This window comes from Exiguobacterium profundum, from assembly GCF_001909285.1.
Taxonomy (GTDB): domain Bacteria; phylum Bacillota; class Bacilli; order Exiguobacteriales; family Exiguobacteriaceae; genus Exiguobacterium; species Exiguobacterium profundum.
In genome coordinates this window covers 1,878,556-1,935,608 of record NZ_MRSV01000001.1, presented here as the reverse complement: position 1 = coordinate 1,935,608, position 57,053 = coordinate 1,878,556, and the positions used below count along the sequence as shown (strand labels likewise).

General features: G+C 45.3%; 62 protein-coding genes, 1 tRNA gene, 3 pseudogenes and 1 other annotated feature (1 of these 67 running past the window's edge). Of the genes and pseudogenes, 44 read left to right on the top strand and 22 right to left on the bottom strand.

All coding sequences use genetic code 11. The annotated features are described in order from the left end of the window. From BBB58_RS10040 to BBB58_RS10005, 7 genes are all read left to right on the top strand, one after another. Positions 1-660: the 3' portion of a DeoR/GlpR family DNA-binding transcription regulator gene (locus tag BBB58_RS10040; RefSeq protein WP_074037088.1), read on the top strand. 84 nt of this gene lie to the left of the window's left edge; 660 of the gene's 744 nt are visible here — the last part of the coding sequence; its start codon lies off the left edge, out of view; its stop codon occupies positions 658-660. Then, the gene (gene pfkB, locus BBB58_RS10035) at positions 657-1,586 is read left to right on the top strand and encodes a 1-phosphofructokinase (RefSeq protein WP_074037087.1); all 930 of its coding nucleotides are present in this window, start codon (positions 657-659) and stop codon (positions 1,584-1,586) included. Before BBB58_RS10040 ends, pfkB begins: the two co-directional genes overlap by 4 nt. Then, positions 1,583-3,493: a PTS fructose transporter subunit IIABC gene (locus tag BBB58_RS10030; RefSeq protein WP_074037086.1), complete on the top strand. Its 1,911-nt coding sequence runs from the start codon at positions 1,583-1,585 to the stop codon at positions 3,491-3,493. Before pfkB ends, BBB58_RS10030 begins: the two co-directional genes overlap by 4 nt. A gap of 141 nt (positions 3,494-3,634) precedes the next feature. Further along, positions 3,635-4,156, top strand: coding sequence for a GNAT family N-acetyltransferase (locus BBB58_RS10025; protein ID WP_074037085.1), 522 nt, complete (start codon positions 3,635-3,637; stop codon positions 4,154-4,156). A gap of 255 nt (positions 4,157-4,411) precedes the next feature. Then, positions 4,412-4,876 carry a VOC family protein gene (locus BBB58_RS10020; protein ID WP_074037084.1) on the top strand — a complete coding sequence of 155 codons (465 nt, stop codon included), beginning with the start codon at positions 4,412-4,414 and terminating at the stop codon, positions 4,874-4,876. A 24-nt stretch (positions 4,877-4,900) separates the two neighbouring features. Then, complete coding sequence (locus BBB58_RS10015) at positions 4,901-5,503, top strand: VOC family protein (RefSeq protein WP_074037083.1); 603 nt, start codon at positions 4,901-4,903, stop codon at positions 5,501-5,503. A 441-nt stretch (positions 5,504-5,944) separates the two neighbouring features. Continuing rightward, positions 5,945-6,475 carry a GNAT family N-acetyltransferase gene (locus BBB58_RS10005; protein WP_074037081.1) on the top strand — a complete coding sequence of 177 codons (531 nt, stop codon included), beginning with the start codon at positions 5,945-5,947 and terminating at the stop codon, positions 6,473-6,475. Positions 6,476-6,523: 48 nt separating this feature from the next. On the opposite strand, the gene BBB58_RS10000 is transcribed toward BBB58_RS10005, so the two are convergent. Further along, positions 6,524-7,159: a peroxiredoxin-like family protein gene (locus BBB58_RS10000; protein WP_074037080.1), complete on the bottom strand. Its 636-nt coding sequence runs from the start codon at positions 7,157-7,159 to the stop codon at positions 6,524-6,526. 233 nt (positions 7,160-7,392) lie between these two features. Between BBB58_RS10000 and BBB58_RS09995 the strand changes: the two genes are divergently transcribed. Then, the gene (locus BBB58_RS09995; RefSeq protein WP_074037079.1) at positions 7,393-9,366 is read left to right on the top strand and encodes a methyl-accepting chemotaxis protein; all 1,974 of its coding nucleotides are present in this window, start codon (positions 7,393-7,395) and stop codon (positions 9,364-9,366) included. A 41-nt stretch (positions 9,367-9,407) separates the two neighbouring features. On the opposite strand, the gene cls is transcribed toward BBB58_RS09995, so the two are convergent. Then, positions 9,408-10,871, bottom strand: a complete 1,464-nt coding sequence (gene cls / locus BBB58_RS09990) for a cardiolipin synthase (protein ID WP_031423806.1) — start codon at positions 10,869-10,871, stop codon at positions 9,408-9,410. An 85-nt stretch (positions 10,872-10,956) separates the two neighbouring features. Between cls and BBB58_RS09985 the strand changes: the two genes are divergently transcribed. The 3 genes from BBB58_RS09985 (at position 10,957) to BBB58_RS09975 (ending at position 13,005) form a co-directional block, all read left to right on the top strand. Next, positions 10,957-11,391 carry an OsmC family protein gene (locus BBB58_RS09985; RefSeq protein WP_074037078.1) on the top strand — a complete coding sequence of 145 codons (435 nt, stop codon included), beginning with the start codon at positions 10,957-10,959 and terminating at the stop codon, positions 11,389-11,391. A gap of 74 nt (positions 11,392-11,465) precedes the next feature. Next, positions 11,466-11,954, top strand: a complete 489-nt coding sequence (locus tag BBB58_RS09980; protein WP_074037077.1) for a GNAT family N-acetyltransferase — start codon at positions 11,466-11,468, stop codon at positions 11,952-11,954. Positions 11,955-12,009: 55 nt separating this feature from the next. Then, positions 12,010-13,005 carry a Gfo/Idh/MocA family oxidoreductase gene (locus BBB58_RS09975; protein ID WP_074037076.1) on the top strand — a complete coding sequence of 332 codons (996 nt, stop codon included), beginning with the start codon at positions 12,010-12,012 and terminating at the stop codon, positions 13,003-13,005. 171 nt (positions 13,006-13,176) lie between these two features. Here the strand turns inward: BBB58_RS09975 and BBB58_RS09970 are convergent, their stop codons facing one another. Continuing rightward, on the bottom strand, positions 13,177-14,211 hold the full coding sequence (locus BBB58_RS09970) for a PTS sugar transporter subunit IIC (RefSeq protein ID WP_074037075.1): 1,035 nt from the start codon (positions 14,209-14,211) through the stop codon (positions 13,177-13,179). A 259-nt stretch (positions 14,212-14,470) separates the two neighbouring features. Between BBB58_RS09970 and BBB58_RS15645 the strand changes: the two are divergent. The 3 genes and pseudogenes from BBB58_RS15645 to BBB58_RS15590 all read left to right on the top strand — a co-directional run. Continuing rightward, a pseudogene (locus BBB58_RS15645) lies at positions 14,471-16,576 on the top strand (HAD-IC family P-type ATPase); the annotation flags it as partial. After that, complete coding sequence (locus BBB58_RS15640) at positions 16,559-17,134, top strand: cation transporting ATPase C-terminal domain-containing protein (protein WP_369126281.1); 576 nt, start codon at positions 16,559-16,561, stop codon at positions 17,132-17,134. The pseudogene BBB58_RS15645 and the gene BBB58_RS15640, both read left to right, overlap by 18 nt. 60 nt (positions 17,135-17,194) lie before the next feature. Continuing rightward, a complete protein-coding gene (locus BBB58_RS15590; protein WP_255541905.1) occupies positions 17,195-17,323 on the top strand; it encodes a hypothetical protein in 129 nt (42 codons plus the stop codon). Between the two features lie 62 nt (positions 17,324-17,385). Here BBB58_RS15590 and BBB58_RS09960 read toward each other — a convergent pair whose 3' ends face one another. The 3 genes from BBB58_RS09960 to BBB58_RS09950 all read right to left on the bottom strand — a co-directional run bounded on the left by BBB58_RS09960 (position 17,386) and on the right by BBB58_RS09950 (position 18,699). Then, positions 17,386-17,658, bottom strand: a complete 273-nt coding sequence (locus BBB58_RS09960; protein WP_074037074.1) for a hypothetical protein — start codon at positions 17,656-17,658, stop codon at positions 17,386-17,388. 63 nt (positions 17,659-17,721) lie between these two features. Next, on the bottom strand, positions 17,722-18,363 hold the full coding sequence (locus tag BBB58_RS09955) for a hypothetical protein (protein ID WP_074037073.1): 642 nt from the start codon (positions 18,361-18,363) through the stop codon (positions 17,722-17,724). 84 nt (positions 18,364-18,447) lie between these two features. Continuing rightward, a complete protein-coding gene (locus tag BBB58_RS09950; protein ID WP_244150729.1) occupies positions 18,448-18,699 on the bottom strand; it encodes a PilZ domain-containing protein in 252 nt (83 codons plus the stop codon). A 252-nt stretch (positions 18,700-18,951) separates the two neighbouring features. On the opposite strand from BBB58_RS09950, the gene BBB58_RS09945 reads away from it, so the two are divergent. Next, complete coding sequence (locus tag BBB58_RS09945; protein ID WP_074037072.1) at positions 18,952-19,200, top strand: hypothetical protein; 249 nt, start codon at positions 18,952-18,954, stop codon at positions 19,198-19,200. A gap of 38 nt (positions 19,201-19,238) precedes the next feature. Here the strand turns inward: BBB58_RS09945 and BBB58_RS09940 are convergent, their stop codons facing one another. The 5 genes from BBB58_RS09940 to BBB58_RS09920 form a co-directional block, all read right to left on the bottom strand. Then, a complete protein-coding gene (locus BBB58_RS09940; RefSeq protein ID WP_074037071.1) occupies positions 19,239-19,934 on the bottom strand; it encodes a queuosine precursor transporter in 696 nt (231 codons plus the stop codon). A gap of 328 nt (positions 19,935-20,262) precedes the next feature. Further along, a tRNA-Thr gene (locus tag BBB58_RS09935) sits at positions 20,263-20,333 on the bottom strand. Positions 20,334-20,440: 107 nt separating this feature from the next. Continuing rightward, entirely contained in the window at positions 20,441-22,819 is a 2,379-nt protein-coding gene (locus BBB58_RS09930; RefSeq protein ID WP_439097895.1) for an immune inhibitor A domain-containing protein, read from the bottom strand. A 153-nt stretch (positions 22,820-22,972) separates the two neighbouring features. Then, a complete protein-coding gene (locus BBB58_RS09925) occupies positions 22,973-23,764 on the bottom strand; it encodes a class I SAM-dependent methyltransferase (RefSeq protein ID WP_074037069.1) in 792 nt (263 codons plus the stop codon). 40 nt (positions 23,765-23,804) lie between these two features. Beyond that, positions 23,805-24,116, bottom strand: a complete 312-nt coding sequence (locus tag BBB58_RS09920) for a hypothetical protein (RefSeq protein ID WP_012726238.1) — start codon at positions 24,114-24,116, stop codon at positions 23,805-23,807. 181 nt (positions 24,117-24,297) lie between these two features. Here BBB58_RS09920 and BBB58_RS09915 point away from each other — a divergent pair, with 181 nt between their 5' ends. From BBB58_RS09915 to BBB58_RS09885, 7 genes and pseudogenes are all read left to right on the top strand, one after another. Continuing rightward, positions 24,298-25,161: a cation diffusion facilitator family transporter gene (locus BBB58_RS09915; protein ID WP_074037068.1), complete on the top strand. Its 864-nt coding sequence runs from the start codon at positions 24,298-24,300 to the stop codon at positions 25,159-25,161. An 87-nt stretch (positions 25,162-25,248) separates the two neighbouring features. Next, positions 25,249-25,725, top strand: a complete 477-nt coding sequence (locus tag BBB58_RS09910) for a GNAT family N-acetyltransferase (protein ID WP_074037067.1) — start codon at positions 25,249-25,251, stop codon at positions 25,723-25,725. A gap of 47 nt (positions 25,726-25,772) precedes the next feature. Beyond that, positions 25,773-26,726, top strand: coding sequence for a LacI family DNA-binding transcriptional regulator (locus BBB58_RS09905; RefSeq protein WP_074037066.1), 954 nt, complete (start codon positions 25,773-25,775; stop codon positions 26,724-26,726). Between the two features lie 143 nt (positions 26,727-26,869). After that, positions 26,870-27,807 (top strand): annotated as a pseudogene (locus BBB58_RS09900) (carbohydrate kinase family protein). Next, positions 27,804-29,240: pseudogene (locus BBB58_RS09895) on the top strand (sucrose-specific PTS transporter subunit IIBC). Before BBB58_RS09900 ends, BBB58_RS09895 begins: the two co-directional pseudogenes overlap by 4 nt. 19 nt (positions 29,241-29,259) lie before the next feature. Next, positions 29,260-30,678, top strand: coding sequence for a glycoside hydrolase family 32 protein (locus tag BBB58_RS09890; protein WP_074037065.1), 1,419 nt, complete (start codon positions 29,260-29,262; stop codon positions 30,676-30,678). A gap of 112 nt (positions 30,679-30,790) precedes the next feature. Further along, positions 30,791-31,192, top strand: coding sequence for a YhfM domain-containing protein (locus BBB58_RS09885; protein ID WP_167365520.1), 402 nt, complete (start codon positions 30,791-30,793; stop codon positions 31,190-31,192). 24 nt (positions 31,193-31,216) lie between these two features. Here BBB58_RS09885 and BBB58_RS09880 read toward each other — a convergent pair whose 3' ends face one another. Beyond that, positions 31,217-32,062, bottom strand: a complete 846-nt coding sequence (locus BBB58_RS09880) for an alpha/beta fold hydrolase (protein ID WP_074037063.1) — start codon at positions 32,060-32,062, stop codon at positions 31,217-31,219. A gap of 116 nt (positions 32,063-32,178) precedes the next feature. Here BBB58_RS09880 and BBB58_RS09875 point away from each other — a divergent pair, with 116 nt between their 5' ends. From BBB58_RS09875 to BBB58_RS09860, 4 genes are all read left to right on the top strand, one after another. Beyond that, a complete protein-coding gene (locus tag BBB58_RS09875) occupies positions 32,179-33,186 on the top strand; it encodes a helix-turn-helix transcriptional regulator (protein WP_074037062.1) in 1,008 nt (335 codons plus the stop codon). 200 nt (positions 33,187-33,386) lie between these two features. Beyond that, a complete protein-coding gene (locus tag BBB58_RS09870; RefSeq protein WP_074037061.1) occupies positions 33,387-34,247 on the top strand; it encodes a metal-dependent hydrolase in 861 nt (286 codons plus the stop codon). Between the two features lie 8 nt (positions 34,248-34,255). After that, entirely contained in the window at positions 34,256-35,020 is a 765-nt protein-coding gene (locus tag BBB58_RS09865; protein ID WP_074037060.1) for a DUF817 domain-containing protein, read from the top strand. 80 nt (positions 35,021-35,100) lie between these two features. After that, positions 35,101-35,526 (top strand): hypothetical protein, encoded by a 426-nt coding sequence (locus tag BBB58_RS09860; RefSeq protein WP_074037059.1) that lies wholly within the window; start codon positions 35,101-35,103, stop codon positions 35,524-35,526. A 306-nt stretch (positions 35,527-35,832) separates the two neighbouring features. Here BBB58_RS09860 and BBB58_RS09855 read toward each other — a convergent pair whose 3' ends face one another. After that, on the bottom strand, positions 35,833-36,132 hold the full coding sequence (locus BBB58_RS09855; protein WP_074037058.1) for a hypothetical protein: 300 nt from the start codon (positions 36,130-36,132) through the stop codon (positions 35,833-35,835). Positions 36,133-36,342: 210 nt separating this feature from the next. Between BBB58_RS09855 and BBB58_RS09850 the strand changes: the two genes are divergently transcribed. The 8 genes from BBB58_RS09850 to BBB58_RS09820 all read left to right on the top strand — a co-directional run bounded on the left by BBB58_RS09850 (position 36,343) and on the right by BBB58_RS09820 (position 42,138). Continuing rightward, positions 36,343-37,203, top strand: a complete 861-nt coding sequence (locus BBB58_RS09850) for an ABC transporter permease subunit (RefSeq protein WP_074037057.1) — start codon at positions 36,343-36,345, stop codon at positions 37,201-37,203. Next, positions 37,203-38,246, top strand: a complete 1,044-nt coding sequence (locus BBB58_RS09845) for an ABC transporter permease (protein WP_074037056.1) — start codon at positions 37,203-37,205, stop codon at positions 38,244-38,246. Before BBB58_RS09850 ends, BBB58_RS09845 begins: the two co-directional genes overlap by 1 nt. A 99-nt stretch (positions 38,247-38,345) precedes the next feature. Then, positions 38,346-39,272: an NAD(P)-dependent alcohol dehydrogenase gene (locus BBB58_RS09840; protein ID WP_074037055.1), complete on the top strand. Its 927-nt coding sequence runs from the start codon at positions 38,346-38,348 to the stop codon at positions 39,270-39,272. Between the two features lie 115 nt (positions 39,273-39,387). Continuing rightward, positions 39,388-40,026 carry a hypothetical protein gene (locus tag BBB58_RS09835; protein ID WP_074037054.1) on the top strand — a complete coding sequence of 213 codons (639 nt, stop codon included), beginning with the start codon at positions 39,388-39,390 and terminating at the stop codon, positions 40,024-40,026. A gap of 284 nt (positions 40,027-40,310) precedes the next feature. Beyond that, entirely contained in the window at positions 40,311-40,649 is a 339-nt protein-coding gene (locus BBB58_RS09830; protein WP_338082752.1) for a DUF2199 domain-containing protein, read from the top strand. A gap of 14 nt (positions 40,650-40,663) precedes the next feature. Beyond that, the gene (locus tag BBB58_RS15585) at positions 40,664-40,795 is read left to right on the top strand and encodes a hypothetical protein (protein WP_276327303.1); all 132 of its coding nucleotides are present in this window, start codon (positions 40,664-40,666) and stop codon (positions 40,793-40,795) included. Positions 40,796-40,798: 3 nt separating this feature from the next. Next, positions 40,799-41,407 (top strand): hypothetical protein, encoded by a 609-nt coding sequence (locus BBB58_RS09825; protein WP_074037053.1) that lies wholly within the window; start codon positions 40,799-40,801, stop codon positions 41,405-41,407. A gap of 41 nt (positions 41,408-41,448) precedes the next feature. Then, entirely contained in the window at positions 41,449-42,138 is a 690-nt protein-coding gene (locus tag BBB58_RS09820) for a toxoflavin lyase-like VOC family protein (RefSeq protein ID WP_074037052.1), read from the top strand. Positions 42,139-42,159: 21 nt separating this feature from the next. On the opposite strand, the gene BBB58_RS09815 is transcribed toward BBB58_RS09820, so the two are convergent. Further along, entirely contained in the window at positions 42,160-42,969 is an 810-nt protein-coding gene (locus BBB58_RS09815) for a GGDEF domain-containing protein (RefSeq protein WP_074037051.1), read from the bottom strand. Positions 42,970-43,186: 217 nt separating this feature from the next. Between BBB58_RS09815 and BBB58_RS09810 the strand changes: the two genes are divergently transcribed. Genes BBB58_RS09810 through BBB58_RS09800 form a run of 3 tightly spaced genes read left to right on the top strand, consistent with a single transcriptional unit; the run spans position 43,187 to position 45,445 of the window. Beyond that, positions 43,187-43,732: a Rossmann-fold NAD(P)-binding domain-containing protein gene (locus BBB58_RS09810; RefSeq protein WP_074037050.1), complete on the top strand. Its 546-nt coding sequence runs from the start codon at positions 43,187-43,189 to the stop codon at positions 43,730-43,732. Next, positions 43,710-44,687 (top strand): serine hydrolase domain-containing protein, encoded by a 978-nt coding sequence (locus BBB58_RS09805; protein ID WP_084543082.1) that lies wholly within the window; start codon positions 43,710-43,712, stop codon positions 44,685-44,687. Before BBB58_RS09810 ends, BBB58_RS09805 begins: the two co-directional genes overlap by 23 nt. Before the next feature lie 23 nt (positions 44,688-44,710). Next, entirely contained in the window at positions 44,711-45,445 is a 735-nt protein-coding gene (locus tag BBB58_RS09800) for a MerR family transcriptional regulator (RefSeq protein ID WP_074037048.1), read from the top strand. Between the two features lie 5 nt (positions 45,446-45,450). On the opposite strand, the gene BBB58_RS09795 is transcribed toward BBB58_RS09800, so the two are convergent. Beyond that, positions 45,451-46,152 (bottom strand): CPBP family intramembrane glutamic endopeptidase, encoded by a 702-nt coding sequence (locus BBB58_RS09795; protein WP_084543080.1) that lies wholly within the window; start codon positions 46,150-46,152, stop codon positions 45,451-45,453. A 91-nt stretch (positions 46,153-46,243) separates the two neighbouring features. On the opposite strand from BBB58_RS09795, the gene BBB58_RS09790 reads away from it, so the two are divergent. Beyond that, positions 46,244-46,630, top strand: coding sequence for an NUDIX hydrolase (locus BBB58_RS09790; RefSeq protein ID WP_074037047.1), 387 nt, complete (start codon positions 46,244-46,246; stop codon positions 46,628-46,630). A gap of 67 nt (positions 46,631-46,697) precedes the next feature. Here the strand turns inward: BBB58_RS09790 and BBB58_RS09785 are convergent, their stop codons facing one another. Both BBB58_RS09785 and BBB58_RS09780 read right to left on the bottom strand, forming a co-directional pair. Continuing rightward, positions 46,698-47,930, bottom strand: a complete 1,233-nt coding sequence (locus BBB58_RS09785; protein ID WP_244150727.1) for an MFS transporter — start codon at positions 47,928-47,930, stop codon at positions 46,698-46,700. Positions 47,931-47,989: 59 nt separating this feature from the next. Further along, positions 47,990-48,242 (bottom strand) — a binding site (T-box leader). Positions 48,243-48,341: 99 nt separating this feature from the next. Beyond that, entirely contained in the window at positions 48,342-49,580 is a 1,239-nt protein-coding gene (locus BBB58_RS09780) for an MFS transporter (RefSeq protein ID WP_074037045.1), read from the bottom strand. A gap of 127 nt (positions 49,581-49,707) precedes the next feature. On the opposite strand from BBB58_RS09780, the gene BBB58_RS09775 reads away from it, so the two are divergent. Further along, positions 49,708-50,472, top strand: coding sequence for an AraC family transcriptional regulator (locus BBB58_RS09775; protein WP_074037044.1), 765 nt, complete (start codon positions 49,708-49,710; stop codon positions 50,470-50,472). On the opposite strand, the gene BBB58_RS09770 is transcribed toward BBB58_RS09775, so the two are convergent. The 4 genes from BBB58_RS09770 to BBB58_RS09755 all read right to left on the bottom strand — a co-directional run bounded on the left by BBB58_RS09770 (position 50,459) and on the right by BBB58_RS09755 (position 53,256). Continuing rightward, positions 50,459-50,863 (bottom strand): nucleoside 2-deoxyribosyltransferase, encoded by a 405-nt coding sequence (locus tag BBB58_RS09770; RefSeq protein WP_074037043.1) that lies wholly within the window; start codon positions 50,861-50,863, stop codon positions 50,459-50,461. The two genes, BBB58_RS09775 and BBB58_RS09770, sit on opposite strands and share 14 nt — an antisense overlap. A gap of 295 nt (positions 50,864-51,158) precedes the next feature. Further along, a complete protein-coding gene (locus tag BBB58_RS09765) occupies positions 51,159-51,629 on the bottom strand; it encodes a helix-turn-helix transcriptional regulator (RefSeq protein ID WP_074037042.1) in 471 nt (156 codons plus the stop codon). A 29-nt stretch (positions 51,630-51,658) separates the two neighbouring features. Continuing rightward, entirely contained in the window at positions 51,659-51,955 is a 297-nt protein-coding gene (locus BBB58_RS09760; RefSeq protein ID WP_074037041.1) for a hypothetical protein, read from the bottom strand. 95 nt (positions 51,956-52,050) lie between these two features. Further along, the gene (locus BBB58_RS09755) at positions 52,051-53,256 is read right to left on the bottom strand and encodes a cation:proton antiporter (RefSeq protein ID WP_074037040.1); all 1,206 of its coding nucleotides are present in this window, start codon (positions 53,254-53,256) and stop codon (positions 52,051-52,053) included. Between the two features lie 119 nt (positions 53,257-53,375). Here BBB58_RS09755 and BBB58_RS09750 point away from each other — a divergent pair, with 119 nt between their 5' ends. The 5 genes from BBB58_RS09750 (at position 53,376) to BBB58_RS09730 (ending at position 56,744) form a co-directional block, all read left to right on the top strand. Then, positions 53,376-53,744, top strand: coding sequence for a PH domain-containing protein (locus BBB58_RS09750; protein ID WP_074037039.1), 369 nt, complete (start codon positions 53,376-53,378; stop codon positions 53,742-53,744). Between the two features lie 99 nt (positions 53,745-53,843). Then, a complete protein-coding gene (locus BBB58_RS09745) occupies positions 53,844-54,524 on the top strand; it encodes a hypothetical protein (protein ID WP_074037038.1) in 681 nt (226 codons plus the stop codon). A gap of 6 nt (positions 54,525-54,530) precedes the next feature. Then, positions 54,531-55,214, top strand: a complete 684-nt coding sequence (locus BBB58_RS09740) for a hypothetical protein (RefSeq protein ID WP_074037037.1) — start codon at positions 54,531-54,533, stop codon at positions 55,212-55,214. Positions 55,215-55,295: 81 nt separating this feature from the next. After that, positions 55,296-55,754, top strand: a complete 459-nt coding sequence (locus tag BBB58_RS09735) for a GNAT family N-acetyltransferase (RefSeq protein WP_074037036.1) — start codon at positions 55,296-55,298, stop codon at positions 55,752-55,754. Between the two features lie 9 nt (positions 55,755-55,763). Further along, positions 55,764-56,744, top strand: a complete 981-nt coding sequence (locus BBB58_RS09730) for a Gfo/Idh/MocA family protein (RefSeq protein ID WP_074037035.1) — start codon at positions 55,764-55,766, stop codon at positions 56,742-56,744. A 129-nt stretch (positions 56,745-56,873) separates the two neighbouring features. Here the strand turns inward: BBB58_RS09730 and BBB58_RS15460 are convergent. After that, positions 56,874-57,053 (bottom strand): zinc ribbon domain-containing protein (locus BBB58_RS15460; protein WP_244150726.1); only part of this gene is annotated, 180 nt, incomplete at its 5' end.

Sequence of the window (57,053 nt, the reverse complement as noted above, 5' to 3'; positions counted from 1 at the left end):
ACGGATTCATCCGAGTCGACGATTCGTCGAGATTTGACGGACCTCGAAGCGGAAGGGTATCTGGCAAGGGTTCACGGAGGCGCAACGCTCATTGCGACTCCAGATGAGGAACCAACATTTGAAGAAAAGCGAGACCGGTTCGTAGATGAAAAAGTTGCGATTGCACGGAAGGCCGCAACGTTCATCGAAGACGGGATGTCGATTTATTTAGATGCCGGTACAACCACTCAGGCGATGGTTCCGTTATTAGAAGGGAAAAAGATTGTCGTCGTCACAAACAGTCTACCGATTGCGAATGAATTATTTGATCTTGATATTAAGACGTTTGTGATTGGCGGAGAATTAAAGCGTTCCACCCAGGCATTGGTTGGGTATAACGCACGCGAGAGCATGATGAATTATCGTGTCGACCTCGCCTTTCTCGGAATGAATGGAATCGACCTTGAAGCGGGTTACACGACCCCGGACCCAGAAGAAGCGCTTGTCAAAAAAACGGCAATCGAATTGGCACAAACCTCGTTCGTACTCGCGGACGCATCGAAGATCGGGAAACGAACGTTCAGCCGAGTCGCGACGTTAGATGCCGCACAGTTGATCACGTCAAGCAGTGAGTCAATGAGTTCCATCCAAACAATCACAAAGGTGGTGAATGCGAAATGATTTACACGTTAACACTCAACCCTTCTATTGATTACTACGTAACATTACCTGAAGTACATCTAGGAGAAGTGAACCGAATCGAAGAGACGACGGAGCGCGCAGGCGGTAAAGGAATCAACGTCTCCATCGTTCTTCGGGAATATGCACAAGAAACGAAGGCACTTGGTTTCATCGGTGGGACGACCGGTGACTTCATTAAAAAGTCACTTGTCGATCACGGTGTACACACCGATTTCGTAGAGGTGAACGGGAACACCCGGATCAACGTCAAGATTCGAGCGAAAGAGGAAACAGAATTGAATGCGAGCGGACCGAATATCACGGATGGTGAGCTCGAACAGTTGAAGGCCAAGTTCGACCAAGTTCAAGAAGGTGATATTGTCGTCCTCGCGGGTAGTATCCCGAGCAACCTACCAGACTCGCTATATCGGACCATTGCCGAATCGATTCGCGAAAAAGGTGCTGAATTTGTCGTCGATACAACGAAAGACGCCATGCTCGAAGTGCTCACGCTTGAACCACTCATGATCAAACCGAATCACCATGAATTAGGTGAATTGTTTGATACCGAGATTGAAACGTTTGAACAAGCTCTACCTTATGCCGAACAGCTCGTCAAACGCGGGGCGAAAAACGTTATCATCTCCTTTGCGGGAGACGGGGCGCTACTCGTTAACAAGGACGGAGCCGTCACAGCGAACACACCGGTCGGGAAACTCGTGAACTCGGTTGGTGCAGGAGACTCACTCGTCGCCGGATTTGTCGCAAATGTGAAAGAAAAAGGTGAACAAGAAGCATTTCGATACGCGGTCACGACAGGGAGCGCATCTGCTTATACGTTCGGCTTATGTTCAAAGCAAGAGATTGATCGCTTGATCGATCAAGTACAACTCACACCACTGAAACGAATGGAGGAAACAACATGAAAATCACGGACTTGCTCCAACGCGACACGATTCAATTGAATCTAAGCGCGAATTCTAAGCGTGAGGTCATCGAAGAACTTGTCGATGTCCTCGATCGCGCTGGTAAGCTATCGGACCGCAACGGTTATCGCGATGCGATTCTAAAACGTGAAAGCGAGAGCACGACTGGCCTTGGAGAAGGGATTGCCATCCCTCACGCGAAGACGAGTGCGGTCAAAACGCCAGCAATCGCGTTCGGTCGCTCGGAAGGCGTCGACTACGAAGCGTTAGATGGACAACCGAGTCGCCTCTTCTTCATGATTGCGGCAGGAGAAAATGCGAATAATGAACACCTTGAAACACTTTCTAAACTTTCAGTTTACTTGATGGACCCTGCATTCCAAGAACGTCTCTATGCAGCAACTTCTGAAAGCGATGTCATCCGTGCCATCGAAGAAAAAGAATTGGCAGAAGCGAAGCCAGAAGTCGTCAAACCGACGAATGAAGATGCACCGTTCATTTTGGCGGTCACGGCTTGCCCGACAGGCATCGCTCATACGTATATGGCGGCAGAAAGCTTGAAACAAAAAGCGGAAGCGATGGGCGTCGATATTAAAGTCGAAACGAACGGATCGACTGGCGTAAAAAATGAATTGACACGTGCGGATATCGACCGGGCAACAGCGATCATCGTCGCAGCGGACAAAGCTGTTGAAATGGATCGTTTCGCTGGTAAACGAGTCATCGAAGTTCCGGTCGCACAAGGGATTCGGAAACCTGAAGAACTCATCAATCGTGCGGTGAAACAAGATGCGCCGGTATATGAGGCTTCGAAAACATCAGGTGGCGCTTCGAAAGAGCAACGTACAGGCGTGTACAAACACTTGATGAGCGGGGTATCTGCGATGCTTCCACTCGTTGTCGCAGGTGGTCTCTTGATTGCCATCAGCTTCTTCTGGGGCATCAACTCTGCTAACCCGGATGACCCGTCTTACAATGAATTTGCAGCACAGTTGATGACGATCGGTGGAGCTGCATTCGGCTTCCTCGTTCCGATTCTCGCCGGTTTCATCGCGATGTCGATTGCCGATCGCCCAGGTCTCGCACCAGGTCTCGTGGCAGGGGTACTTGCAAGTCAAGGGAACGCCGGATTCCTCGGTGGTCTCATCGCTGGTTTCTTGGCAGGTTATGTCGACCTCTTCTTGAAAAAGGCACTTGCGAAGTTGCCAGCTTCACTTGAAGGAATCAAACCGGTCCTCTTATATCCTTTACTTGGATCATTTATCTCAGGTATGGTCATGTTGCTCGTCGTCAATGAACCGATTGCTGCACTTATGACATGGTTGATGGATACGTTGAACAGTATGAGCGGCGCAAACGCTATCCTTTTAGGAGTCATCGTCGGTGGGATGATGGCAGTCGATATGGGTGGTCCGATCAACAAGACAGCATACGTCTTCGGAACGGCAGCACTCACAGCGGGTAACCAAGAAGTCATGGCAGCCGTCATGGCTGGAGGGATGGTACCACCACTCCTCGTCGCACTCGCATCAACTGTCTTCGCTCGTCAAAAGTTCTCGAAACAAGAGCGCGAAGCAGGAAAAACAGCATATATTATGGGAGCTTCGTTCATCACGGAAGCGGCAATCCCATTCGCAGCTGCGGACCCGATTCGCGTTCTTCCATCAGCGATTCTCGGTTCTGCCATCGCAGGCGGTTTATCCGCATTCTTCACGATTCAATTACCTGCGCCACACGGAGGAATCTTCGTCTTCCCACTTCTTGAAGGAGCTGGAAACGTCGCGGTAAGTATGGGCCTCTATGCACTCGCCATCTTGGCAGGTGCTGTGGTCGGAGCATTGCTCCTCTCGTTCTTGAAAAAACCGTTAACAACATCTACACCAGTCCAATCTAAAGAAGTTGCATAACGTGAGAAAAGACGTTTCCTTTATCTAAAGGTGACGTCTTTTTTGTTGTGGATGTCCGTTCAATTTTCACATAATCTCGGATTGTAAGTTGGGGATTTGTGGTAAACTATTTGTAAAGCTTCGGGTGAGGAGGGGGTCACATTGGACATTCGGGTCGCCAAACCAGATGATGTGTATGGGATTGCGAGAGTGCGTGTGAACGGATGGCGTACGACCTATCGGGGAATCGTGCCGACTGAGTATTTATTGAAAGTTTCGTCCGGTTCCATCGAATGGGCAGAACGTTTGCGGACCGCCCTTCGTCGGCAAGAAGTAGCCGGCTTTGTGGCGATTGTCGAGGACGAGATTGTGGGCTTCATCCTATACGGAGAAGAACGGACAGGAGAGTACCCAGACCACACGAATGAAGTATATGCCATTTATATTTTAGAGAACCATCAAGGGAACGGAATCGGGTCCGCTCTCCTTGAACATGCCGTGCAATCGATGTGTGAGGCAGGGCTCTTGATCTGGGCACTTGAGATGAATCCGTTCCGTACATTTTATGAGCGAAAACAAGGGCAGATCATCGACCAAAAAGATCGAGAGTTTGGTGAATTGATGCTTCGAGAAGTGGCGTATGGATGGGAAACGACCCGTCATGACTCCATCATGGGAGCCTAAGCTTTGAGACTGTAGAATGATCTACGGTCTTTTTTTGTGTCTAATGTATGAGCTTTAACCGATTTTTTCATTCAAGATTGATTCAGCTTTGCAGCCAACAACGTAAATTCCCACGGGATATTTTCACCGTTCCATCCTCTCTAGTTCTATAATGGAATTATCTATAATAATTTTACAATGGGAACTTGTCAATAAATCTATGTCTAGTAAGGACAAATATGGATGAATATAAATGTAGAAACGAGGATACGGTGAATGATTAAAGGAATATACGAGGCGCACTTGCCGGTGAGTGATTTAACTGAATCAATTCGATTTTATGAGAAATTAGGATTAGAGTTGGCATTCCAAAATGAGAAATTGGCTTTCCTGTGGATTATGAAAGGGGAGAGCTGGATTGGGCTATGGAAATCTGATCGAGTCGATTTAACGTATCATCCATCAATCCGACACATCGCTTTTCGAATCGAGGAGCAGGATTTGGATGCGATTAAAGCATGGCTTGAGGATCAGGGAATTGAAATTCGTACTGCGTTCAAGATGACACCTGAACAGCAACCACTCGTCCTTCCGAATGCCCCGTACGAGCATGCGGCCATCTACTTTGAAGACCCGGACGGAAATTCGCTTGAACTCATCACGTTGATAGGAACAAACGCAGATGAAACTGCTAATGTGATTCCGTACGAAGAGTGGTTAAAAAATAAAGAATGTACATAATTGATTCAATAAAGGAGAGAGAATATGCTATTCCATTATCATCTATGGACACCACATGTCGAAGAAACGGAGAAATTTTATGCGAGTCTAGGATTTCAAGTGTCCCAACGAATCGGAAAGAAAGATGGAGAATTCGAATCTTTTGCCCCACCTCTCGATTGGGACGACTTTAGGGACCAATCTATTCAGTTTAGAATCATAGAAATGAAGCGGGGAGCGACGAATATCACATTCGGTTACGGAAAGAAAGTGATGTTTGATCATATTGGTTTTTTAGTAACTGAAGAGGAAAAAGTGGATGTGTTAGAACGAGCAGAGGAAATAGGATTGACGGTTCAGTCAAATGAACGAAGAACGTTCATCCATACACCATACGGATTTCGAATCGAACTTCAGGACCATTTCGATGCTATTCAATCACGTTCTGAGAGTCGCATCCACCAATTAAATATTGAAACGAAAACGGCAGGTCTTGAAGAGGTTTTGCAACAATTATTCAATTGTCCTGTCCCGCAAATCGTAGCAACTGAATCGGATCACACACAGTTGACGCATGTAAACCTGATGAGTGATTGTACGATCAGTTCAACTGATCCGAACGGTATTCAAATCATCCTTTCAAAATGATTAATAGATAATAATTCTTTAAAGGGGCAGAAAAAGTGATAGATATTGATCAAGAAATCATTTATGTTCAATCAGTCTTACAAAGAGTACTAAGAAATGTCTCTTTGAATCAAAATGGAATACTGTTGTTCAATTAACCAATCTCTTCTATACTGAATTGAACAAAAAGTTCTAAAGGAAAACAGCTCATTCTCATGGGCACGGCGGACCAACATTATGTACTAGAACGAATCCAGCATTTCGAACAACTAACATTGACTGAACTCGAGATTGTTGAGCAGATGAATCATAGTTTCGAGTACACAGGTAACACATACCAGTCACTTCGGCTACTTGAAACACTTCTCAAGCGAGTGGAGCAATTTATCATGTCCTCATAGGTCGTGAACCGCAGGAGAGTTTCATGGGGAGATTGCAATCAAATGTAAGGGAGGAGTCGACGTGAAATTTACCACTGAGCGTCTAGAAATCAGACCATTTATGGAGAAAGACTTGGAAGCTACATTCAAAATGTATAGAAAACCAGAAATATGCAGATATCTTTTGCATGAGCCATGGACGTCTGAAAACAGGAATGAAATATTTGCTAAAAAACTAACGAATTCTACTCTTACCGAGACTAGTACGTTGAATCTAGCAGTCGTACATCAAGATGAAGTAATTGGGGATCTCACGGTTTGGTACACGGGTATGAAAGATACGGTAGAGATCGGGTATTGTTTTTCTGATTCACATTCAGAAAAAGGATATGCGACGGAGGCAGTGAGCGGATTGCTAGGGGAGTTGTTTGCGAAGCTCAATCTACATCGGGTACAAGCTAATCTCGACGCCAGAAATGTAGCTTCCCAGAATTTATGTGAACGGGTTGGAATGAGAAAAGAAGCTCATTTCTTGAAAGACTATTGGAATAAGAATGAATGGACCGATAGCATGGTGTACGCGATGTTACACGAGGAGTTTGTAAGACAATAAACGGAATAAGTGAATAGAAAAGGAGATGACGCGTGTCATCTCCTTTTTTTACAATTTTTCAATAACCGTTTTAGGGTCGATACGTTCTGTATAGTCAGAAGGCACATCACTGAACGAAATCGTCCCATCGGATTGGATGATGAACGTGGCCGGTTTCGGCAACTGCCAATCCTCGTTCCCATTATGTGCATCGACATTTAATCCCGAGGCTTTATAAATGTCAATCAAGTAATCCGGCATGTCAAACACGAGATCGAATTGACGTGCGACATTATTGCCGACATCACTCAGCACGTAAAAATCAAGTTCGTTCTTCTCTTTCGTCGAAAGGGAATAATCCGGCGTCTCAGGACTGATGGCGACAAGAGTCGCTCCTTTTTTTTGAATCATTGCCAATTCGCGCTGGTAAGCGCGGAGTTCGAGGTTACAATATGGACACCATCCACCACGGTAAAATGTGACGATGACAGGTCCATTTTCAAGCAGTGTTTTCAAATCGACTGCTGTCCCATCCGCTTGAGGCAATTCAAACATCGGCGCTTGATCCCCGACTGTTAACCCTGACGCAATTCCGGAGTCTCTCAATTCTTGTGTCGCCTGAGCCATCAATCGTTGCTTCTCGGCAGGTGCATTTTGTTTGAACTGATTTTTATAGGATTTGATTTCTTCCAATAATGAATTCATCATTTGACCCCCTTTTCCGATATGGTAACTCAAATTTTAACTAAATACGAATAGTATGATTTGTTCAATCGAACACAACGGTGAAACTCCATTTCAGTTTGCGAAAAATAATTTTCGAATAATTCAATCAATTCTTCAGATTTGATGACTTTTGACCGATATGATGAATAACCCAAGGGGGATTCGACTCATCGAACTCGCTTGAACATTTTATTCGGGTTAGGAGATGTTTTATGAAACAGAAGCGCACGATTAAAAAAAAACAAAAATTGATTGTCTTATCCGTTCTATTATTGATTATTCCAGCCACATTGATTGGAATCGTCGCCTATTCGCAGGCGAAAGGTAAAATCGAGTCTCAAATGATCCAGTCCGCCAATTCGGGGGTAGACCGGATGAACAATGAGGTCACGAACCTCATCGAACCGATTCAAACGGACATCTCGTTTTTTGCGAATCGGATTGATAGTTCCATTTATGAAGAGGGAGAAGCGAATCAAGCGTTAGCGGAGAAGTTTACCGAGTATTTGGAGACACATCCAAAAGTGACGAACATTTACTTTGCTTCAGCAGAAGGCACGATGACGATCTATCCTGAACAAGAATTGCCAGAAGGATATGACCCACGCACTCGTCCATGGTATGAAGCGGCTGAAGCAAGTGGACAAGATGTTGCCATCACGAATCCGTACGTCGATACCGCCTCTCAAAAAATGATGATCACGGTTTCGAAGAAGACTTCAGACGGTAGTGGTGTGGTCGCCGTTGACGTCGATGTGAACGATATCGCTGAAGTGGCATCCACCATTCAAATCGGGAAAGAAGGATACGTTGCCATCTTCGACCAGGCAGAACAAGTCGTCATTCATCCGTCGACGGCTGTCGGTGAAAAGATTGATGAATCTTGGACAGATTCGCTCTTTGCCAAGGAAGAAGGGACTCTGTCTGTATCGGAGAATGGGGAAGGTGTGGAGAAAGCATTCGTGACGAACCCAATCACCGGATGGAAGATTGCCGGTACGTTATATGACGGTGAGATTCAAGACGAGACGGTCGGCATTCTTTGGACGACTGGATTCGTCATCATCGGAATGTTCGGGATTGCAGCCATTCTTCTCTACTTCGTTCTCCGTTCAATCTTGCGTCCGTTGCGTTTATTGACAGAAGGAGCAGAACGAATCAAATCAGGAGATTTGACGGAGCCGATTACCGTCTTATCGAACGACGAAATCGGGCTTGTCTCAGAGAGTTTTAATGAAATGAGCGATTCACTTCGCCTAGTGTTACTCCGTCTAGATGATTCAATCAGTCAAGTTGCCGCCTCGTCTCAAGAATTGATGGCCAACTCGGCACACAATACCGCCTCATCAGAACAGATTGCCCGTGCAGTTGATCAAATGGCAGTCAGTGCCGATGGCTCGAAGCGACAACTTGACGACAATGCGACATCGCTCCAAGCGATCACATCGGGCATCATGCGAATCTCAGAGAGTTCAATGGACGTGTCTGAACTTTCACGCGAAACCTCAAATGAAGCGGAAGACGGTTCGACGACCGTGAAAGAGAACGTGAAGCAGATGCAGGCGATCGATGCGTCTGTCGTGACATTCGAGGGCGTCATTCACTCATTGGCACATCGCTCTAACGAAATTGGAGAAATCGTCACGGTCATCAATGGAATCGCTGAACAGACGAACCTGTTAGCATTGAACGCTGCCATTGAAGCGGCACGTGCGGGTGAGAACGGCAAAGGATTCGCGGTCGTTGCGAGCGAGGTGCGTAAACTAGCAGAACAGTCACAACAGTCGACGAAACAAATTGCGGCGTTGATTGATCGAATCAAGCATGAGACGGAACAGTCTGTACAGTTGATGCAGGAAGTATCTACTCATACGAAAGCCGGGTTGGCGTCATCTGAGATGACGGCAGACCGTTTCGAGAAAATCAAGGAGCGGACAGTCGCGATGACACCACGGATTGAAGACGTGACCGCAACCGTCGAGGAGATTGCGGCGAACGTTCAGGAAGTGGCAGCGACGGCATCACAAATCGCCGACATCGCCGATGAGAATTCGAGCGTCTCGAAGCAAGTGGCGGCGACGACCGATGATCAATTGAGATCGATTGAAGAAGTATCACAGTCAGCAAAAGCACTCGCGACCATGGCCGAGGAGTTACAAGACCTCGTTTCGCGGTTCAAACTGTAAACGACAATGAGGCAGAGCGGAGCGCTCTGCCTCATGTTTTTTTATAGGATCGGACTAAGAAGGCGTGACACCCCTTCACGGGCGCGTACCGTCCATTTACGAGATTCATAATCTTCCACTGTATAGGTGCGACTGACCGCCGTATCGGTCTCGAATAAAGAAACGAGTTCGAGGGCGACCCGCTCATCATAGATGAGTGCGTTCACTTCAAAATTGAGACGGAAGCTTCGAGCGTCCAAATTTGTCGTCCCGACGGTCGCGATCTCATCATCGACGACGAGCGTCTTCGCGTGGAGAAACCCTTCATCATACAGATAGACGTTTGCCCCGTAGTCGAGGAGTTCCCCAAGGAACGAGAGGGACGCCCACATGACGAATGGATGGTCCGGTTTTCCAGGGATCATGATATCCATCTGAACGCCAGAATGGAGTGCCATTTTGCAAGCGTCCATAAAACTCGTGTCTGGAATGAAGTATGGCGTTTGAATGACGACCCGTCGTTTGGCGGACATGATCATCTTGATCATCATATTCTTCAAATGTTCCGTATCCGAGTTTGGTCCACTCGTGACGATTTGCATCGGAGAATTTTCTTTAATGTCATGTCGCGCAAAGCAGAAGGCATTTTCAGGATCATGTTTACGGTGACCAGAATAATTCCAGTCCAATATGAATCGGTGTTGTAAATTGTAAACGACATCTCCTTCGACACGCAGGTGCGTGTCACGCCAATAGCCAAATTTTTCGACTAAACCTAAATACTCGGTACCGACATTGAATCCACCGACATAGCCGATTTTCCCATCGATGATGACGACCTTTCGGTGATTTCGGTTGTTCAACTTGAAGTTGATAATCCCGAGTGTTGGTGGGAAGAAGACACGCACCTCGCCATCGTTCGCAATCAACTCTTTAAAGTCCGAGTTCCGAAGACTACGTGAGCCGACCGCATCGTAGAGGAGTCGAACTTTGACACCGGCTTTCGCACGCTCGATCAACTCTTTCAACAGTGCCTGACCGAGAGCGTCACGCTGGATGATGTAATATTGAATATTGATCTCCGTCTCGGCCGAGCGAATGTCATCCATCAACGCTTTGAACTTTTGTTCGCCGTCGTGCAAGATGAGGGAACGGTTATGTACACTGATCAACGATTTAGAAGATCGTAAGTTCATTTGAAGCAGTTGGTCATACTTTTCAAACAGCGGCTGCGCGAGCTGGGTTTGGCGCGTATGAATTTGTTCAAGTTGCGCTTCGACTTGAAGCGAATGGAAGGAACGTTCTTCTACACTTAAATTATAGAAGTTATCCTTCTTAAGTTGTCGCCCTAGGAAGAGATAGACGATAAAGCCGAGCACTGGTAAGAAAAACAGGACAAGAAGCCAGGCCCAGGTCGCGCCGACGTCACGTCTTTCGGCGAAGATGACGGCGAGTGCGAACAACATGTTTAACCCGAGGACGATATAAAGTCCCCAACTGAAAATCATAGACCAATCCAACGACATACACCCCTTTATAATCGATTCATAGCTTAATCATACATCAAATGAGGGAATAGGATGCTATCAAATGAAATAGGGGGAGAAGATGATGAACATGGAAGTCGTATGGAAGAAAGGGATGGCGTTTGAAACACATACGCCATCAGGACACACGGTAATCCTTGATGCGGCGGATGATGTCGGTGGGCTCGATACAGGCCCTCGTCCGACAGAAATGTTGCTTCACGCGACCGCATCCTGTACAGGAATCGATATCGTGTCGATTCTGCATAAGATGCGCCAGCCAATTGAAGCATTCGAAATGAAAATCGATGGGGTGCGGGCGACCGATCATCCGAAACGCTTTACAGCCATTCACATCTTGTATATCCTGAAAGGCGAGTTATCGGAAGAACGAGTTCGGCGTGCCATCGAGTTGTCCGTTGAGCGATATTGTTCTGTATCGCATAGCCTCAATGCAACGTTGACGTATAGTTATCAATTGAACGATGGAGACGTCACTCCGTTTGATTTTCACGAGTGAGCAAGATGGTTGAAAGGCATGTTGTTCTCCGTTATATTTGTATTTCAAATACTGTATGACTAAAGGAGGACGTTATGATTCGACTCGCGACGAAGCGCGATGCTAAACACATCGCGAACCTAATCGAACAACGAGCCGTAGCGCTAAATGAACAAGGAAGCGACCAATGGACCGAATATTTGGAACAGGACCTCGTAAAGCGTGTGCGCACTGACATTGCTGAAGGCAGTGTATATGTCTTTGAAGATGACCAACAAATTTTAGCTTCAATCGCATTGTTACCTCCAGATGAGTGGGATGATGACTTATGGGACGACAGTGAGCGTGGACAATATATCCATCGAATAGTCGTCAGCGAAAAACTAAAAGGGCAAGGTGTCGGACAGCAACTCATGGAGCATGTCTTAGAGGAAGCCGATGAAGAGGAACCAATTCGTCTTGATTGTGTCGCTGACAATGAATTTTTAAATGATTACTATCCACGTTTCGGTTTCGTCTTTGTCGATTCACGAAACGGGTACAATACGTTCGAGTACAGATTAGATGAGAGCATGAGTGCATAAGGGTCATTAGACCCTTTTTTTGATATAATAACGAAAGCGAAAAGGAGGGGTTTATATGATTAGAACCATTTTGGTAGGATTCGGATTCTCGGCAAACACGTTCCATTTGCCGTTCTTAAAGGCCATCGATTCATTTGAAGTGAGTGGGGTCGTGTCATCGCGCCCGGAACAAGTGCAGGCTGAATTACCTGATGCCACGGTATATACGACATTAGACGAGGCGCTTCAATCGGATGCTTCTCTATATGTCATCACGACACCGTCGCATTTACATAAAGAGATGATTGTTGCCTGTCTCGAGGCAGGAAAAGATGTGCTCGTAGAAAAACCAGCATTTCTGACAACGGAAGAAGGATATGAGTTGATGGAACTTGAAGCGAAATCGAAGGGCATCGTCAACGTTTATCAAAACCGTCGTTACGACGGAGACTTCTTGACAGTTAAGTCGTTACTTGATTCGAATGAAATAGGAGACTGGAAGGTGGTTGAATCTCGATTTGATCGTTTCCGTCCGAATGTACGTGACCGGTGGCGTGAAAATGCAGGACCCGGTTCAGGTATTTTATTCGACTTAGGAAGTCATCTGATTGATCAAACTCTCGCCTTGTTTGGAAAGCCAGATCGTATTCAAGCAGATGTGATGATTCAACGGGATGGCGGACAATCCGATGATGGGTTCCATCTGACATTCTATTATGGTGAAAAGCGAGTATACCTTCGTTCGAACCCGTTCATCGCTGGAGAAACACCTCGGTTTGAAGTGCACGGCACGCATGGAAGTTTCGTGAAATATGGACTTGATCCTCAAGAAGAGGCTCTGAAGCATGGCAAGTTAGAAAGTGATTTATTAGAGACTGGCGTATTATCGAAAGAAGAGGTTGCATCGATTCAAATCGAGAAAGGGAGCTATTTGTCGTATTATCAACAGTTAGCCCATAGTTATGAGATACGACAACCAGTCGTTTCTTTAAAGGATGCAACATTGACAACCCGCTTGATTGAACTTGCTCGTCAATCCAGTGAGACAGGAACTGTCATCACGGTAGATTGACACGCTTTTTTTTTTTTTTACTCAACGGTGATCAATTCACAATTGGAAAGAACGTGCGATGATTTCTTTGTGAACGTGTCGACACTTTTCTATTGTAAGAACAATCATACGAGTCATAATAAAAAATCGATGCCGCCGAACAATTCGTTCGAACGTGCATCGATTTTTTGATTAGGCTGCATCTTCTTCTGTCGATTCGACTTTTTCCGTATGACGGACAATCGGGAAATTTTTGAACAAACGACTTCCGATCAAGCCAAAACCGATTCCGAGGATGAACAGTACAACGGCTGTGAAGGTGACTGTTTGCCAATCGTTGAAACCATACATGACAAGAAGTCCCGGAATCCCGGCTGCCGAACCCGGTGCATCGTTGATCATACCGGTCATGGCGACAATCAACCCGGCGATGGCTCCACCGACAAAGTTGACACTGTAAATTGGAATTGGGTTAGCGGAAATGAGATCAGCTTGCGTCAACGGTTCGATGGCGACAGAAAGCTGATCTTTCTTTGTTCCGATTTTCAATTGACGGAATAACAAGTAATTCATTGAAATGGACGCAGTCAACGCAAGCGCGGCAATTGCCATCGGTACACCTGTCAAACCAAGCATCGCCGTCAAGGCCATCGAACTGAGAGGCGACGTCGATACGACCGTGACGATCCCTCCTAAGACGAGACCCATGACAACCGGATTTTGTGTTGCTGCCAGTTCGATGACAGCTCCAATCTGTTCAAGTGTGTTTGTCACGAGTGGGTCTACCCCTGTCGCGACGAGACGGGCGAGCGGTGCCATCACGATGACGTAAAAAATCATATCGACGCCGGTCGGCAGATAGCGATTGATTCGAGTGCCAGCCAAAGCCAAAAAATATCCTGCAAAAAAGCCAGGAAGGATTCCGAATCCCGATACAGACAACCCGATCATCAAACTATAGACGGGGTTGATTCCAAGTGCGATGGCGACAAGAGCCGCAGCGGCAGGACCTGACAAAGCGCCAGCCGCTTGACCTACTTCTTCATAAAGAGGAAGTGGCAGCAATCCGCCGATTGCGTACGCGTTGAACGCTTCGACGAGGAAACTCGCGATTGCAGCACCGGCCAATGCTCCCATCGCCTTCATTCCAAAAGGCGCCTTGTAACTAAATAATGTGAACAAGGCGAGGATGAGCAGTAAAAGTGCGATTCCTTGAATAATGACCATAAACTCTTCCTTCTTTCTATCTCTATTTATTCATAATTTATTCTATATTCATGCATAGAAAGACTTCTGTAAAGCCATATTCAAAAGAAAAATTAAAATTGAACAATGATACCGGTTACAATTAGAAATTCCAAATCAAGAAAGAGTTTTCTTTGAAAAATGACATCAATTCTACAAGTTTGCACGTGTCGAGCCGCATGAGATTGGGAACAGATAGGGGAAAGACTTTTCAAAAAGTATTGGTCGAGGAGGATGAATCATGCAGAACGAAGACAGACCGTGGCATGCGCTCGAAGTAGATGAGGTGCGAACCCATGTGGAGACTGATCTTGAATCAGGTCTTACAACAGAAAGTGTCACAAGTCGTCAAGACGAATTCGGCAAAAACGTATTGCCGGAGAAAGAGAAAACCCCTGAAATTATAAAATTTCTAAGACAATTCAATGATGTTCTCGTGTACGTCTTATTAGCGGCTGCCGTCGTCACAGGATTCTTAGGGGAGTACATCGATACGATCGTCATCGTTTTAGTCGTCACGATTATCGGCGTCGTCGGATACCTTCAAGAAAATAAGGCAGAAGAAGCGCTAAAAAGAATCAAAAAATTATTAGAAACAAAGGCGACCATCGTTCGAAACGGCAAGCAATCTGAGATTGATTCAAGTGACCTGGTCGTGGGGGATGTCCTTGTACTTGCTGCCGGAGATAAAGTGCCGGCCGATGCCCGTGTCGTTCAAGCTGAAAAATTTAAGGTTGAGGAATCGGCGTTAACCGGAGAAGCGACGACTGTCGAGAAAAAATCGGACGTCGTGAAAGAAGACGCGGTGTAAGCTGACCGAAAAAACATGGTGTACTCGGGCACGAGTGTCGCGACGGGAAGTGCCAAAGCCATCGTGACGGCCATCGGTGAAGGTACGGAACTCGGTCAAATCAACGCTTCAATCTCAGAAGTCCAGACCGTCAAAACCCCTCTGATTCGTCAAACAACAAAGTTTGGTCAAACGGTGTCCATCGCCATCTTAATCATCTCCGTCGTGATTTATGCGTTCGGTTACTTTTTACGAGATTATGAGCCGGTCGAATTGATGCTGACGACAATCGGTCTTGCCGTTGCGGCGATTCCTGAAGGGTTGCCTGCCGTCATCTCTATCATTTTGGCACTTGGTGTCCGGAATATGGCTGAACAAAAAGCGATTGTTCGAAGTTTACCATCTGTCGAAACGCTTGGTGCTGTATCTGTCATTTGTACGGATAAGACGGGTACGTTGACGAAGAATGAGATGACGGTCAAACAAATCGTGACAGCGAACCATGATATCGAAGTCTCGGGTAGCGGATATGCTCCGAATGGAGATCTCGAATTGAATGGTCAACCGTTTGACTTGGATGATGATGAATCCATGATTGACCTGTTAACCGTCGGGAAGACGTGTAACGATTCTCAGTTGAATGAAGAAGACGGCGACTGGGTCATCAACGGCGATCCGACAGAGGCTTGTCTGTTGACGGTCGCTGAGAAAGCTGAACGCCCAATTGAACGTTTAAAAGTTATCTCGAAGATTCCGTTCGATTCTGAATATAAATACATGGCGACGCTCGTCGATTACAAAGGGGAGCGAATGATTTTTTTCAAAGGGGCGCCGGACCGACTCTTTGATATGGCGTCGTCTGAAGACTTTAAACAAGACTATTGGGATGAAAAACGAAAAGAGATTGCCGACCGCGGTCAACGCGTTCTCGGTGCTGGTCTAAAACGTGTCGACAGTTCAAAAGCGTCAATCGACCATGAGGATGTTGAAGATGGTCTGACTTTCCTCGGCTTATTTGGAATCGTCGACCCACCTCGACAAGAGGCCATCGATGCGGTTGCCGCGTGTCGTGATGCTGGAATCCGAATTAAAATGATCACGGGTGATCATAAAGATACCGCTGTCGCGATTGCAAAAGAACTGGGCATGGAAGTGGAAGGCGCCCTCGAAGGTCGTGAATTGACAGATATGACAGATGAAGAAATCAAAGAGGCTTCCGTTCATAACGATGTATTCGCACGGACCAGCCCTAACGACAAGCTTCGTCTCGTCAAAGGATTGCAAGAGAACGGACTGATTACATCGATGACAGGAGATGGTGTGAACGACGCACCTGCCTTAAAACGTGCTGACATTGGTGTGGCAATGGGGATTAAAGGGACGGAAGTAGCGAAAGAAGCATCTCAGATGGTTCTTGTCGATGACAACTTCAAAACGATCTATAACGCCGTACGAGAAGGACGACGGGTGTACGATAACCTGAAGAAAACCATTCTCTTCTTGCTTCCGACAAACGGAGGTCAAGCGTTGCTTGTGGCAATGAGTATCTTGCTCGGAGCGGCTGCACCGCTCAGTCCTGTGCAGATTTTATGGGTCAACATGGTTGTCGCGATTACCCTCTCCTTAGCAATCGCTTTCGAACCACTCGAAGAGAGTACGATGAAACGACCGCCACGTCCGGCCAATGTGCCGCTACTCAGCCGATACTATATTTTCCGCGTCACCTTCGTTTCAATTATTATCGGGGGCGGTAGTTTATGGATCAACTATATGCTGGGGGATTTCGACTACTCGACCGAGAAATTACAAACCATCACCTTGAATGCCATCGTCATGGCCCAGCTCTTCCACTTGTATAACTGTCGTACGGAGTTGGCACCAGCATTCAACCGTCATTTCTTTGACAATAAGATTGCGTTTCTCGTATCAGCTTTACTCATTGCCCTACAATTGTTCATCACGTACGTACCGTTTATGCATACGTTATTCGGTACCGCTCCATTAACGTGGGAAGATTGGATTTATCCTGTTGCATTTGGTGCCGTCGTCTTTATCATCGTTGAAATTGAAAAGGCGATCTCCAGACGTGTCATCGGCAACCGGAATATACACTGATACGTTTCATTCATGTGAAAAAAGGATAAACAAGTGGAGTAAACATGAAGGAGGGATACGATGAAGCGTGACGAATCACAACCAGGGGTTCACCCGGATCCGCTACCGGATGACGAGTCGGATCCGGCGAAAAAACCGGCTCCGACACAGCATCCTGACCCTGATCCAGAGGAAGAATCTAACGAATAAATCGTGTAACAGTCAAAAGATCCTGCTAGCACAATGAGCTAGCAGGATCTTTTTGAGTTGGTTTATGATGTTGACTTTACAGAGCGGCTGTTTTGTAGCCGATTGAATGTCTTCTCGTTCATATGCTCCGTGATGACAAAATCACCGACTGGGCATTCCCATTTCCCTTTTTCGACAACACATTCGCGCAATGTCACTTGGTCATCGTATAAATCTAGTTCCAATGTGTCTTTCAAAAATTGATCGACTTTTTGGTTTGGAACTTTTACATATTCATTGAATTCGAGCTCTTCATTCTTGACAGTCACGTAAGAAGTGACTTGGAAATAACGCATGTGATGGTCTCCTTCATTAAAAACTAATTTCTAGTATAGCAATTTTTGATGAAAAATGGGTGCTCAATGTTTCATTTCAGCCCGTTCACGCTTTGGAGGTGCTTCGTTGAACGGTTTTTGATGACGAAACATGAGCCAAAAAATGAGACCGAACAACGGGATGTAAGGGAGCGGCCATAAACTCATTTTATAGCGTTTCGCGTCCCGATTCATTAACGTGATTTGAATGAATGCCAACAAGAAGAAATCAACGGTCATCGTTCGAACAAATTGATTGTTCTCCACATATGACCAGTATTCAGCAACATTTCCGGTATTGGCTGCAGCGATGAACAACCCGATTGTCACCAGTAAAAGCACAACGCCGAGGATACGGGTCGGCAGCGGTTTGACCGGGGTCGGATAAGGTGACTGTCTCGCAAAAGCCAAATAAGGAGCGAGTAGAAATCCCCCAACGAAAAAACTGGTGACAGCGGCGATGAGTGGATTCGGTTTGAGCTGATTCACTTCTGACCAAAGAAGTGGAAACATCGCCAGGGGAAACACCCCTAAGATACTAAAGAGCGATAGAGAATAGCCTTCGTACGCATCGGTATTATAAGTCACAAAATCGAGAAGAAAGCGTCCGTCAAACGGGACATTTGGACCGATGACGGCGAATGCAATTGCCAGTCCCCAAGGAATCAATAAGAATTTTCTTGTCATACGAACACCTCGTCAATGATTGATAGTTGTAGTATACCCTCTTTAAAAGACACGAAAAAATGAGAAGATGCCTGACGCATGTTCTCATTTATTTTCACGTGCATACGTTTTAATCATCGTGACGAGTTGCTGAGTTTCGTCAGCCTTCACATCAAGCATGATCCCATAATCATACAGCGAGCCTGTTTGGCCACGGTGTCTGACATGTCCCATGAGTTCGATCGGTTGAAGCGTCGGAACGAGGTCGAAAAGAAAATGGACCTGTAAATCATCAGAGAGCGGGAAGAGGTAGTCCGATCGCAATTTTAATCCATGAGAACTTACATTGAGAAGCAATCCTTCCCCATCATAGAGTTCTTTTTCTTTCTATACAAGTCGATAAGGGATGGTACGGGGATTCGGTAGGATATAGCGGAACGTCTCCTGTCGGCGATAACGCATCAATTCACCCCATTTCTTTACTTCTTTTATCGGCAAAATTGAATTTAAAATGAAGTGGAAGATTGTATAAAATTATAGTGTACTCGCTTTACAAATGTGAAAGCGTTTTCTATAATGATTGTACGATTTGAATAGGGAGGAGATCAGATGAATGTACATGATTTACTCCGACGTTACTCGATTCAAACACCAGTCAACTATGAAAAAAAACGTAACGGGGAGTGGGTTAAACTCGAGCGCTTACCTGCTTATACCATTCTTGAAGTCGAAACGAACGATCATACCATCGAGGCGGTTGCGATTGATGCATTCAAAGCGATTACCGTCTGTCGAGAGTCGGCGTCGATTGAAGAAGCTCGTCCGTATGCTGTGCGTATCCAGATTGAACGACTATAAGAAAAGCCGTAACTTCATGTTGAAGTTACGGCTTTTCTTTATGCTGCATCCTGTTCGGTTTCGTCTTGTGGATTTGTTCGTTTTGCGTAATACATAAACGGTGTCGCCATCCACGCGATCACAAACTTCGCCACGTATGTCGTGATAAAGATATTCCACCAAATGTCCCATTCCATTCCCCAGAATGCGATGATGCAGAACGTGAACGTATCAATCAGTTGAGATAAGACGGTCGAACCTGTCGTACGAAGCCAAAGCTTCTTCTCGCCAGTTTTTGCGCGAATCTTCGAATAGACGAAGACATCGAACAATTGAGAGACCAAATAGGCAGCAAGGCTACCGAGTGTGATCAATGGCAGCATCGAGAAGAGTGCCTCGAAGCTTTCGTGCATGAACAGTGCCTCTTCAAACGGCTCATATAACAGTGCGTATTGCATGAGTACCGTTGAGACGATCAAGATGAAAAATCCGAGCCATACGCCTTTACGGGCAGCCGTTCGCCCATGTTTTTCGTTCAAAATATCGGTTGCCAAGTAGAGCGAACCGTAAACGATGTTACCGAGCGTGAAAATGTATCCGCCAATTACAATCTGTTGCGTGACTTGGATGTTTGCAACGACCGAAGCCATTGCAATCCAAGCATATAAGCCGACTCGTCCGAATAACTTGTAACTGAGGACGAGTAGTCCGAGTGTAAGGATGGCAGAAGGAATCCATAACCATTCGTTTAGCATGAATCATGCTCCTTCCTCTAACTATTCAATGATTTCAACTTTTCAAGTTTATAGAGGAACGGAAATGATGTCAAGGTGAGGGGGGAGGGAGAGGGTCCACTTAAGTAAACACTGTAAATTATAAAACCTTATTGTATATCAAAAAAGTGCTAGTGGAAATACCCTGTGAAGTGCAATCGTTCGACAAAATAAAAAACGATTCTACAAATCGTAGGAAGAGACATGAAAAAAACGAAAACTGTGCCATTTCTGTGCCACACCAAAAAGAAAGCACCTCCTGTCATAAACAGGAAGTGCTCTAAACCGCTTCGTTAAGCGATATTTCTGATGCCTCCGACGAGAATCGAACTCGTGCTGCAGCATTACCATTGCTGAGGTCTGCCACTAACCTACAGAGGCGTTACACCAACTATGTTACACAGATTATTCGTCGTTTTCAAGCTTTTTTAGAATAATAAGACCTCCAATCTTCGATAAAGGAAGACTGGAGGTCGAATGTTACATGTTTATTTTGTACGGATCCAAACGGCACCTGCAGAGTTGTCTTTCGCTTCACCGACTACGTCAATGACGAGACCGTATTGCGGAAGTTTGCGTCCTGCATCTGGAATGAGCGAGTTGATGTAAGAGTTTGCATCATTGAACTGCTTCACGCCAGGCTGTGCTTTGTAATCATACACGCCACGACTCGGTGAATCAATATACCAAGCGAGCGTCTTATCGAGACTGAACGCCGCATCAGCAATTTGGTAACGTGTACTACCTGCGACTGTTTGTTGACCGTTCAAGTTACCGATGAGCGCTTCAGGATGTGAATCGACGACACCGAGGAACCCTTCACCAGGGTGGACACCGACCCAGTTGTCTGTGTACGAGTCATCACCGTACCACACGACGAGACCTGTGTTGTATTTCACGCCGCGGCCGTTGAGAAGACCCATATCCGACCCAGCGTGGTTACGCCATTCGAGGTAGTAATAGTGTGGTTTTGAATCGTATCCGTCTGAAGAGACGAATCCATCAAGCGTCACGGCTTCAGCGCCTTCCGCATCATCTGCGAAGAGTGTTGCTGATTCTGATTTGATTGACAAGTTGTCGACTGCGAAGCCTTTCATGGCGACACCGCCGTCTGTCACGTATTCAAAGACGATTTGAACATCTTGTCCAGCGAATTGTGAGAGGTCGTATGATTTGTTGACCCATGCACCGTTCGTCGTCTCAGCAGGGTAGCCCGCTTCGTTTGCACCGTTGACGTCGTCACCGAATACATCGAGAACGACTTCTTGACCACCGCTAAGGGCTTTGATGTACAAGTAATCATAGTCCGATTCGACTTCATAGAATGAATCGAATGCGAGGACTCCGTCCGCACCGAGTTTCACAGCTGGTGTTGCCATCTCAGTATGGATGTCGTCACCTTTTGTCGAGTAATAGTAGCGATCGCCATAAGCTGGTTCGATTCCTTTAATCTTCTTATCAGGAAGGTTGACTTTGACAATGCCTGGATTGTTTGATTTCGTCACAGATTGGTCGAGTTGTGCGACGAACCCTTGAGAGTTGATGTCTTCAAGGTCGACTTCTGTGATGTTTGCCCAGTTTCCACCCATGATTTTTTGGAAGTATTCTTTGTTTTGTGGTGAGAAGCTTGTTGGCTCCGTACCAGCCACTTTACCAGCCCAGCTACCGCCACTCATGATCGACCATGATTGTACCGGTTCGCCTTGACCTGTGTACTGCGTATCGTACTCATCTGGAAGACCGAGGTCATGTCCGAACTCGTGTGCGAAAACGCCGACCGCACCATCTTCAGGTTGAATCGTGTAATCATATGCAGCCATTTTTCCGCCCCAGTAAGGAACTGCAGCTTCTGTATTGGCTACTGGGTAAACACCATCAAGAACCCAGCGATGTGACCATACCGCATCGTCACCGAGCGCACCGCCACCAGCTTCTTGGCCAGTCCCAGCGTGGATGATCATCAAGTGGTCAACGAGACCGTCCGGCTCATTGAAGTCACCGTCTCCATCCAAATCGTATAGATCGTATTGGTCATGTTCTTTCAAATCGATTCCAGATGCGACCGCAGCATTCAACGCATCTTTGACGAGTTGACGAGGTCCCGGTCCGACGTTATCATGTCCGCCATCACCTTTGTCAGCTCCATAGTCTTTCGCGGTTCCCGGAACGGTCAGCCACTCCGAAACCTCACCATCGACCGTATAACTGCCGCCTGATTGTTCTTCATAGTATTGTTTGAACGTTTGGACCTTTTCACCGTTAAAGAGTTCAAATTGTTGATCACCGAACATATACTTTTCGTAATGTTCTTTACTGAAGTTATCGCTGTACATATAGCCCGGCTCTTGGATGATGTTATTGTGTTTGAAGTCGCTGTACTCGACGAGGAGAACGAGGACTTTATCTTCACGTACCGAACCGTTGTATGCAGATTGCTGGGCAGGAGATACTTTTACTTGACCGTTCGGTTTCCCTTTACGGTAATTCCCTTGCCCTTTTTTTTCTTTATCAAGAATTCGTTTTGATTCCTTTTCGAATTGAGTATGTATCTTCTCTTTTGCTTTCGAAGCCTTCTCGTTCACTTTGTCGTCGTGCTTATGTGGATCTTTCGCTTCACCTTGCTTTTTCGCGATATACGCATCGACTGCTTTCATGCGTTCAGATGCGGACAATCCTTTTTTGATGACGCCACGTTTCTCGAGAGCTTTCGCGAGACGCTCTTCATCGATGATGTTGTGGTCGAACGGAGCGAGCTCGCTCGTTGTCGGAACCGATGGTGCAACCGAGAGGGGTGCAGCACCAGCTGCCGGAACGATACTGACTGTCATGGCAGATGTCATGAGAGCCGCGAGTGTCGTTCGACGGATGGAACGTTTTTTTTTTTTTGTGAACCTCCTGTTAAAAAATAATGGGAAAATGTGTGAGCTTGTTGTAAATGTACTCTTTGTGTCTGATTAATGTCAATATTCAGAAAATAAAAAACAAAAAAGGAGTCTAAAGACCTATTTAGTTCAATTTGACTAAATAGACTTAGACTCTAGGTCGATATATCCGTAATGGAACTTCGACGTTTTACGTTTTATGTGAGTGAAACCGTACCGTTCAAAGGTATCGCTCTCAAAATGCGCCTTCAAGACAATTCGTTTCATAGCTACTCGTGTTGCTTCGGTAATCAATTCTTGCGTGAGAGGGGAGGTGTCGGCGATTGTGCGAAGTGGGTTCAGATGAACCGATTCTGAAATCGTCTTTTCAAACATCGGATCAAAGTAAATACAATCAAACGAATTATCCGCACACGTTTTTAAATAGTCGAGAGAGTTGGAGTGAACGACCTCAATGCGTCGCATCGCCTCATTGACCTGCTCATCTTTTTCGACCCATACGGACATGCCTTCCCGGACGAGCTGTGCCGTAATGAATTGACTCTCAAGGCCAATTACTTTACCGGTTGAACCGACGACATGGCTCATGACGATACTGTCCGAGCCGAGTCCGAGTGTACAATCTAGAACATGATCACCTGGATTTGCTTGCATGGCATTAATGAGTGGATCTGATCCACCTCGGCTCAGTTGCTTTACCCGAAAGACGGAGAACGATGGGTGAAAAAAGAACGGCTCTGTACTATGCAAAGGTGTGAACTCGACACGTCGTTTATCAAAGATAAGTACACCTTGTTGATGACGTTTCTTCAACTCATCAATGGAAAGTTTGCGTCGGTCGACAAATTTCATCTTGTATTCTGTGGCATGCGTATGCGCTCGAGACAAGACATCATCTGTAGGGCGCAAACAAGTAGTGACAATATACATAATCCGGGCTCCTTCATAAAAAATGAGACGCAGTTGCGTCTCATTTTTTCTTACTGAGTAAGTCTGATAATTCATCGATAAGTGCTTTATGAGAAGCGAGTTCTTTCTTCTTCTCATCGTTCACGTTCATCGGACGTTTTGAACGGCTTTGAAGCGCTTCAAGCGTTTCATCGATTGACGACTTCAACGTATCACGTTCTTCAGGTTTCAGAGATACTTCGTGCGGATTTTCGCCAGAAGCATCTAATTCGCGGAGACGTGCCATCAATTGCTTTGCCTCGCGATTCAAATCGATTAACAATCTGTCAATTTGTTCCAATCGTAATTTAATCCCATCACGTTCTGTAAACATCTGTTTCACCTCTTTTTGCGGTTTAACCCTAAGGTCTCTTCCTGTTTACTTTACCATAAAATTAGTTAAACGAAACTACCGGGAATATATTCCATTTATTTTGGCTGTAAGAAACATTGTTTCTCTATCCCCACACGAAGTTCACCTGCTATACTAACTGAGCTAATAAGGAGGTGGGCGGATGGAAACGACAAATCATCCACCAAAAGCGCTCAAAGGAGCGATTGTGTCGATTACGGCATATTTGATCTTATCTATACTAAAAGTATTCTTCGGGTACTTATTTGAATCTGAAGCGGTCCTAGCCGATGGATTCAACAATACGACGGATATTATCGCATCGGTCGCGGTCTATATTGGCATTCGGGTGGCTGCATTGCCACGGGATGCCGAGCATAAATATGGTCATGCGAAAATGGAGACAATCTCTGCTCTCATCGCTTCATTAATCATGATTGCGGTCGGTATTTTCGTCTTCTTAAACAGTCTATCGAACTTAATTGGGGGCGAGTATACCGAACCGAACCCGTTGGCAGCGGTCGTCGCCTTCGTCAGTGCGCTCGTCATGTTCGGGGTGTATCGGTTCAACTTGAACCTCGCGAGAAAAACAAAGTCATTGGCACTTAAAGCGGCGGCGAAAGACAACTTGGCCGATGCGATGATTTCAGTCGGAGCCACACTTGGTGTGCTATTTGCTTATTTCCAACTGCCCTGGATGGACACGGTCTTAGCAATTGTGATTGCCGGCATGATCATCCGGACAGCGATCCAAATCTTTTTAGATGCCACCCATCAGCTTTCTGACGGGTTCCCTCCGCACCTCGTCGAGTCCTATGAGGAGACGATTGAACAATTTGAGCGTGTGAAAGAAGTTCGGGAAATCAAAGGGCGTCATCTTGGGAATCACGTGATGCTCGATGTGACGATTGCAGTCGATGGCGATTTGACTGTGGACGCGGCCCATGAATTGTGTGACGATATCGAACGGAAACTAGATGAAGAGCATGCGGTCGATTCGGTGCATATTCATATCGAACCGGTTTGATGTTCGGTTATCTTTTGCGCTTCATGAAGGGATTCGTTTATAATAAGCGCAGACAGATATTGAACTACTAGTTAAGGAGGGCACGGGATGAACATCGTGCGTCAACCTATTCGCCAGATTGATGAGATTGAATATGAACACTTTCAAAAATACGGAGAAAGTGCATATGGCGTTTCTGCTGAAGAGTTAAAAGGGATCCTCGAGGAAATGGGGGCGGAGCAACTTTATCACGCAGAAGAGCATAGTTATGGAGAAGACTTCTATTACGACTTGATGGTCGATGACAAACTGGTCGGTAAAGTCTTGTTACTCAAGCTTGCCCGCGTATACCAACTCGACCTGATGGTGTTCGATGCGTACAAAAACAAAGGATATGCGACAGAAGGTGTGCGTCTTGCCTTACTGGACTCAAAATTGATGGATGGACAAACAGTCCGGGCTGGCATCCCACCGACGAGCCCACATCAACAAGAGATGCATCATGTTCTTATTCAGAACGGGTTCGAAAAGCGGAACGGTCTGTATTATTTAAATTTTAAGAAACGATATGTGGTAAACCATTAAGCTGACGGCGTCTCGCACGTCAGCTTTTTTCATATGGAGGGGTAAGGATGAAGCAAGTCACCATTAAAGACATTGCGGAGCTCGCTGGTGTCGCCAAAAGTACGGTCTCACGCTATCTGAACGGTGGATCGGTCGGAAAGGCAACAAGGGAAAAACTCGACCGGGTCATTCGAGATACGAACTATGAGCCGAATCAGTTCGCGCAAAGTCTCAAGTCGAAACAGACGAAGATGATTGGGGTCATCGTTCCACGGCTCGATTCGTATGCCGCCTCACGGACGATGATGGGGATTGATGAACAGCTCACGGAACGAGGATATCAAATGCTCGTCGTCAATACAGCACAACAGACGGAACGAGAAATCGAACAGCTATACAATTTGGCCAAACAAAAAGTCGCCGGGATCATCTGGCTTGGGACGACGGTCACGGAACGCCACCTTGAGGCGATTGAGGCGATTCAAATCCCGGTCTTATTGATTGGACAACAACATGACAATGTGCATAGTCTCGTCTATCCGGACCATGAAGCGGCATATGCGCTCGGTACACGATTCACGGAGTGGGGGCATCGAAACGTTGTCTATGTCGGGGTGTATGAATCGGATATCGCGGTCGGTCAAGCACGCCGTGACGGATTTTTGAAGGCGTTTCAAGAATCGGAGGCAAATGTCAAAGTCATTCAAACGACGTTTAAGATTGAGGACGCCATTCCAATCGGTGAACAGTTGGCGAATGATGTCGGCACTGTTTCGTTGATTGTTTGTGCGACCGACAACATTGCGTTAGGCGTCTTGAAAGGATTAGCGAATCAAGGGGTCTCTGTCCCAAGAGATGTCTCTGTCAGTGGATTTGGAGGATATGATTTCACGGAAGTCCTGCATCCATCCATCACGACGGTACACCTTCCTTATCGCCGAACTGGTGCGAAAGCTGCCGACATGATGCTACAGCTCTTACACGGTGAACACGTCCCAATGAAAACGTTCACAATTTTTTAATTAAAAGTGCGCGAAAGCGTTGACAAGTTGAATTAAATCGTTTACATTTGTGTTGCGGAACCGGTTCCGCAACATTTTTTATTCTAAAATGGAACCGGTACCAATCGTATAAAGAACTCATATGATTTTTGGAGGTGGACGATATGAACACCGTACATTGTATCGGCGAATTGTTGATTGACTGGGTATGCGAGGATGCGTCTAGCGATCTCGTGAACGGGACACGTTCGTCAAAAAAGCAGGGGGCGCACCTGCGAATGTCGCGGCAGTCGTCAGTAAGCACGGGGGACAATCCAGTTTCCTCGGACAGGTTGGAGATGACCCGTTTGGTCTCTTCTTGAAACAGACGTTGGTCGAGAACGGCGTCCGAACAGAAAACCTTGTGGAGTCTGGAGATACGACATTCGCATTCGTATCGATTCAAGAGGACGGAGAGCGGGACTTCACATTCCGTCGCGGAAGTGACGGGGAGTATGTCTTCGAGTCGATCGACTTATCGGTGATCGAGTCAGGAGACATCATTCATTTCGGCTCGGCGACAGCACTACTTGATGGAAAATTGAAAGACGCGTACTTTAAGTTATTGCAATTTGCAAAGCGGGATGGCTTGTTTATCTCGTTCGACCCGAACTATCGGGATGCATTGATCACGGATCTCGAGCAATTTAAACAAGATGCGAGACACTTCATCGCGGAATCGGACTTCATTAAATTGAGCGAAGAAGAAGCGCACTTGTTAACCGGAGAAGAACAACTAGAAGACGCTGTTCGTGCACTGCTTGAATTAGGTGCAAAACAGATTGCCATTACACTAGGGTCTCGTGGGACGTTGATTGCGACAAGCACGCATCATGAAATCGTTCCTTCAATCTCAATCGACAGTATCGATTCGACGGGAGCGGGAGATGCGTTCGTCGGAGCTTACTTATATCGGTTGGCAACACTCGGGTTTGACCCGGAGCGCTTACGTTCTGACATTGAATATGCGAACGTAACGGGTGCATTAACATGTACAGCTTATGGCGCCATTCCAGCCATTCCATCACGACAACTTGTGAATGAAACGTTAGGAGGGAAATGAAAAAAGATTACAAAAAAGAAGCAGCATCGATATTAGAGGCAATCGGCGGTAAAGAGAACGTTGCGGCAGCGGCGCATTGTGCGACTCGTCTTCGTCTCGTATTGAGCGATGAGTCAAAGGTCGATGAGAAAGCACTCGAACAACTTGACGTCGTCAAAGGAACGTTCTCGACAGGAGGACAATACCAAATCATCATCGGACAAGGTACGGTCAACAAGGTTTATGCCGAATTTTCACAATTGACAGGTCTTGGAGACATGTCAACGACAGACGTGAAGTAAAACGGAGCGAAAAAGATGAACCCGCTCCAGCAATTCGTCAAAATGTTATCAGATATCTTTGTCCCAATCATTCCGGCCATCGTCGCCGGAGGTCTCTTGATGGGGATCAACAACCTATTGACAGCACCGGATTTGTTTTTTGAAGGACGTTCATTGATTGACCAGTATCCAGGCATGGCAGACATAGCAGCGATGATCAATACGTTCGCAAACGCCGCCTTCGTCTTCCTACCTGTACTCATAGGGTTCTCCGCAGCCAAGCGGTTCGGTGGTAACCCATATCTCGGTGCAGCTCTCGGGATGATCATGGTTCACCCGGACTTGATCAATGCATACGCTCAGGCAAGCGTTGAGGAGATTCCGGTTTGGAACATCTTTGGGCTTGAGATTGAGAAGTTAGGATACCAAGGACAAGTCTTACCAGTCCTCGTCTCGACGTACATTTTATCGAAACTTGAAATCAACATTCGGAAGTTCATGCCGGCATCACTTGATATTTTGCTCACGCCATTGCTCTCACTTCTCTTCACAGCATTCATCACGTTCGCCTTCGTGGGTCCAATCACACGCGAAGCAGGGAACTTGATCATTGATGGATTAGTATGGACGTACGATTCACTCGGGTTCGTCGGTGGCTTGATCATGGGTCTTCTCTACGCTCCAATCGTTATCACGGGGATGCACCATAGCTTCATCGCAATTGAGACACAGCTTCTCGCCGATATCGCTGAAACAGGGGGATCGTTCATCTTCCCAATCGCTGCAATGTCAAACGTCGCACAAGGGGCAGCTACCCTTGCCGTCTTCTTCTTGACTGCTGATAAGAAGATGAAAGGTGTCGCCTCAGCATCAGGAATCTCTGCATTACTTGGGATCACAGAGCCTGCCATGTTCGGGGTCAACTTAAAACTTCGTTATCCATTCATCGCAGCCATCGTTGGTTCAGCCGTTGCGTCTGCATTCATCGTTGGAAACGACGTATTGGCAGTAGCGCTCGGTGCTGCCGGATTACCAGGAATTATCTCAATCGCACCGGGTTCGATCATCTCGTATATCATTGGTATGGCCATCGCCTTTGCCGTGACATTCGGATTGACATTCATCCTTGCGAAAAAACAAGCAAAAAAAGAAGCGGTCAAACAAGCCGCGTAACGAAAAAGGAAGTGACACTATGAATTGGACGAAGGCCGAACGTTATCGTTCACTCCGTGACGTGAGCGCCCTCGAGATGGAGGTGCTCCGTGCAAAGACGGCCGCATCCCCGTGGCGGTTTGGGTACCATATCCAGCCGCCGACGGGCCTCCTCAATGACCCGAACGGCTTCTCATATTACGATGGAGAGTACCATCTATTCTATCAATGGTTCCCGCTCGGGCCAGTTCACGGTCTCAAACATTGGTATCATGTCAGTTCGAAAGATCTTGTCCATTGGACCGACCGCGGGGTGGCGTTAGTCCCTGAAACGAAAGAAGATTCCCACGGTGCCTATTCTGGAAGTGGTTTCGTTGTAGACGACACCCTTCACGTGATGTATACAGGGAATCATCGTACGGACGATTGGACGCGTCACGCCTCGCAAATCATCGGTGTACTGCGTGAAGGGATAATCGAGCGCCGCAACGTGGCCATCCCGGATATCCCGGCAGGCTATACGGAACACTTCCGAGATCCAAAGGTATGGGAAGCAGATGGCACATATTATGCGATTGTCGGGGCGCAGCGCACAGATGAGACAGGTTGTGTAGTCTTATATCGTTCAACCGACTTAAATGATTGGACATTTTTAGGTGAAGTGAAGACGGGGCTCGCCCCATTCGGTTACATGTGGGAGTGTCCTGACGTCTTTGAAATTGAAGGAAAACACGTGCTCATTTTTTCTCCGCAAGGGATTGAGCCGGAAGGTCATCGCTACCACAACATCTACCAATCTGGATATGTCACAGGCACGCTTGATTTGGAGACACTCGTCTTCAAACATGAGTCGTTTGAAGAGCTCGACTTCGGGTTTGACTTTTATGCACCGCAATCGACGGAGCATGACGGGCGTCGTATTCTAGTCGGTTGGATGGGCCTACCGGAAATCGAATATCCGACAGACCGGTACGGCTGGGCACATGCGTTAACACTGCCACGTGAACTATCAGTGGAAGATGGTGTATTGAAACAACGACCTGTCCCAGAAATGAAGCAACTACGACAAGACCAGTTTATTAAAGAATCGAGTACGCTGATCGACATGGTCACTCCTGAACGTTATGAATTGGAACTGTCGACTTCTGGGGAAGACTTCAAACTTGAACTGTTGAAGACAGAAGATGAGTCGCTTGTGATTCGGTACGAGAAAGAAACATCCGAATTGACCATCGACCGGACGAATGCAGGTGAACCGTTCGCAACCGAGTTCGGGACGACTCGGACCAAGGTGATCAACGTCACATCCCTTCGGCTGTATGTCGACTCATCGAGTGTCGAGTGTTTCGTCAACGATGGTGACGCTGTGGCCACGCTTCGCATTTTCCCAAACGATGAAGAGAAACGAGTTCGCTATGTCGGGGACAATGCAAGCGTAGTCGGTTGGAAGTATGAATGAGTGAAAAAGCTGAGCGAATGCTTGGCTTTTTTTATTTCCATATTTTGAAACCGTTTTGATTGGATCTACGTATTGAGATAGAGAAGAAAGAGGAAAAAAAAAAGAAAAAATGATGAAGTGGGTTGAGGCGATTCGAACGATTACCGCACCATTCGGAGATCCAGTGGGAGAAATTGAGAATGAAGAAGTTGAACGTGTGGTGGTGGCAGAATCGGTAGGACTGGGTACATTTAATGAAAAAATAGCACTAGAGTTCCACTCGTTGGATCAAGTGAGAGTGTTCGCGGAAATGCTACGAAGTTCAGAAGTAATCGAAGACATCGAAATCGAAGTAGCACCCGATTTTGACCTCATCGTACAATTTAAAGGTGGAGAGCAAGAGCGCTATCAGCTTTGGCTCGGACAACCGGACCATCCAAGTGTGATCACAGAATTTGAACGAACAGACGTTATCTGGAGAATCCCGGAACATACAACGAATCAATTGATTGTTGCCCTCGGATTAGAGGCGTAAAAAAGCACCTCTTTTTGAGATGCTTTAGGAGTTAAAACGGATAAATCGTTCGATTTGTCGCTCTGATTTTCTTGCTTGCCGTCCGACCCAAATCAAGTGACCGGGACTGTTCAGAATCGTAAGCTGCGCATGTGGGATCAAGCGCTTCGCGTAATGGGCATGTCGAACAGGAACTGCTTTGTCGTTTTTCGAGTGAATGATATAGGTTGGGCACGACACACCGAGTAACACCTCACTCGAGACACGTTGTTTCAAATCGAACTGTGCGCCAAGTCCAAACGCCATCTGATTCGCGACGCGTTTCAGGAGGAAAATATCATAAGGAGACACCTCTTCTCGAATCGTCTCGAGTGCCAACACGCTTGTCGATTGAATCATACGGGCCGTCGCTTCGAATGGATGTTTATGAATGGCACGAGCAATAAACTGTTTCATGATGTATTGAAGTGCGATAAATGCGGGTTGGACGACATTTCGGCTGACCGTGTCCCGATACGGGAAATCAACGACACTCGTCACGGCGGCAGCGAGGGTCAAACTAAGGACACACTGATTCTGTGAAGCGAGCTCGATCGCGGTCGGTCCTCCGGCAGAGATGCCATAGACATGATATCGATCAATATCTAGCATTTGCATCAAGTGAGAGAGTCGGGATGCAAACAATTGAAGAGATGCTGAAAAAGAGTATGGTGTTTCTCCATATCCGGGTCTAGATGGGACAATGACCCGGAAACCGGATAAAACGAGTTGGTCCACATGGTATGGTTCTAAACTCGATGACTGGGTCCCATGGATCAGTACGATGACGGGACCGTGACCGCGGTCTATATATTCGATTTTTGAGCCGTCGACGTGTGCATAATATTTCAACTTAGATGGCGCCTCCTTAAACGTTTTGTAATGGAAAATACCTTTATTTCGTGGAAATAAAATGATAATGTCTGTTTATACATAATTTAGACAGAGAGACGAAAGGGGATAGAACCGTGAATAACCGAGAGCGGTTACTTGAAGTTCGACGTTTCTTCGAACGTTACACGGACGAAGCGAATCCAAAGACACTAGAAGATTTGCTCGAGTACTTGTCAACGATAGGAGATACTTATAAGTTAGCAAAAAAATCGGTGAAAGACGATATCCAGGCACTGAATAATTCGGGGTTTGAAGTGCAGGATGAATTGGAGAAGAATGGTCTCGCTAAAAAGTATTGGCATTCGGCCCGCTTATTTGAGATTCATGAACTCCGGATGATGGTCGATGCGATTGTCGCAGCGAAATTTATCTCGGAAGACGTGACCGAGGAAATTGTAGAGAAACTTCAAATGCTGACGAGTATCCCTGAAGCGAAGACGCTACAATCGATCATCAAGACGCCGAAGAAAAAACACGGACACATTCCTTACCATATCGATCGTATCCAACGGGCCATTCATGAACGAAAAGCTATCTCGTTCCAATATACAGACGTCGTCGGATTTGATGTGACGAAACGAACGTTCCCGCTCCGCCGTGACGGAGAGCGATACGTCGTTAATCCAATCGATTTGCATTGGAATCACGAGCAGTACTACTTGATCGGGATCGACGAATCAATCGGAGAGGTGCGGAACTACCGGGTTGACCGCATCGTCAATTCGGAGATTGTGGAAGATGGCACCATTCGTCCGAAGCATCATTTACCTGATAATTACTATCAAAAATCATTCAATATGTATAACGGATCTGATGAACAAATCGTTTTGTCCGTCGACGAACGCGTTCTCCCGGTCATCTTTGACAAGTTAGGGGAAGACGTTTCTGTTTCTGAACATGGAGAACGATTCCTCATCCGTTTCGATGCGGCCGTTTCTGACGGATTTATTTACTGGTTGCTATCTTTGGGTTCACAAGTAGAAGTGGTTGAACCACTCACGCTTCGTGATCATATGAAAGCAACGATTGAGAAGATGGCAATTACTTATGAACATACAAGCATTCATTCCTCCATCGAGTAAGCAGATGTGCTATACTGCTTGCGACACTAGATGAAGGGGGACAGGCGGATGTTGAATTGGATGCCATTGATCATTCCGATTGTCGCTGTCATTTTCGTAACGATCGTCGCAAGACGCGCCATGAAAATGGATAAAGAGAACTAATAGGAAGAGACATCGTCCAGGATTGGGAGATGTCTCTTTCGCTATGGAGGTAGAACGTGGATACGATTACACATACGTTATTCGGTTTGACGTTATATGGTGCAGCCGATAAGCGTGATTTACAACAACATGAAAAACGAGCCTTATTCGTCACGACACTCGTCGGGAGCCAAATCCCTGACAGTGATGTAATTTCACGGCTATGGGACACAGAAGGCATGTATCAGATGTGGCATCGCGGCATCACTCACTCGATCTTCCTCGTTCCACTCTTTGCACTGCTCATCTACATACTGGTTCGCCTTCTCTTTCGAGTGACGGACATCCGCTATTTTTGGTGGGCATTATTGTCTGTCTTCGTACACAATACATCCGATTTGTTCAATGCATGGGGGACAGGGTATTTCGAACCGATCTCGGACGTGAGGATCACATTCGGTGTGATCCCGATTGTCGATTTTGTCTATTGGGGAATCTTCTTGGTCGCCTGGCTCGTCGCACGTAAACAAGAAGTCCGTTATAAGACGTATCGGTATGCATGGGCTGCCCTCGTTCTTTATGTCGCGCTTCAAAGTGCGCAGGGCGCCTATTTATATCAGTCTTATTCAAAGGAATATGACGAAGTGGCGCTCTCGGCTTCATTTATCCCGACTCAGTTCACGGTCATTACGAAGACTGACGAGGACGTATCGCTCTTTCAAGATTCGATATATCAAGAAGCGACCTTGCAATACGAATTGACGAGTGCCGAAAAGGCGAGTCTTGAACCATTGTTTGAAGCGAATCATGAGGCGCGCACATTGACCAAATGGTCGCCGTTCGTCGTCATCGTAGCAAACGAAGAACGGCTCGGCGTCTTTGACCCGCGGTTTTATGATGGCGAATCCTCATTTTTATATGAATACATCGAAAGGTAGGACAACGGATGGGACGTATACGTTATCTCTTTATCTTCGCTTACGAACAGGCACTTAGTTGTATCTTTCCGGTCGCTATCTTCGGAGCGCTTGCCGTCACAAAGTTTGTAGAGTTACCACTCCCACGATATGACGTTTTACTCATCTGGTGTTTGTTCGTTCAAGTCGTCCTTGTGAAGACGGGGCTCGAGACGATGGAAGAAGTGAAGGTCATCAGCTGGTTCCATGTCATCGGTCTTGGACTTGAATTATTCAAGGTGCAGATGGGGTCATGGAGTTATCCGGATGAGGCGTTCACAAAAGTGTGGGGCGTCCCGCTCTATGCCGGATTTATGTATGCGAGCGTTGGTAGTTACGTCGTCCAGGCATGGCGTCGTCTCGATTTACGATTTACGAAGATGCCGCACCCAATCATCGCCTTCGGACTTGGCATCGCCATTTACTTCAACTTTTTTTGGCACCATGTTTGGTTAGACCTACGGTGGCTGTTGATCGCATTCATCTTTTTGGCGTTCGGTCGCTCGGTTGTCTCGTATAAACTCGACGATCGACGATTTGAGATGCCGGTCGTCCTGTCATTCTTCTTGATTGCCTGCTTTATCTGGCTCGCTGAAAATATTGTCACGTTCTACAACGGCTGGGCGTATCCGGACCAATTGAACGGTTGGGCCATCGTTGATTTAGGAAAACTGTCGTCCTGGTTCCTACTCGTCATCATCAGTATCCTCCTTGTCGCTTGGCAAAAGCGAAAATTGGAGTATGAATTACCTTAAACATGTGTCGAGTTTTTTTGTGAGGGGACACGAATCCTTTTTTGAAGAAAGTCGTATTGTAAAACGAGGTGATTCGGTTGTTGGAAATTGTACTTACTTGGTTGATTGGATTATTGTGTCTAGGATCTCTTGTCATCTATTGGAGAGAGTGGCGAAAGACTCGGAATCGAGTCAAACTAGGACAAGCTTGTCTCGCAATGTTTTGTTCGTTTCTTGTACTTGGAATGGCAGGCATGGAAACGTACGACCGCATGACGACGAATCACATCGTCGAGACGGGAGAATGTTATGTCGTCGATGACCGATCATCGAAGGGTTCATCGAACGTGACGCTATGGTTCGGAGAGCGGTCATACGGCTTCAAGGAAATTCCGGACGTTGCATATGGTCCAGGATATGTGTTTACGTGTCGCGCAATAATGACAAAGCAGATGCAATCAGGAATCGATTATGAGTTGCGATCACTTGACGGTGAGCTATTATATTCAACTCGTTCAGATGATTGATTGCGTGAAACTCAAAAACAAAACGTGTTCAAAGCTAATTTTATAGCTTCGAACACGTTTTACTATGATTGACTCCTGTACGTATGCCATAAAAGCAACATCATGACGATAAAACCCAGTCCTCCGACTAAATTGGTTATGAACAAGATGTGCTGAGACGATAAGAGACGGAGTATGGCCTGCCATATCAAAGACAGTGAAAAAACGACAAAAATGAAAACACCAAATGGATTAGCGAGAATCGCAATAAGTTTATGATTCATTGTCATTCACTAAATGACCGGAATTTCTTGAACGCCATACCGATCATTTCGATTCCTTCATCTTGTTTCGTTTTCTCTCTAAAAAGATCGGAAGGATATTCAAAAAGATTGCCACAACCGTCAAGAACCATAGCGCACGCGACATACCAGGTACGACATCCATTATGGCAGCCCAGTCTTTTGCTTCGACCCACATGTTGAGCAAGCTATATTCGGCGCATAACGTGAGAGCAACTAATGATAGGGCAATCGCCATCGGCAGCTTATAGTCCTTCTCCATCATAAATACGGTCAAATTGATGAGCGTCGCCCCGATCGCAGCCAATCCAAAAATAATCCACATCCTTTAACCCCCTAAATATTTCTATCTATACATTGTATCATACAAAATAACCCAGATAAATTTCAGAAAATTGTTTCTATTTACATAATAAATATGCTAGAATCAGTGGAAAGTGTCTTTGGATATTATTCCCTTTAGAAAATGAACAATCAACCGGACATCCTTTCACACTTTTGATTGAGAGATTTGCATTCAAAAGGAGATAGAACTATGACGTATATTGCTCGGAAATCAGTTCATCTGATAATCGCATTTTTCATCTTGATTGCGATTAGTGCGCTACCGTCGCTCGTCGTTCAGACGGATTTTAGTCTGACGAATTATTGGAACGGCATTCAACAACAGATGGACCAATTACAGAAACTAGAGGACATTACATATTACAACATCACCGCGCAACGTTACTTGCCACTCTTGCCGGCACTTGGACCGCTCGTCAAAGAATCGGTCATCATTTTTACCACGGCACTCGCGGTATCGACCTCGCTAGGATTAATGTATGCGTACTTCTACTATCGGAGCGGGAGACGCGTTCGTACCGTTTTACACCAAACGAGTCAGACGCTCGAGATGGTACCAGATTTATTCTGGTTAATTTTTTCTCAATTTCTTGCGATTACAATCCATAAATCGACAGGGTTCGATCGCATTGAAGTTGCCGGAGGATTCGCAGAGTATATACGGTTTCTCCCAATCGTCACATTGACGCTGACGACATTATTCTTCTTTATCAAATGGTTGACAATTCATATTCATGAACAAGAAGCCATTCCGTATCTCGAACTCGCACAAGCGAAAGGGATTCGACCGAGTGGACTGTTTTGGAAACACTTATTACCAAATATCATCTATCGGTTTTACCTCTTTTTCCGTTCGAACATCATTACCATCTTATCGACACTTTTGATTGTCGAATACTTATTTAACGTTCAAGGGTTATTTCGATTCGCCGTCTACAACCCGCAGATGGAAATCTTACTGGTTATCTTATTCGTCATCTATATCCCGATTTTTTTATTTGATTTACTGATTGAATGGATTATTCCGAATGCATGGAAAGGAGGGATTTGATGCGCCGAGTATTAATACGTGACCCGATTTTCATCTTCTGCTTTGTTATCGTAGCGGGGCTATTGTTGATGAGTTTTGGAAATACCGTGTTTCGTGATGGGAATGTTGATCAAACCCTCATGCTCTACTCTGATGAAGGGAGACTCATTGGAATACCACCATTAGAACCGTCAAAATATCAATGGCTCGGGACGGACAATGCTGGATATGATTTATTCCAAATGCTCGTGGAAGGATTTAAGTGGACCGTTGGCATCTGTGCGCTCGTCGCATTCGGACGGATGGTCATCGGTCTATTGATTGGCATCCCTCTTGCTTTCAGGGGAGCTCGCTTAAATCAATTCTTTAAAACGCTATTGGACGGCTTTTTGATTCTACCGATATCATTGATCGCATTGATGATGTTGGTAGGAACACTGACCTTCTATGATTCGACACAGGTGCCTCCATTATGGGATCGAGTAAAGATTGAACTAATCGTCTTAGTCGTTCTCGGATTACCTGCCGTCACGTTATATCTCATCACAGAGATTCGACAATTGCTTCAACAAGAGTTCATGATCGTGGCTCAGACGCTTGGTGGCAGTGTCTGGCATCGTGTGAGATTGCACCTTTTCCCGCATCTCGTCCCAACCCTCGTGATCGTCTTCATGCAACAGTTTGTTCAGACGCTCATGTTGCTCATTCATCTCTCACTGTTTGGGATTTTCTTCGGAGGAACGGTCATGTTACATGAAGGGATCATGCCGACCGTTTATGAATGGTCTTCGATGTTCGGGTATTATTTCAGACAGTTCACTGCGATGACATGGATGACGAATCATCTATTTCTCGTCCCGGCCATGTCACTTGCTGCGCTCATCTTTATTTTCAACTTGTTGACGAGCCGTCTCGAGCGAGCATTTAAGCTCAGACGTCAAGAACCGGTGGTGACCGAGGCAAGTCTAGCACAATCGGAAGCGGCAGCTGCTTCCCTTTCGAATCCGTTCACCCTTGTTGATTCGACTGTGTCATTAAGGAAGGAACCGGATGATATCGTATGATATGATCCGGTTTTTCTATGTCGAATGGACTGAACGGTCTTGTTTGAGGGAACGTGTATAACAGATTGAGGTGACAATTCATGAATGGAGTGAATCGATATGAAAGCTGCGATTTGTACCGCGTATGGGCCACCGGAAGTACTCGTCATTCAAGAAGTGCATCAACCGAAGCCGAAAAGCAATGAGTTACTGATTCAAGTCCATGCATCGGCCGTCCACTCGGGAGACCAACGCCTCCGCGCACTAGACGTTCCAGCATTAGGAAAACTACCGATTCGATTAGTTGTTGGGTTTAAGGCGCCACGTCAACCGATTCTCGGTGTCGTGTTGGCAGGTACCGTCGTAGAAACAGGAAACAGTGTGAAAAACTTTCAGGTCGGAGACAACGTCTATGCCCTCACTGGGATGCGTTTTGGTGGTTATGCGGAGTTTGCATGTGTGAACGAATCGAAATGTGTGTTTCAGATGCCCGCGCATGCCAGCTTTATCGAGGCAGCGGCGCTACCATTTGGTGGGACGACTGCATTACATTTTTTACGGAAGGCACGTATCGAGCGAGCGACGAACGTTCTCATTTATGGTGGAGCGGGTGCTGTCGGTTCGACTGCCGTACAGATTGCGAAGCACTACGGCGTTCATGTGACTGCGGTATGCCATGAACGCAACATCGAGCTCGTGAAGCGGCTCGGGGCAGATGTAGTCGTGGACTATTCGAGAGAAGGGTATGACCGTGAATTGGGTACGTATGATGCCGTCTTTGATGCTTCGGGGAAAATTGATAAACGCCTAGCCAAAAAACATGTGGCAGAGAATAGTGCGTTCAGTTCCGTCGCGGGACAGGGACCGGCGAGCGAACGAAAAGAGGATTTGATGTTCTTGAACGAATTATTTGAAGCAGGAGAGCTACAACCAGTCATTGATTCAGTTTATTCGCTAGATGAGATTGTCGAGGCACACCGATACGTCGATCAAGGGACAAAGGTTGGGAATGTGATTGTGAGAATCAAGGAAGAATCAATCAGATGATAGATGGTAGTATAGAGAGAAATATCATATTTTATCGTGAGGTTTGGTCGAGAACCTCACTTACATATGAATGGATTCACCGACTAGACGAATCAATGAGAGCGGGCGAGTAGACATGAATATATTGATTGGACAACCGAAGATGGAACAAGATCTTATGCAACTGAAGGGAGAGATTGAGTCGAACCCTACAGTGGACTTGATTCTCTATCCAGAGGGATATTGTACATATAGAGCATTGGATGAGCTAAGTGATTTAGCGATCCAATTCAACACAACGATTGTTTTAGGGTATCGAGATGACACGAATAGAGACCGGGTCCTCATTGTAAATAAGAATGGCGAGACGTTGTTAACGCGATGGAAAACGCCTGAAAATGTGGGCTTGTTCATGCCATCAAGTGCCACAGATGGAGCAGAAGAATACGGATATTTACTGTGCAGGGAGATTTTTATGGGGGTTGAAGGATTGAAGGGTCATGAGCATCTATCAATCATATTCAATCCAATCGGGGTCGGGATGTTTAGTGAGGAACAATTCACGGAGTGGACGGAAGAAGCGAGAAAAATTGCGATGGAACGAAAAGCGATGATTATCGGAACGAGTCACGCGGATGGATCGTATCGAAATTGTGGAATCTCGATTCCGATCGCATATTGCTTTGATGAAAATGGAGAAGAAGAGTTTTTATCGAAAAATGATACGCGGACGCGAGTGTTAGAAACTGATTCAAGAGTTACGACATTCGTCTAACAAACCGTAATTTCCTGTAAAAAATGAAATACGTGTAAAATGAATGGGTTTATTTCACATACCATTAATTAATCTTAAATCAGAAAGTGAGTACTTATGAGATACCTTTTCAAACGAAAACACAAGAGTGATTGCAACTGCTCGATATGTGGCACGAGTAAAGAACATACAGTGGGCTTTGGATCGATCATGCCAGCATTATTAGAAGGGCTGTCGAAACGGGAGATGAAGAAACGCGTCGTCTTGACAGATGATTATGCGTCCTCGATGAAGCTCATTTCTTTATCAACGGATGCCTCGAAATTCCAATCATTGGAGAAGACGATCCTTTCATCTGGAATGTCTGGGTATCACTCAGTCCGAATAACTTTTTCAAAGTCATCGATTTATGGGATGAACCAACGCGTATTGACCTCGATTCGATGTTCGGCTGGCTATCGACGGAACTTCCTATCTATCCAGATACCATCAATCTAAAGACAAATGTACATATGCGTGCAGTCGGAATACGTCCATTGATTGAACTCGAACCAACGAATCATCCTCTTGCAATGGAGCAACGTAATGGTATCACCAGGTTGCGGGTCGATGATATATTCCGACTCATTGAACGTAATGGATAAAGGAGGAGATCAGGGTGAATCAATTGAAGTCATCTTTGATTTTCGATTTGTACACAGGAAATCAAGTGCTCACTTCGATTCAGCAGAAGATGTTGGAGCGAATCGAGTTACTTGTTCACGACAAACAATTCAAAGAACTTGGATAATTCATGCGCGACACTCCGGACATCGAGCAGCTGTTAATTGACTATGTGCTACTTGATCCGACCGATTCATATCGCTGGGATCTGCTTATTGGTTATGTACGGTTGGATCGGATTGAAGATTATGATCGAGTGAACGCGTTTTGCCGAACAGCTTTTTCATACCATCCAGATAAACCCTTCTATTTTGCCTTGGCGTTATATGATATAGGATGGAATGATTTCGAGATGGATGAGGAAGTCATTGAGGTGGCGAATCGATTGATCGAAGCAGCAACACCTGAAATTTCTGCATTGATTTGTCTAAGCATGTCAAAAGTGCTACGACATAAAGAGCGCGAGTATCTTCAAATGGCAATCGAGCGATGTCCGTGGGCAGTGCAGCCAACCTTTTCTTTAGGTGAGCATTACAGCCGGTTTAATCAGAGATTGGCTAAAACCTATATGGAAAAAAGTGTGGCTCAATTGGTTCTGACTTTTGATGATTCAGGTGAAAAGTCAAAGCCAGTGATTGGTTTCAATCCACACACTTGGCAGAGGGATGTTTGTAACGAGCTGTTAGGGATGGATATGAGTTGGACAGAATATAAAAAGTACAAGCGAATGATCAAATGAAAGAATTAAGAATAGTGATAAGGAATGCGAGGGAAGAAATCATGAGAATCACAGAAACGATACTCTACACGAACCGACTTGACGAAATGAAACGTTTCTATACGGAACGACTTGGATTATCAGTCAGTGAAGAAGACCTGACCAGTTTTCGAATCAATCTAGGTGAAGATGCGTTGGTATTTCAAGAGGCTAAAACGGAGCAAGAGCGACAATACCATTTCGCTATCAATATTCCGGCTAATCGATTCAAAGAAGCGAAAGAATGGCTGATGTCACGTGTCCCGCTTTTAACTGAAGACGGGGAGGACGAAATCTATTTTGAAGGAATCGATGCATCATCGCTTTATTTTTACGATACGGACGAGAATGTCGTCGAGTTGATTGCTCGACATTCGATTAATCCAGAAAGTAACATCGAGTCCTTTTCGTTGAATGAATTTCTTGGAATTGGCGAGATGAGTTTGACTGTGGAAGATCCGCTACATGTCGCACAAGAACTTTCAAACATCGAGATCCACCGCCGAGACGGTAACCCAATCGATGAGCGTCATCTGAACTTTTTAGGCGCACCGAATAGCGAGACATACATTTTATTAGTTCCTCCAGGTCGTGTGTGGCTGTTTTCACCAAAACTGTCGATTCCGAGTCCAATTCAGATGGTACTTGATCAACGATACATCGTCGAAATGGATGAGAAACACGAGATTCATATTCACTCCATCAAAAAATGAGTTCACAATTGAACTCATTTTTTAGTCTTTAGATTCGACATACCGATGAATTTCTTCTAATCGTATGACTGCGTTCTCCAAGTTCACCTCAAACGATTGGTCTGAGCATTCAACAGTGAGCGAATCACCGTTCTGACGTGAATAATCTAGTAGTAGTGGTCTGATTCGTTCATGTACAATTTGTGCATTTTCGATTGAAGTTCGAGGGAAAATCATGGCGAATGTGTCTTGCGCAACCCGATACTTCTTGTCCGTTCGTCGAGTCGCTTCGTGAAGTTCGTCACTAAAATAGTATAAGAACCATTCATATTCGGATGAACCATACTGTTTTTCAAAATGATCGAGAATGGGCAGTGTGATGAATGACACCACGAACGTTTCACCGTGGCGAATCAACCGATCCCGTTCAGCCTCTATATCCATCAAAAAACGATCACGGTTATCAAAACCGGTCTCTGGGTCGACCGCAATTAACTGACTGACTCTCGCTTCCGCAACCTTTAGTGCAAACTGGGCATGAAAAAGCTTGACTTGGAGCCAGTAAGACAACCCCGTCAAAATCGCTAATAGTAATAAAATATATAGTTGCGCAGTAGCGGCAGTCTCATACACAGGCATCGTGATTAAAAAGTAAGCAGCGAATCCTAACAGAATGAGTACACCAGACGCTCGGTGAATGAGCAAAGTTGAAAGATAAAGAATCGGAATACAGATCATCCACCAAACGGGTAGATGATTCAGGATCAGCACAGAGGAAAGTAGAATACTACATGTCAACGATACAACGATGAGTGCGATTAGTTGTATGGACATCGTTGTCCAGTGTCTCATAGGTATCCTCCTCTTAAAAGAAATAAATTGCAATGATAACACTATTATCCATTTTCCGAAATAGTGATTGTTCAAACCGATTTGAACACTTGATTCATTATAAGTGATTCATTCTATTTTAAAAGGCTTATTTTTGAAAAGACGTGAATGTTTGCGAAAACTTCTTTAGAAAAAGAAGTACGAATGATTGGTGTATAATGGAAAAAGAGGTGATAGCATGAATCGAAAACATATATTGCTCGTCGGAGGGACGGGGATGTTGGCAGGACTCGCATCTTATCTGGCAATCGAACATAATGTCACGGTCATTGGACGAAATAAAGAAAAAATGGCAAGCGTCGTACAAAGAAATCCTGAAACGTGTCATCCGCTGATTGTTGATTATTGCGATGAGGAACTACTTTCAATCGCACTACAGAAAGCAGTGCAAAAAAACGGTCCATTTGATCGAGTCATCGCGTGGGTGCACCGAGGCTCAGGGAAAGCGATGCAACTCATTTTGAATCATTCGGAAACTGCAGAGGTGATACATATTTTAGGTAGCCGGGCGAATACGGAATATGAGAAGGCGTGTCTATGTCTCAATGACCAACAGCTGTATCGGCAAGTCCAATTAGGTGAAATGCATGAGTTGGCATCTGTCCGTTGGTTGACACACGACGAGATTGTGAAAGGTGTTCACGATGCTATGCAGAACCAAGACGACTATCGATTGATTGGTACACGAAAGGATGACTTAAATGTTCACTCGAGAAACGATTAGCGAATGGATGGAGAAGCACCATGTATCAAATTTAGATTTGGCAACTATCACTGAAAGAAGGGAGTTGTCCGCATTTCAATTGGGAGACGTCTCTTATGAAGGCAGGATGTTCGCCGCCTGTTCGATTAGTAAATTTGTTACGGTGATTCTCATTTTGAAGCTCGTTGAAGATCAGAAGTTAAATTTAGACTCGGAAATCAATGATTATTTCTCTTCCTTCACGTTGAATGATGAAAATGGGATTCCTTCACAAATCACGATACGACAGCTCATCCAACATGAGGCTGGCATAATCGATTTGCCTGATCAGTTCGGGACGATGGAACAATGTACAGAGATCCCTTCGATGGAAGAGATAATATTGGGTAACACACCTTATTATGAGCGACCGGTGTTTATCCAGTCACAGGAAGTTGGGACGTTCCACTATTCAGATTCAGGTTACTGTTTACTCCAACATGCGATTGAGCAATGCATGTCTAATACAATTGAAAAAATCATGACTGAATACATCTTTGCACCGCTCGATATGAACTCGAGTTCGTATGACTTAGAGACGGTAGAGCAGTATGGCATAGACGGGATTGAGCCAAACGGGTCAGTCGTCTCTCCACAGGCATGTTATTATCCTTACCCTGCAGTGAGTGGACTTTGGACAACGGCTTCCGATTTAGCGACGCTCGTCAACGCAATTACGACAGAAGGTTTCTTGAATAAGGAGTCAAAAAGGGTTTTATTCACACCTTCATCTACAAATGCCGAAGTAGGACATGGTCTATTTGTAAATCCGAAAGAGCCGAGTAAAGGATTTTCATTCGGTTGGGGAATCGGGTTTCAAAGCATACTCGTGATGGAGAAAAATTCTCCAAAAAGTTTCATTTGTTTATCAAATCGGAATGAAGGGGTTCATCAACTCGAAGGATTGATCGGACAGCTACTAAGGACATACACATAACGTATTATAAGGAGGGCTACACGTTGGCTAGACACTATTCAACGGGAGAGGTCGCAAGAAAACTGAACGTGTCTGTGCGTACGCTTCGATACTATGACCAAATCAATTTGGTCACCCCCTCGTATACGAACGATGTACAGAAACGATTTTATAGTGACGACGAAATGTTTCGGCTTCAAAAAATCATGCTTTTAAAATCGATGACCGTCCCGCTCGATGAGATTCGGAGAATCTTAGATGAGGAATCTCTTACAAGCATCTTGTCCGCCCATCTGTCCTCGTTAGAAGAAAAGTTAGAGGAATTGAAGCAGGCCAGAAACCATACTGTCACGCTCCTTCAATCCATGAAGAAAGAAAATGAAAAAATCGATTGGACGAAACTGCAAACTATTCAAGCTAAATCAAATGACCGGAAACAATGGACGGACTATTTTACGGAAGAAGAGTCTGATTCATTGCAATCAAGTTTACCTAAATTAGAAGACGGTGAAAATGATACGAAAAAGTGGATCAACTTGATTCGAAGAACCGAAATTCTAATCGAACGTGGGGTCGCCCCTTCCTCAAAAGAAGCCCAAATTCTTAAAGAAGATTTGACTTGGTTAACAGACGAGACATTTGGAGACAATCAACAATTGATTGAATCATTTTGGAAGATTCGAAAATCAACTGATGCATCGAATGAATTAGGACTGTATCCAATCGATGCATCGATTCTTGCCTATATTGATTCACTATATCAAGAGATAGCAGACTGATTCCCTCATGCCAATGCAGTCAATAGAACGGCTAGCCCATTAAAGGTGCCATGGATGAGCATGCTGGAATAGATAGAGTTGGTCCGTTCATATACCCAAGCGAACACTAGTCCCGATACAAAATTGACGAGTAACGTGTTTGTCGTCGGTAAATGAGCGAGAGTGAATATTCCAGCACTTATGATCATCCCGATCCCAACCCCAAATAGTTCTTGAAAAAAGCGGTATAAGAATCCACGATAAAAGATTTCTTCATAGATCGGTGAAACGATAGCCGCAGATCCAAATGCAATCAGTATGGAGATAATCGACAAGTCACTTTGTAAACTCTCTGTTTTTGTATTCGACGTACCGATACCGAAATATGATTGGACTATGACGATGATGATACTGAGTACAATTAGCACAATTGTCCATAGAAAGATGATGCCCGAATCTTTCAATGGAAAACGGCGAAGTCCTAACGTTTCCAGCGATAGGGTTTGAGGACGTATTGCGACGAGATAGAGGACAGTCATAAATATTATGGCCAACAAAAGACCAATACTTGTTCCTGAATAGAGGGTGTTTCCCCATGACTGTTCTAGAAAGTTGTGTAAGTGTCGCTCGATAAGTAGGGGCGTCACTCCGAATAGAAGAACCATCGTAATTGCGAACTGGTTCCATGTCCAAATGGGAGTTGTTTTCTTTTGCATTTGATTCAACATCGTATTTCCTCCTTATGTGGTTGTAGCCCCATCATATCGGGTGACGTAACGTCACCTGCAAGCAGAAAAATGAAAAAGGAGTATTAAGACTATGAAACAGTGGATTGGATCAGCTGCTTTATGTATCAACGAAGAAAAGAAAGTCTTGTTCGTAAAGAATCGTGACGTACAACAATGGAGTTTACCATCAGGCGGTTTAGAAGACGGAGAAACTCCGGAACAGTGTTGTCGGCGCGAAGTGTTAGAAGAGACGGGCTATCGCATTTCTGTTGATCAACGACTACATATCAAACGAGCCATCATATCAAACTTTCAGGTCGAGACACATTATTTCTTGGAAACGTGTAAGGAGCGGTTGGCGACCGCAACTATCGACTCGGACATCGATGAAGTCAATTGGTGGTCGATTCATGAATTGGAGCGATTGGAACTTGCATTTCCAGAAGATCTTGAGCTAATTAAACGGTGGAGTGTATGATGAAAAATCAATGAAGCGATTCATCGATTAGAACAAGCCGGTCGCATATAAGCGACCGGAAAATATATTAAGATGCTTCTTCAATTTGATTGTAAGTGAAATAGTTCCGTTTCGAACGGTCGCGCATGACGTACATCGTATAACAACCGATGAGGAAGAAGAGAATGGAGAATGCGAGATAGACCGGGCGAATCCCAACTATTTCGGCAAGGAGTCCAATCCCGAACGTGAGTAGGATGACGAGTACTGATTCTCCCACATTGATAACGCCAGAGAACCGACCCATGATTTCGACCGGGACATGGTGCTGATAGAATGATAAAAATCCGGTATTTGCAAAGGCAAGCGCGAATGTCAGGACAAAAAATCCAACTGAGGCCATCATGAATGACGATGAACTTGCGAAAAGAAGATAGCCGACTGGTGTCATGATGCCCCCGAATCCGATACAAAACGATAAGGATAAGAGGTGACTCCATCTTGAATTAATGAGAGACCCTGCAATAATCCCGATTCCAGCAATACTGACGAGAAATCCGTAGCGGCTCTCAGATAAGTGAAGGACTTGGGTCGCGAATGACGCTTCCAACGAGTCGAGTCCAGACATGAAGATGGTCATTACGCAGAACAAGCCATAAATGAGCATCACATATCTGGCATTCGAAGCGAATCGGATGACAACCTTCCAATCGTCAATGATCATCCGCATAGAGAGTGGTTCAACAGGCGCATTCGTTCGAAGGTGAGATGGGAGGAGCATCAGCATACCGACCGATCCAATGAGTGCGAAGGCGTTCACAAAAATCGCAAATGTCGGGCTCCCGACTAGAAAGAGTAGACCCGCAATCGTCGGACCTAAAATGAAACCGGATGACTGTACAAAGTTTTTCATCGCATTGAACTTTTGACGGTTCGAGGCAGGTACGAGTTGCGTCATGTAGACCAGGCTTGATGATTCGAATAATGAACTCATCAGATTCAGGATGAAGACGACTCCATAGATGAACCATAAAGAATCGATCCAGCCCAAGCTGAATACGAGACATGCGCGCAGGACATCCAGCAACATCATCAGTCGTCTCGTATCGACCCGGTCAATCAGGCTACCTGACCAAAGGTTCGCCGTGATTGAAGCGAGTGGGACTAATACATAGAGAATCGAGACGGCGAATGGAGATCCCGTCATCTCGAGGACAATCAGGTTGAGCGCGATAAAGTATACCCAAGCACCGAGATTTGAGATTCCGACACTGACGAGCAGTAGCGTAGAGGTTTTTTGAAACGAGTTCAAGTCAATCACTCCTTCTATTTTTTAATCACTTTCGGAACGCAAAAAAATCCCACCTCCAAGAACGAAGTCTTGGGGACGAGATTCTCATCGTGGTGCCACCCCTGTTCGTCCGCACGTCACCGTACGAACCTTGTTTGGTACTGCCGAACGAGTCGGACTATACCTCAACTCTATAACGGGAGTGCCCGTCGCCATATCCCTCGGGGTGAGTTCCATGGCGCTGCTCGGAGTCTTGTTTCGATCCATCTTCTTTACCCTTTTTCACCGGCGGGGCTCTCTACGAAAGATTCATGGATTTACTCTTCTCTTCATCGCGTTTATCAGATCATTTTTTTAAGGATAGCACATTGTGCAAATATTGGAAACGTTTTTGGTAGATAGATGTATATCCCCTTCAAGATACTAAACTATGATTGTGATCTAGGACGCTTTCTTCAATTCTAAAGGTTGGCACTTATCCAGTTCTTTCAAGATTGAACGATAGAAGAAGATTGCCAATATTCCAAAGCAAATATAAGTGATGGCCATCCAACCGGGTGACACGACATTATAAGCCGAAACGCTGATTGCTCCAATGAGAAGCGCACCTCTGTAGCGGAGACCGTTCACGGCCAAGTATTGACTGCGCAGATGGTCTTCTATGAGTCGAGCTAACATGGCTTGATGAATGGGGACATATAGCAGCTCTCCGAACGTGAAACAAGCCGTAGCGAGAAATAGCATTGAAAAATCATTTGAAACCGGTAAGATGGCGAATCCAAGACTGAATAGTGTGACACCCGTGTAAAGTAGCGCACGTTCAGAGATTGATTGGGTCCAACGCATCAAAACTAGACCGAGCAGTAACACGAGAATCGTATTCTCCGCTCGAAGCAGTCCGAGAACACTCGTCCCATCTAGTGAGAAATGGAATAACGGGACAACTTGTAACGTCTCAGCAAAGTGAATCGCGAGATAATGCGTAAGCTGCAACTCTAACGACAACGTCAAAATACCTGCGATAAGGTAAAACAAAAAAAGTCGGTTCTTTATGACCGTTTCATATCCTGTCCACATACGAGTGGTCTTCCGTGATTTTGTTCGTACAGGTTGATAGTGGTCTTCGAGTTTCAAGTAAATGAAGAAGACACATCCGAATGAGAGGAAGGCTGTCGATACTAACAGTGATAAGAGATACTGCTCAAAGAAAAAGCCGCCGATTAGGCTACCGATGACGATGGACCCATTCATGATCCAGTAACTGAGTGTGTATAAATATTTTCGTTGCTCCGGTCGGCTATCGTCGATTAGGATGGCTTCGTTTGCTGGCGTGATGGCACTACTCAAAAGATGACTTAAAAAGAAGAAGATAAATAATAAGGTGGCACTGTCAATTACATGAGAACCTGCGATTGCCATTCCGATATAACATGCGAAACGTAGTATTTCTCCGATGAAGAGAATTCGTTTTCTTCCGTAACGATCGGACAGTTGGCCTCCAAAGAGACTTGTGATGAATGAGGCAATCATCGTCAAGACAATGAGCGGTCCGGTCTCCGTCGCACCGAACTGGCGAACGAAATAAATCGTCAAAAAAGGAAATACGGCGGTTTGAGTCAGCTTTTGAAAGAAGTTCAAGCCAAGTCTAACTTTTAGGTTAGGATGAAGCGATTGAAACATGTGAATCACCATCTTTTCATAAGGTCAGTGAAGTGGCCACTTGACTGTTATGAACAGTATGCGTGATTTGAAGTGAATCATCGTGCACTATATTGCTCGATTTTTGCGCAATAATCTGGAGGGGTATATGGAACAATTACTTACACTGCCTGACGTCGCCATACGTTACGTCTCTTCTGGTGGGGATTGGACGACAGAAAGAGAAAAGAGCAAAGAAGACATCGTCTGGGTGCTCGTGTTGGAAGGGAAAATTGGGATTGAGGTGGATGCATTCGAATATCGTCTCCAAGACAGCGAATCGATTGTGGTTCAACCGAATCAGTCCTATCGACTATTCGCTGATTCAACTGAAACAACTTATGTGAGTTTTCGGTTTATTGCGAGTCTATTGAACGGGTTTGAAAACAGGGTCAATCCAATGTTTCCTTCCATAGCGGTCATGTCGATAAGAAGACTGTTAGGGGAGTGGTCAAGTCGAGGATTTTTAGAGATTGATCTTACAGATGATGTGATGACGTTCATTCAGAGTCACCTCATCCACACTTTTTTAGATGCTGAAGACTTATTTGTACCGGTTTTACGTGTCATTCATGATTCTTATCATACAGAGCTTCGCATTGAGGAATTAAGTCGAATCGTCCATCAAAGTAAGTATCAGTTCATACGGAACTTTCGAGAGCGAATCGGTCAGACGCCGTATCAATACATCACGAGACAACGCCTGATTCATGCGAAGTCGCTCCTTCGCTATTCGGATCTTACACTACTCGCAATCAGCCAAGAAGTCGGATTCAATAGTTCGGCTCAACTGAACAAGCATTTCACGGAATGGGTAGGATGCACCCCGGCTCGATTCCGTGAGAATAAAGGGCATCAGCTCAAACGTGATTAGAGAGCTTCAATCGATCTTGAATTTGGTAGGGGAGGGCGTTGAACGGTCCCTCCAAGCGTTGCACCGCATTCACATGATAAAACGTGCTCGTCTCCTTCATATTCATCATCTGATCACCCAAATCGTATAGGAAAACGTGTTTATTCATCCCGATAGCAATCCCGAGTTCAACATGTGCGCCTTTACCTCCAGGCAATAGGATGACGACAAAGTCCGCTGATTGAATTCCAGAAACCTCATCTTCGCCAATCGAGCGTAATGCATCAATTGATGTGGCGCGTTCGTTTTGAGTCCAATCATATGTATGGGTGTGACCGAGCGCAATCAGCTCATTACGCATGAACCGTATTTCTTCGATATTTGAAAAGCTTGAACCGACATAAAATCGCATGTGAAAACCTCCAATTCGTTATAGATGATTCATCTGGTAAAGAGCCACAACATAAAATAAAATGATCAACAAGCAGCAAAGTACAAGGAAAGAAATCACAATCATTAGGACGAATATCATCAAAGTAAGTGGAACGTATGATTGAATCAAGCGTGTGGTAAAAATCGACGAGAGGACGAGTAAAATGATTGTGCCGATGAATCCAATCGTGCCACTTGTCACGCTTAGAACGTACCAAAAATAAGTGATTGTAAAGATGATGAGGATTAAAGCTATCATTAAATCTTTACGTTTTTTATTTATTTAATCCCTCTCGTTGATGTTCCAACTTCGACCTTACCTGTTCGGCATCCTCTGCATCAAACGTGCTGTACCACCTCACATGGTTGAGATCGATGATCCGATAATGTCCGCTGATGATATTTTGTTGAAGGGTGTAATGTGGACCTGACTCGATTGCATGCCAAAAGACGCGTCCGCCGAGTGTTTTTTCTTTCGGCTCATAAGTGTTCTCGGTCGCAATCAGTTTGACGAATTCGACGGGGTCGTCACCAATCAAGTGTATGAGAATCTCACTTTCGTTAAATAAGGCGCATAGCGTCACAATCGTCGACCAACTCGCTTCATTCCGCTCCTTCTCGATTTGGATGAGCGTTTTTTTTGAAATACCGAGTAAGTTCGCCATCTCTTCCTGTGAATACTGAGATTCGATACGAATCAATTTCATTTTTCGAGAGACTTGTTCAATAAATTCGGATTTTTTCATAATCGGTTCTTCCTTCCTGTTTGTTCGACTCAGAGCATCGCCGAGCTTATGAAAATCAGTAACCATGAGATTCCGAGAAACACGGTGAATAAAAAGAGACAGACGATGACATAACAGCAAATGTATTGCCAATAGGACAACCGTTTTGATTGATAATAATGGTATGTAAAACTGAATGTCGCAATCCCAATCACTAAGAAAGCGACCATATCCCAGATGATTCCGACTTTCAAAAATGATGGGGTAAGAAATGAAGCGACGAGTGCAAGCGCGACGGTCACGATCCCAGTAGAGATGGCAGCGGATGGTGTTGAAGTGTTTTCCAACAGATCACCTCCTAGTATATTACAAGTGTAATTTTACACTTAAAGTAGTCGATGTCAATTCCCGAATAAAAAAATCCTCCCGAAGAAGGATTTTTTCACGTGTCATCTTTATTCGTTAAATAGGTAGTGAGCGGATAAACACCAATACTCTGTAAGACAAGAGAGAGGAGGATGACGGCAAACGCGAGAGAAATCATTTCGCTCGATCCGTCAATGTTCTCTGCCTCTAGCCAGAGGACGAGGGCAATCGACATTGTTCCTTTAATCCCGGACCAAGTAAGGAGAGAAGTCGCTGTCAAATCGTCTTTAAATTCCTTTCGCCATACAGGGACGGAATAGACGAGACCGCCGACAACGATGAACCGGGTCAGGATGGAAAGGAAGAATAATAGGGCTGCGAACGTCCAGAGCGATATAGACAGGTAGCTGGTCGCTTCGATTCCAATCAACAAGAACAAGAGAGCGAGTAGCATGGGAATCACAATATCCCAAAATCCATCCAAGTGACGCTGGACCGATTCATAATTTTCTTTCATGCCAAGCTCATGGGAGAGCATCATGCCTGCTGTCACGGTCGCAAGGACACCCGATACTTCCAGCGCGTCGGCAAGATAGAAAGCCCCGTACGCGATGACGATCGTCAACATGACGAGTTCATGCTTTTTAAAACTGACAATCATCAATTTTTTAAGTACAAATCCAAAGACGAAGCCGATCCCGATTCCTCCAGCAGACACTATCAAAAATTCACTTAAAAAGCTAAGCGTGGAGAACCGCTCTCCCGTTGCGAACATACTAAGAAAAATCGTGAAGATGACGACACTCGTCCCGTCGTTCACCATCGATTCACCTTCGACGACGTCCGCAATCCGCTTCTCTCCTTTACTCCGATTTAAAATCGCGGTCACAGAAACAGGGTCGGTCGGAATCAAGATGGACGCCAATAAGAAAGAGGCGGTCAAACTGAGTGGTGTAAACAACTCACTGATCCAAAACGTGCCATATCCCATCAAGATGGCAGTCAAGACAAGACCGACCGTACTCAATATCGTGATGATCCCGATATTGTCTTTCAAATCTTTGTATTTGAACTGATAAGCCGATGTAAACAGAAGTGCCGGTAGGAACACCTCGAAGATCATATCTTTTGAAATGAAAAAAGAATCAAAAAAAGCGATATATGAGAGCGCTATTCCGATCAATACCAAGATGACCGGAACAGGGAAATAATTTCGTTTGGAATCAATCAAATAAATGAAATAGCCAATCAGTAGTAATGTGATGATTTGCTGCGCAATCATGACGACGTCCTCCTCTACAATCAACATGCTATACATTATCTTCCCATTCGCGGTCAAATCAAACGAAAAATGTGGAATATAGGTGGTAGTACATGTCATTTATTCAGGGAGGAATCAATATGGGAAACCCGATTGGTGATTTGTCGTGGACGTTTTATTCAGAGTGTGAGGTGCCAAGTAACATCACGGAGTCATTCATCGATGGGGAGCGGGCCGTCGCTGCCTACAAGACGGTACGTGACGTCGCCGTCTTCACGAACAAACGCCTGATTGTCCGTGACGCTCAAGGGCTCACGGGGAAGAAGATTGAAGTCTACTCGCTTCCGTACGACTCGATTAATATGTACTCGACGGAGAATGCGGGAGGAATGTTCGACTTGAACTCAGAAGTCCAACTGTTCACTCGTGCCGGTACAATTAAGATAAAACTAAACAAAAAAGTGGATGTACGTAAGTTCGACAGATTACTCGCAGAAGCAATTTTGTAAAACAGCGGACCGAGAGTTCTCGGTCTTTTCGTTTGGATTTTTCTGACAATCTCTTATCATACATGATACGATCATACATAATATGTGATGGAGGTTACGATGCGATTTACAACCCGATTATTGATGATGATGCTCGGCAGTTTGGTGTTGGTGACTGGATTTATCTATCTGGCTCGTTTATTTTGGGAATGGTTTCACGACCCGACAAAAGGTGGAATCGTGCTTCTCTTGTCTGGAGAGGACGGAACCAGCAGTGATGAATATGGAGGGAAGTTTCGTTTGAAAGATGATAAGGATTTTCAATTCTTGAAGAATGATTTTTTAGTCTATACGTTCGAAACAGGAGGGACAGTAACCGAGTCGGGAAATTCATACTGGTTATGGTTCCTTATTGGGGGTTTGATTGTTCTCCTGATTTTGACGCTCGGCTTGCTACGGAAAAGAAAGCGTGTCGTCTCGACCATTGATTTCTCGAGTGGCACCGTAAAACGAAGAAGGCGTAAGGCTAAAGCAAATAGATTTGTGGAATCCAAAGAGGTTCAATGGACCGATAATGCGATTCGGAATGCGCTCATCCAGTTCAATCTGGACTTGCCGATTGCCTCAAGACATCAACCGAATGAGACGGTGTTAGATTGGTTCAAGCGAATCGGTGTGGACGAGTTGGAGCTTTCGCCTTATTGGAAATCGAGATATATAGACGAAGTGGTGAGTGATGAAGAATCTAGACAGTTTCGAGAGGCATTACATTCCAAGCGATCGGAAGACGGTAAGGGGTGATTGTGTATGAACGATGAAATAGAGATGATTGATTCCGATACGCGGAAGCCGATGGGTTCCGCTCGTTTGGTCAAGTCCAATCATCAATTCTACATCCATTGGAATGGGTTGACTATAGCCTTCAAACGGCATGAATATGTGGCAGGTATTCGAATCATTGACGAGAATCACTTGTTCATTTGGGCGTTTACGTTAGAAGGAGAACCAATCAATGCGTGGGTGTTAGATGCAGACGGAGACATCAAACATTCATTTCACGCAGGTAACGCGATTGCAGTAGTCGTTATAAATGAAACGGGAATCTGGATCGGGTATGGGGACGAGGGTATCTTTGGAGAAGGGGTCTCGACCGAGGCACTCGTCTGCTTATCAACAGAGGGAGCCGTACGTTTTCGCTATAATCAAGAGATCAGAAAGGCCCCGGTCCTTCATGATTGTGACGTGATGTGTGCATCAGAGAAGGGGGTGTGGGTCATCTCTTCAATCGACGGTCGTCTCGTTCATGTCCAAGTGGACGGACGGATTGACTCTTATCCGATGCCACGTCATCTCCTTGACTGTCCCTCGTTGACTATTGAAAACGGTGTAGCCTATGTCGGAAATGAGGAAAAGATTTATCGTTGGCCGTTTAAAGAGAGGAGACGTGCCGAAGTCTTTCAGAATGAAACCAATAATAAGAGAGTATATTAGCTTGCGATATATTTCAAATACCGTATTTTTAATCATATATAGACAGGGATGAACTAAGTGATCGTACCAATCAATACTAGTATGCAAGAAGATATTCGCAATTTTTTTTTTAAACATTGGGGTTCAACTCAAATGGTCGTTTCTTCGGGAACATACGATTGTGCAGAGCTCGAAGGATTTGTCTACATGAATACAAATCAAATTCACGGTCTTGTTACGTATGTTATTCGGGATGAAGAAGTAGAAATCATATCTCTTGATAGTCTGATAGAGAATAGTGGGATCGGCTCTCACTTACTCCATGCTGTTGAAGAAATTGGTATGCAGAACGGAGTTAAGCAATTAATCGTCATCACAACCAATGATAATTTGAGAGCGCTTGGCTTTTATCAACGTCGTGGCTATCGTCTAGAACGAATCATTCATGATGCGGTGACGCGGGCAAGAAAACTGAAAGCGACAATCCCACATGTCGGATATGATAAGATTCCTTTATTGGATGAAATTTTACTCATCAAAAAACTGAAAGAACAGAAATGAGGAATTCACATGATCCGTTTCGGCATCATCGGTACAAACTTCATCACAGACTGGTTTATTGAAACAATCAATCAGTTGGATGACGTAGAAGTGACAGCACTTTACTCGCGCACGGAATCACGTGTTAAAAAATACGCAGAAAATCACTCCATTTTACATACGTTCACGTCACTTGAAGAGATGGCGAAGAGTGATGTCATCGATGCCATCTATATTGCGAGCCCGAATTCACTTCACGCCGAACAGAGCATCTTGTTCATGCAGCATGGGAAGCAAGTCCTCTGTGAAAAACCACTCGCCTCGAACGTCCAGGAAGTCACCCGCATGATTGAAGTCGCGAAGGAGAACGAGGTCGTCTTACTTGAGGCATTACGAAACTTGTACATGCCGAACCTCGAACGGATACAAGAGGCGATGAAGCAAATCGCGCCGGTGCGTCGGGCCGTCTTCAATAAATCACAGTATTCTTCACGGTACGACCTCTATAAACAAGGGGAGAACCCGAATACGTTCAATCCTGCTTTCTCGAACGGTTCGTTGATGGACCTTGGTGTGTATCTTCTTGGTCCTGCTTTAAAACTGTTCGGTCAACCTAATGAGATCCAGGCGAGCGGTGTGAAGCTGGAATCGGGAGTGGACGGGAGCGGAACGGTCATTCTCTCTTATGACGATTTGGATGTCATCATCATGCATTCAAAGATTCATGCGACATCGACGCCTTCAGAGATCATTGGGGAAAAGGGACGCATCATCATCGACGATATCGCGACGTGCGATGAAGTCCGTCTAGAGTTGCGAGATGGCACGTCAGAAATCGTATCAGAATCACAGAATGCTCCGATGTCCTATGAGATCGAAGCGTTCGTTCGTGCGATCGAAGCTAGTGCTTCGGAAACAGTTGTACATTCAGCAAATGACATGATTCGTCTTGCTGATGTGATGACGAACGTTCGAACACAGCTTGGCGTGGTCTATCCAGCAGACAAATAAATACAAACGTGAACTACTCGCCACTTATTTGCTTCACAAATTGAAGGGGGAGCTTCTTGGGAAGACCGTGCTCTTACCAGCCACGGTTGTTTACCAAGCTCGTCGGGCAGTCCCTGCCCTGAATGGTTGTCAGTCGGCCAACATCAATAGGTTGAGGCTCGCGTTGATGTCACGGTCATGGTACTCACCACAATGAGTACACGTCCATTCACGAACATCCATCGTCTTCTTCTCGCCTTTTACTCCGCAAGTGGAACAGATCTGCGTCGATGCGTACCAGGGGTCTGCCTTGATGAGCGTCCGTCCGTA

Bases quoted from the DNA above. Each gene is read 5' to 3' on its own strand.
- BBB58_RS09775 (WP_074037044.1), top strand. From the start codon at position 49,708: ATGGAACAATTACTTACACTGCCTGACGTCGCCATACGTTACGTCTCT.
- BBB58_RS10015 (WP_074037083.1), top strand. From the start codon at position 4,901: ATGCTATTCCATTATCATCTATGGACACCACATGTCGAAGAAACGGAG.
- BBB58_RS09850 (WP_074037057.1), top strand. From the start codon at position 36,343: ATGACGTATATTGCTCGGAAATCAGTTCATCTGATAATCGCATTTTTC.
- BBB58_RS10000 (WP_074037080.1), bottom strand. From the start codon at position 7,159: ATGAATTCATTATTGGAAGAAATCAAATCCTATAAAAATCAGTTCAAA.
- BBB58_RS09730 (WP_074037035.1), top strand. From the start codon at position 55,764: ATGATCCGTTTCGGCATCATCGGTACAAACTTCATCACAGACTGGTTT.
- BBB58_RS10030 (WP_074037086.1), top strand. From the start codon at position 1,583: ATGAAAATCACGGACTTGCTCCAACGCGACACGATTCAATTGAATCTA.
- BBB58_RS09765 (WP_074037042.1), bottom strand. From the start codon at position 51,629: ATGAAAAAATCCGAATTTATTGAACAAGTCTCTCGAAAAATGAAATTG.
- BBB58_RS09960 (WP_074037074.1), bottom strand. From the start codon at position 17,658: ATGCGTTATTTCCAAGTCACTTCTTACGTGACTGTCAAGAATGAAGAG.
- BBB58_RS09815 (WP_074037051.1), bottom strand. From the start codon at position 42,969: ATGAGACACTGGACAACGATGTCCATACAACTAATCGCACTCATCGTT.
- BBB58_RS09995 (WP_074037079.1), top strand. From the start codon at position 7,393: ATGAAACAGAAGCGCACGATTAAAAAAAAACAAAAATTGATTGTCTTA.
- BBB58_RS09925 (WP_074037069.1), bottom strand. From the start codon at position 23,764: ATGTATATTGTCACTACTTGTTTGCGCCCTACAGATGATGTCTTGTCT.
- BBB58_RS09805 (WP_084543082.1), top strand. From the start codon at position 43,710: ATGTTCACTCGAGAAACGATTAGCGAATGGATGGAGAAGCACCATGTA.
- BBB58_RS09985 (WP_074037078.1), top strand. From the start codon at position 10,957: ATGAACATGGAAGTCGTATGGAAGAAAGGGATGGCGTTTGAAACACAT.
- BBB58_RS09890 (WP_074037065.1), top strand. From the start codon at position 29,260: ATGAATTGGACGAAGGCCGAACGTTATCGTTCACTCCGTGACGTGAGC.
- BBB58_RS09915 (WP_074037068.1), top strand. From the start codon at position 24,298: ATGGAAACGACAAATCATCCACCAAAAGCGCTCAAAGGAGCGATTGTG.
- BBB58_RS09945 (WP_074037072.1), top strand. From the start codon at position 18,952: ATGAATGTACATGATTTACTCCGACGTTACTCGATTCAAACACCAGTC.
- BBB58_RS09865 (WP_074037060.1), top strand. From the start codon at position 34,256: ATGGGACGTATACGTTATCTCTTTATCTTCGCTTACGAACAGGCACTT.
- BBB58_RS09780 (WP_074037045.1), bottom strand. From the start codon at position 49,580: ATGTTTCAATCGCTTCATCCTAACCTAAAAGTTAGACTTGGCTTGAAC.
- BBB58_RS09975 (WP_074037076.1), top strand. From the start codon at position 12,010: ATGATTAGAACCATTTTGGTAGGATTCGGATTCTCGGCAAACACGTTC.
- BBB58_RS10020 (WP_074037084.1), top strand. From the start codon at position 4,412: ATGATTAAAGGAATATACGAGGCGCACTTGCCGGTGAGTGATTTAACT.
- BBB58_RS09810 (WP_074037050.1), top strand. From the start codon at position 43,187: ATGAATCGAAAACATATATTGCTCGTCGGAGGGACGGGGATGTTGGCA.
- pfkB (WP_074037087.1), top strand. From the start codon at position 657: ATGATTTACACGTTAACACTCAACCCTTCTATTGATTACTACGTAACA.
- BBB58_RS09855 (WP_074037058.1), bottom strand. From the start codon at position 36,132: ATGTGGATTATTTTTGGATTGGCTGCGATCGGGGCGACGCTCATCAAT.
- BBB58_RS15640 (WP_369126281.1), top strand. From the start codon at position 16,559: ATGAGTATCTTGCTCGGAGCGGCTGCACCGCTCAGTCCTGTGCAGATT.
- BBB58_RS09795 (WP_084543080.1), bottom strand. From the start codon at position 46,152: ATGTTGAATCAAATGCAAAAGAAAACAACTCCCATTTGGACATGGAAC.
- BBB58_RS09750 (WP_074037039.1), top strand. From the start codon at position 53,376: ATGGGAAACCCGATTGGTGATTTGTCGTGGACGTTTTATTCAGAGTGT.
- BBB58_RS09970 (WP_074037075.1), bottom strand. From the start codon at position 14,211: ATGGTCATTATTCAAGGAATCGCACTTTTACTGCTCATCCTCGCCTTG.
- BBB58_RS09820 (WP_074037052.1), top strand. From the start codon at position 41,449: ATGAGAATCACAGAAACGATACTCTACACGAACCGACTTGACGAAATG.
- BBB58_RS09905 (WP_074037066.1), top strand. From the start codon at position 25,773: ATGAAGCAAGTCACCATTAAAGACATTGCGGAGCTCGCTGGTGTCGCC.
- BBB58_RS09980 (WP_074037077.1), top strand. From the start codon at position 11,466: ATGATTCGACTCGCGACGAAGCGCGATGCTAAACACATCGCGAACCTA.
- BBB58_RS09825 (WP_074037053.1), top strand. From the start codon at position 40,799: ATGCGCGACACTCCGGACATCGAGCAGCTGTTAATTGACTATGTGCTA.
- BBB58_RS15590 (WP_255541905.1), top strand. From the start codon at position 17,195: ATGAAGCGTGACGAATCACAACCAGGGGTTCACCCGGATCCGCTACCG.
- BBB58_RS09920 (WP_012726238.1), bottom strand. From the start codon at position 24,116: ATGTTTACAGAACGTGATGGGATTAAATTACGATTGGAACAAATTGAC.
- BBB58_RS09835 (WP_074037054.1), top strand. From the start codon at position 39,388: ATGAATATATTGATTGGACAACCGAAGATGGAACAAGATCTTATGCAA.
- BBB58_RS09840 (WP_074037055.1), top strand. From the start codon at position 38,346: ATGAAAGCTGCGATTTGTACCGCGTATGGGCCACCGGAAGTACTCGTC.
- BBB58_RS09955 (WP_074037073.1), bottom strand. From the start codon at position 18,363: ATGACAAGAAAATTCTTATTGATTCCTTGGGGACTGGCAATTGCATTC.
- BBB58_RS09755 (WP_074037040.1), bottom strand. From the start codon at position 53,256: ATGATTGCGCAGCAAATCATCACATTACTACTGATTGGCTATTTCATT.
- BBB58_RS09790 (WP_074037047.1), top strand. From the start codon at position 46,244: ATGAAACAGTGGATTGGATCAGCTGCTTTATGTATCAACGAAGAAAAG.
- BBB58_RS09845 (WP_074037056.1), top strand. From the start codon at position 37,203: ATGCGCCGAGTATTAATACGTGACCCGATTTTCATCTTCTGCTTTGTT.
- BBB58_RS09940 (WP_074037071.1), bottom strand. From the start codon at position 19,934: ATGCTAAACGAATGGTTATGGATTCCTTCTGCCATCCTTACACTCGGA.
- BBB58_RS09885 (WP_167365520.1), top strand. From the start codon at position 30,791: ATGAAGTGGGTTGAGGCGATTCGAACGATTACCGCACCATTCGGAGAT.
- BBB58_RS09910 (WP_074037067.1), top strand. From the start codon at position 25,249: ATGAACATCGTGCGTCAACCTATTCGCCAGATTGATGAGATTGAATAT.
- BBB58_RS09735 (WP_074037036.1), top strand. From the start codon at position 55,296: ATGCAAGAAGATATTCGCAATTTTTTTTTTAAACATTGGGGTTCAACT.
- cls (WP_031423806.1), bottom strand. From the start codon at position 10,871: ATGTCGTTGGATTGGTCTATGATTTTCAGTTGGGGACTTTATATCGTC.
- BBB58_RS09770 (WP_074037043.1), bottom strand. From the start codon at position 50,863: ATGCGATTTTATGTCGGTTCAAGCTTTTCAAATATCGAAGAAATACGG.
- BBB58_RS09745 (WP_074037038.1), top strand. From the start codon at position 53,844: ATGCGATTTACAACCCGATTATTGATGATGATGCTCGGCAGTTTGGTG.
- BBB58_RS09740 (WP_074037037.1), top strand. From the start codon at position 54,531: ATGAACGATGAAATAGAGATGATTGATTCCGATACGCGGAAGCCGATG.